The sequence below is a fragment of the Streptomyces sp. LE64 genome (genome assembly GCF_052606915.1).
Map to the genome: position 1 here is coordinate 57,672 of NZ_CP199708.1, position 57,671 is coordinate 115,342.

The following is a 57,671-nucleotide window of genomic DNA, read 5'->3' on the forward strand; positions in this document are numbered from 1 at the left end:
GCCGGGCCATCCCGAGTGGCGGATGCGGTCGGCGACGCCCCAGCGGCGGAAGAACTCCATGGAGCGCGGGCCGATGCTGCTGACCTTGGGGTGGGTGACGGTGCCGTCGCCGGCTTCGGCGAGGACGAAGTCGACGCCGCGCGAGCGCAGTTCGAGGGCGGTGGCGAGCCCGGTGGGGCCTCCTCCGACGATGAGCACGTCGGTGTCGCGGACCCGGCCGGGGGGTCGGGTTCCTGCGTCCGGCGCAGCGTTCAACGGTCCTCCCTGGTGGCGTGTGCGGCGGCCTCGGCGGGCGTGCGGTGGCCGGGCGCCGTCACCCGGCGGGGTGCGGTGTAGGCGTGGATCTGGCGGGCGGCGGCCAGCCCCGACTCCAGAGCGCCCTCGATCCAGGCGGGGGTCGTCGAGCAGTGCTCCCCGGCGAAGAACAGGGCGCCCTGGGGGTGGGCGGCCAGGGCGCGTTCCTCCTCCGCGGTGGCCGGCTCCTTGCTCCAGCGCACGGAGGCGGCGCCGCGGCTGGACGGGTCCTCGCCCCAGATCTGGGTCTCGGCGTCGATGACCATGCCCGGTTCGCCGAGTTCGGGGTGCATGGCGCTCAGTTCGCCGAGGACCGTGGCGACGAGCTTCTCCCGGGGGACCTCGCTCAGGGCTTCCGCGTCGGGTCCGATGGTGTAGCTGGCGAGGAGGGCGGCCCCGAGCCGGGGGTCGTTCTCCACCGGCGGGTAGTAGGTCTGCCGGGTCAGTCCGCCGGTGAAGGAGCCGCCGCCGCTGATCCCGTCGCGTTCCCAGAAGGCTTCGCGGCAGTGCAGTGCGACCTTGGTGGCCGGCCAGTACTGCATGTCGTTGACGACGGCGGTCTTGGCGGGTTCGACACCGGTGAGGGGCATCCGGCGCAGGACCGAGAACGGCAGGGTGCACAGGACGTGGTCGCAGGCCAGTCGGCGGGTCGAGAGCCCGTGCCGCACGTCGACGAGGACCGTGTCGGGCCGTACGTGCACGCCCAGCACGCGCTGTCCCCACCGCACGGGGCCCTTGAGGCGGCGGGCCAGCCGCCGGGGTATCTGGTCCATGCCGCCGTCGAGGCGGAACAGCGCCGAGGAGGTCTCGGTGACGACGTCGTCGAAGAAGTAGCGGAACCGGCCGTTGGCGGCGAACCCCTGGTGGTGGGCGAAGAACCGGTTGAGGTCGATGCGTTCGACGGGGCCGTCCACCAGGTAGGGGCGCACGTCGAGGACGGCGAGGAGGTCGAGGAGTTCGTGGTGGAGCCCGGAGAGCAGGGCGCGGCCGAAGGTGCCGGGGGCGACGGCGTCGACGCTCGCGGCGAGCCAGGCCGCGCAGAGCACGGTCTCAGGGCGGTAGGGGTGACCGGCGGGCAGGCTGCGGCAGAACTGTTCCACCAGGACGGGCGAGGCGTCCCGGACCCGTACGTGGCCGGCGGGGGTCTCCAGGTAGCTGGCGTCGTCGGAGAAGAGGGGCCGGAACTGCCGCACCCGGTCGCTCAGGCGCAGCCGGTCGATCCACTGCATGGTCAGGCGGTGGGCGGCGGGGATGCGCATGGCTCCCAGTTCGACGAGCGGGCCGCCGGCGGCGAAGCCGTGGGTACGGACCCGGCCTCCGGGGCGCAGCCGGGCTTCGAGCACCTGCACGCGGTGGCCGAGGCGTTCGAGCTCGTGCGCGGCGGCGAGTCCGGCAACGCCGGCTCCGAGCACGGTGATCCGCTTGGGTCGGCGGGCGGACGGGTCGGATGGGGGTGACGGAACGGCGGGGTCGCGGCCCGTGGCCGCCGGGCGTGTCCTGCGCACCGTGCTCCTTAGGGAGGGAGAGGGGACGGTTGCCGACGAGCTCCCTGGGGAGCGGGGCGGTGGGCCGGCCCGGGCGCTCCGGAGGCGGTCGGCGGACCGCCGGCCCGGTGCCGTCGTGGGCATCGACCCCGCCGTTTATCGTGCGAGGGCGTGGGCCCCACCCACATCCCCCTGCCGGCACGGGCCTTGACGGTTTGTGGTACCCGCGCGCGCCGGTGTCCGCGCGGGGCGGGGTTCCACACCCCGCGAGCCAGCGGATTCGCACGGCCCCGGGCCCGGTGGGCACGGGGTCGGGGCAGGCTGACTCCCCCGTTCCCCCCAGCCCCACGGAGTGTGCGATGGCGGAGCCCTCAGATCAGGTCGGACCGGACGCGCCCCCCGCGGCGGGGGTGCGCACCCATCTGCGCACCCCGGACGGGCTCTGGCTCGCCGGCACCCTGACCCCCGCGGTGGTCTCCCCGCCCGACACCGCCCGCGCCGCGCTGTTCCTGCACGCCGAGGGCGCCACCCGCGAGCAGGGCGGGCTCTACGCACAGGTCGCGCAGGCCCTGGCGACCGCGGGGGTGACGGGCCTGCGCTTCGACCTGCCCGGTCACGGGGTGAGCGAGGGGCGTCAGGCCGAGCTGAGCCTGTCGGGGCTCCTCAACGTGATCGGCGCGGGTTCGCGGCTGCTGAGGGAACGGATCGGGGCCACCCGGATCCATCTGCTGGCCGCGGGGTTGACCGGCGGGGTGGCCGCCGGGTACGCGGCGCGGCGCGGCACGGAGATCGAGCGGTTGGTGCTGTTCGATCCGCTGATCGACTACAAGGAACGGTTCGTGGACGGTTCCGGGGCGTGGCGCGACGGCTACCTGGACGAGGTGTCCGGCCGGGAGTTGGTGGCCGACGGGCGGGTGCGCTACTCCCCCGGGCTGACCCTGGGCAGGGCGATGCTCAACGAGGTGTTCTGGCTCCAGCCGCGCGGGGTGCTCGGTGCGATCACCGCGCCGACGCTGGTGGTGCACGGGACGGGGGCCTCCTGCGTGCCGCTGCGTTCCTCGCGGACCGCAGTCGAGGCCCTCTCCGTCGCGCGCCGGCTGTTGGACCTGACCGGGGCGACGGGTTCGGCCCGCACCACCGCCGCGGCGCGGGCGGCGGTGGAATGGCTCCTGGGGGCGGACCCGGGGCGCTCGGCCGAGCGGTGAGCCCGTCTACGGTGCGCCCCCGCCGGGCGGCTCCGCCTCGCGGGGCCAGGAGGCGTAGCGGCGCAGTCCGTACAGCAGGGGCCGGGGGGCCCGGTGTTGACGCATGCCGTACACCTCGCCGAAGACCACCGTGTGGCTGCCGACGACCTGGCGACCGCTGACCGCGCAGTCGGCGACGGTGTGCGCCTCCTCGACCAGGTGGGGCCCGCCGCGGTCGGCGGCGTGCTCCCAGCGCACCCGTTCGAACCGGTGCGGGGCGCCGGAGGCGAACAGTTCGGCGGCCGAGCGGGCCCCGTCGTGCAGGAGGTTCACCGCGAACGTGCCCTCCCGCAGCATGGTGTCCAGGGTGGGGCTGCCCACCCGCACGCACACCAACAGGGTCGGCGGACTCAGCGACACCGCGCACACCGCGGAGCAGGTCATCCCCCACGGCCGTCCGGAGGCGGTGTCCACCACGGTGAGGATCGCGACCCCGCTGGGGAAGCCGGCCATCAGGGTCCGGAACCGGGTCGGGGTGATCTGGTCGGACAGGTTCACTACGCACCGCCTTGGCGCGCGGGCGACTCGCGGCGAGCTGCGCACGCATCGATCGAGGAGAGCAACGGTCCGGTCGGGCCGGTGCCGGTCGTCACCCGGGCCGTGGTCGCGTTCCACCGGCCGGCCGAGCCGTGCTCCGGACGGTGCACGACTCCGACGAGGAACAGGACCGGGCCGACCTCGCCGACCGTGGCGAGGGGGTCGGCGAGGTGCTCGGGGAGGAGGGGGTCGAAGCGCCGCCCGCCGACGAGGGCGAGCAGGTGCAGACCCGCGACCACCGGCTCCGTCATGGTCCACGGCTTCCGGCGCCGTGGTCAGTGGAACTGGCTGAAGTAGGCGTACTGGCTGGGCAACGAACGTTTCAGCTCCGCGGCCTGGGCGGCGAGCAGCCGGAACTCCCGTCGGGCCGCGGTGGGGTCGAGGAGGGCGAGGCCGGGCGACGGGGAGAGCGGTATCCCGCCCAGCCCCAGGAGCATGCACACGTACGAGTACGCCTCGAACCCGTGGTAGTGCGGGTAGATGGACTCCGCGTGCGGCAGCTTGGTGCGCCACTGCTCGACGCGCTCGGCGAGGGAGTCGGGGATCGGCCGGGTCTTGGTGTCCTTCCAGTACGCGTTGTCCGCGCGGGCGGCGGCGTAGTAGTGCAGGACCAGGAACTCCCGCACCCCGTCCATGCACCGGTTGACCAGGCGGTTGTAGGCGTCGCGGAGCCCGGGCCGCCAGCGGGCGTCGGGGAAGTGCTTGACCAGTTGCTCCACGCCGTGCTGGATGAAGAAGATGCCGGTGGACTCCAGCGGTTCGACGAATCCGCTCGCCAGCCCCACCGCGACGCAGTTGTTGACCCAGGAGCGGCGGCTGCGGCCGATGCGCATGCGGATGTGGTTGGCCTCCAGGTCGTCGGCGGCGGGGCCGACGAACGCGCGCAGGGTGCGTTCGGCCTCCTCGGGCGAGCTGTAGTCCCGCGCGTACACGTAGCCGGTGCCGATCCGGTCGTACAGGGGGATGGTCCAGATCCAGCCCGCGGCCCGGGCGGTGGCGGTGGTGCAGGGGCGCAGCCCGCGGCGTTCGGTGTCGACGGGGACGCGCAGTGCGACGGCGCTGTCGTTGGGCAGGTTGCGCTGGTAGGACTCGAAGGGCTCGCCGAGCGCCTGGTTGATCAGCAGCCCCCGGAAGCCGGTGCAGTCGACGAAGAGGTCCCCGCTGAGGTCCCCGCTGGACCCGGTGGTCAGATGGGTGATCCAGCCGCGCTCGTCCTGGGCCACGTGCAGCACGTCGTCCACCACGTGGCGCACCCCGCGGGCGACGGCGTGGTCGCGCAGGTAGCCGGCGAGCAGCGCGGCGTCGAAGTGGTAGGCGTAGGGGAACTGGGTGTTCTGCTCGGCCAGGGTGCTGCGGCCGGGCGAGGGGTCGGTGCGCCGTCCGAGGTCCCCTTCGAAGAGGGAGCCGTCGAGGTGGCGGGGGGACCGGTGGTTGTCGCACAGGGTGCCGACGAGGAAGCACTCCTCGTCGAAGCGGCCGACCGGCCGGTCGCCGGACCCCTCGTCGGTCCGGGCCGCCCGGGACAGCCACCAGTCGGGGAGGGGGAACCCGTCGACGATCCGCTGCCGTTCGAACGGGTGGTAGAAGTGGTGTCCGGGGGCTCGCCAGTCCTCGAACCTGATGCCCAGTTTGTAGGTGGCGTTGCAGGCCGGCATCCAGTCCCGCTCGTCCAGCCCCAGGTAGGCGAAGAAGTGCCGCACGGTGCTGAAGGTCGCTTCGCCCACGCCGATGGTCGCGACCCGGTCGGACTCCACGACCGTGATGGATATCCGGTCGCCGAAGGCGGCGCTGAGGTACGACGCCGTCATCCACCCCGATGTTCCTCCGCCGACGACAACGATGCTTTCCAGCATGGGCAAACCTCCGAGAGGACGTGGGCCGCGCCCCGTGCGGGCGCTGACGGTCGGCGCGGCGAGGTGCATGGGCGGGCGGGGGGCGTCCGTGGGCCCCGAGCCCGCGCGGCACGGCCCCGCGGTCCGTTGGACCGGTGGGTCGGGTGCCGGGTGGCCCGGCTTGCTCGGAAGGCTAGGTCCGGGCGTCGCCCCGCGGGGCTCCGGTGCCCGGCGGGACGGCTCGAACCCCGTGCACGCGCAGGCTGGAACGGTCGCGGACCGGGCAGGCCCCCTCGTGCACCGCACGCCCCGTCGCGGTGGCGGGGGGTTGCACGGGGCGGAGCGCGCGGCACCGTCCGCGCCCCGTCGTGCACCGTGCCCGCACGGCGCGGCAGGCGTAACCGGCGCGGGGGGCGTGCCGTTGGTGCGGTATGCCTCCTGCCACCCCTGCGCCGCGCCCGTCCGGCCGCGCCCCGTCGATGCTGCGGCTCGCCACCGCCTCGCTCGCGGGGACCGCCATCGAGTTCTACGACTTCTTCGTCTACGGCACCGCCGCCGCGCTGGTGCTGGGGCCGTTGTTCTTCCCCTCGTTCTCCCCGCTGGCCGGCACGCTGGCCGCGTTCGCCACCTTCGGCGTGGGCTTCTTCGCCCGGCCGCTCGGTTCGGTGCTGTTCGGTCACGTCGGCGACCGGTACGGGCGGCGCCCGGTGTTGTTCGGGTCGCTGGTGCTCACCGGGGCGGCCACCGTCGCGGTGGGGTGCGTGCCGACGTACGACGCCATCGGGGCAGCCGCGCCCCTGTCGCTGGTCGCCCTGCGGTTCCTCCAGGGCATCGGCCTGGGCGGCGAGTGGGGCGGCGCCGTGCTGCTCGCCACCGAGCACGCTCCCGCCGGGCGACGCGGGCTGTGGGGCGGCTTCCCCCAGATGGGCCCGCCGCTCGGGTTCCTCCTCGCCAACGGCATGATGCTGCTGCTGTCGGCCACCCTGACCGAGGCCCAGTTCCACGACTGGGGCTGGCGGGTGCCGTTCTGGGCGGCGGGGCTGCTAGCGGCGGGGGGCCTGTTGTTGCGCTCCTCCTTGGCGGAGACCCCCCAGTTCCGGGAGTTGAGCGAGGCGGGGCGGCGGGCCGGGGCGCCGGTGGCCGAGGTCCTGCGCGACCACTGGCGGCTGGTGCTGCTCACCGCGGGTGCGCTGGCCGCGGGCTACGCGATCTTCTACTCGGTGTCGACCTGGGCCCTCGCCTACGGCACCGAGCGGATCGGGGTGAGCGCCACGGTGATGCTGGCGTGCGTGATGGTGGCGGTCGCCGTCAAGGGGGCGTTGACCCCGGTGGCGGCCTGGCTCAGCGACCGGGTGGGGCGGCGCCCGATGTGCCTGGCGGGCAGCGCGCTCGCGGTGGTGTGGATGTTCCCGCTCGTCGCCCTGTTGGACACGGGTGAACCGGTCCTGATGTTCCTGGGGTTCCTGGTGGCGCTGATCGCGTTCGTCACCGTGTTCGCGGTGATCGCCTCCTATCTGCCCGAGCTGTACGCACCGCGGGTGCGCTGCACGGGCGCGGCGGTCGGGTACAACCTGGCGGGGGTGCTGGGCGGGGCGGTCACCCCGATCGTGGCCACCGCCCTGTCGGAGGGGAGCCGTCCGCCCTGGGGGGTGGCGGCTTGGCTGACCGCGGTGGCGCTGCTGAGCCTCGGTTGCTTCGCGGCGCTGCCGGAGACCCGGCCCCCGTCGCTGACGGGGCCGGTGCCCGAGGTGTCCGGGGAGGACGCCGCCCGGGTCTGACCCCGGGGGGCCGCAGTGGTGGGACGGGGACGCAGCCCCGTCCCACCACCGGCTCAGACGGTCACCGGGTGCACGGGCGCCAGGTGGCCCGCGCGGTGCAGCGCCCGCACCGCCAGACAACTGCCGAGGCCGAGCAGGCACAGCGCCGCCCAGGGCAGGGCCGGGGCGCCGGCGGACCGGGCCGCGTCGAGCGCCGCTCCGGTCAGCAGGTTCCCCAGGGTGATGCCGAGCCCGCAGACCGTCTGGTAGAGGCCGTAGTGCGTGGCCACCCAGCGGTCACCCGAGAGCCGGACGACGATGTCCATCTCGAAGGGGTAGGCGATCATCGTGCCGACGGCGAGCAGCAGCGCCGCCAGGAGCGGCGGCAGCACGGCGAGCGCCCAGCGCGCCGCTCCCGCCGCCGGCACCGGGAGTGCCGTCGCCACCAGCAGGGGGACGAAGGCCACCCCCATCACCCCGAGGCCCGCGGCCACCGCGGTGCCGGGTTCCCAACGGGCCCGGCACCAGGCCGTCACCCGGGACTGCCCGAGGATGGTGCTCAGTCCGGAGACCGCGAACAGCAAGGCGACCGCGGCGGTGGCCCCTTGGCCCTCGCCGCCGAGCCTGCGGACCTCCAGGGGCAGGGCCAGGTACACCTGGAAGGTCAGCACGTACGAGCCGGTCATGGCGAGGGCGAAGAGCAGGAACGACCGGTGGGCGAGGATGCTCCGCCACTGGCGCAGCACTCCCCCCTCGGCGCGTCCGCCCGGCTCGGGTGCGGCGCCGGGACGGGCCGGCAGGGCCTTGATCTGGACGGCGGAGAGCACCGCGAACAGCCCCGCCGCCACCAGGCAGGTCACGGTGAAGTCGACCCCCGTGAGCAGCATGCCGACCAGCGGGCCGAGCAGGATGCCCGCCTGGTAGAAGACGTTGAAGAGAGCGAAGGCCTCCACCCTGCGCTCCCCCGCGTCCGCCGCGAGGTAGGCGCGCACCGCAGGGTTGAACAGGGCGCCCGCGAGGCCGGTCGCCGCGGAGGCGGCGATCAGCGCGGGCACCGAGTCGACCAGACCGAGTGCGGCGAACGCGACGGTGCGCAGGGCGCACCCGGTGACGATCATCGGCTTGTGGCCGAGGCGGTCGGCGAGGGTGCCGCCGATCAGGAACATGCCCTGTTGGCTGAAGTTGCGCACGCCGAGGACGAGTCCGACCAGCCAGCCGGCCAGGCCGAGGGTGCCGGACAGGTGTGCCGCGAGGTACGGCATCAGCATGTAGAAGCCGAGGTTGATGGTGAACTGGTTGACCAGCAGGAGTTGCACCCCGCGCGGATGGCTGCGCAGTTGGGCGAGGGTGCCGGTGGCGGCGCTCACCGCGGTCCCGCTTCCGGTGCGGTCGGTGCCGGGGCGAGCGGGTCGGACACCTCGGTGCACCGGGTCCAGCGCAGGACCTCCTTCTCCGTCGGGTGCCCCACGGTTTCGGGTGCCGGCGGCGGGGGGCCGTCGAGGAGCCCGTGGCGGGCGCAGTACTCGTCGTCGTACACCGTCGACAGGTACCGCTGGGGGCCGTCCGGGAAGATCGCGGCGATCCGGGTCGGGGCCGGTGCGGTGCGCGCCAGCCAGCCGGCGACCAGGGCGACCGCGCCGACGCTCCATCCGCCGGTGGCGTAGTGGGAGGCGGCGAGGGTGCGGCAGGTCCACACGGCTTCGGCGGGGGCCACCCAGTGGACCTCGGAGAAGTTGTCGTAGGCCACGTTGCGCGGGTGGATGCTGGAGCCCAGGCCGCGCATCAGCCGGGGGCGGGCGGGCTGGCCGAAGATGGTCGAGCCGATGGTGTCGACGCCGACGATCCGCAGTTCGGGGTAGAGCTGGCGCAGCACCCGTCCCACGCCGGCCGAGTGGCCTCCGGTGCCGACGCTGCACACCAGGACGTCCAGGTGGCCGAGTTGGGAGGCCAGTTCCAGGGCGAGGGGGGTGTAGGCGGTGGTGTTGTCCGGGTTGTTGTACTGGTCGGGGCACCAGGACCCGGGCTCTTCGGCGAGCAGTTCGGCGACCCGGTCGCGGCGCGCCTGCTGCCAACCGCCCACCGGGTGGGGTTCGGTGACGATGTCGACGCGGGCGCCGTACACCCCGAGCAGGCGGGTCATGGAGGGTTCGAGGCCGGGGTCGGTGACCAGGGTGACGGGGTGGCCGTGGACCATGCCGGCGAGGGCCAGTCCGAGTCCGAGGGTGCCGCTGGTCGACTCGACGATCCGGCCGCCGGGGCGCAGCTCGCCGCGGGCGCGGGCGCGTTCGACCATGTAGAGCGCGGGCCGGTCCTTGATCCCGCCGGGGTTGAACCCCTCCAACTTGGCCCAGAAGCCCCGTCCTTCGGGGGCCAGCGGGGCGGAGATCCGCAGCAGCGGGGTGTTCCCCACCAGCGAGGGCAGGGCGGATCCGCTCGGGGCGGGGGTGGTGTCGCGTAGGGACTGCATGTCGTTCGCTTTCCTTCGACGGTGCACGGGTGCGCTCATCTCGCGCCGGACGAACGGGCGGAGTTCGGCCCGTGGGTCGGTGCGCGGCGGCCGGGGTCCGGCCGCGGGGAAAGCGGTCTAGATCCGCCACCGCGAGGTGCGGACGAGTGCGGCCCTCCCGGTTCTTCGATCGGGTGCGGACCGGGCGACGGTGTGGACGCGGGCCGGCGAGGAGTGAGGGGTCGCGAGGACGGCTGCGTACGTCAACGGCCCGCCGGGCGGGGCGGGTTCGACGGTGCTGGAGGGGCGGCACGGCGTCTGGTCGGTGCCGCACTCCTCCCCTTCGTGGTGCCCTCCCGGGTGGTGCCCCCCGTTCGCGGGGGCCGTCGCCAGCGGTCCGGCGCCGTGGTGCTCGTCGACGGGGACGTGGGCGAGGACGCAGAGCGTCAGGGCGAGCAGGAGGACGGAGGCGATGCGGGTGAGGAGGTCGCCGGGGCGACGGGGCGAGGGCGTGCGGGGGTGGGGCAACGGGGTCTCCGTGCGCCGGGCGACGGCTGCGGGGCGTGGGGCCGCGCGGAGGGGCGCCGCCGGGCGCGGGTGGTGGGGGGTGGACGACCTGGGGCTGCGCGGCGGAACGCCGGGACAGCCGTGCGGGGTCTACACCCGGTGGATGACCGAGGTGCCGTGGTCCGCGGTGCGGCGCGGGCCGCATGTCGCGGCGGTGTTCCGTCCGGGCGGGAGCGGCGGGTCGGAGGCGGCGACCGGGTCGACGCTCGGCGCCGCGTCGGGCGCGGCGGCTCCGGTGCTCGACGGGAGCGGGGCCGGGGCGCAGTGCTCGGCGGGGTGCACCGGATGGTGTCCGTCGCCGGGGAGTTCGGCGGTGGAGGCGCCCGCCGGCGCGGCCGCGAGGGCCGTCGGGGCGCTGACGGACGGAGGGGCCGGGTGGTGCCCGGGGGTGTCGGCGTGCACCCCGTGGCTGAGCAGTACGCCCCACAACAGCACGATGACCACCGGCAGTCGGCGCAGCACGCGGAGGGGCACGACCGCCCGCACGTTGCGCAGCGGTGACCGGGTCGTCATCACGCCGTGATCGTAGCGTCCGCCCGGAGCGGTTCCGCGCCGCTCGGGTGCGGAGGGCGACAACCGGCCAGCCGATTGGCCGATGTGCGGGGGCGGTTCGGTGGGCGGTGGGGCCCACGGTGCGGGCCCCACCGGGCGTGTCAGGCCAGGGACAGCGTGGCGGAGTGGACCGCGCCGAGGGTGCCGGGGGTGATGCGCAGTCGGGCTTCGGCACCGGTGCCGAGGACCTGCACCGAGGGGTCCTTGGCGGTGACCGCGGCGACCGGGCGGTGCCAGGTCAGGTCGATCGGCGCGCCGTCTCGCAGCGGACCGCTGACCCGTACGGCGGCGGTGGTGCCGGTGACCCGGATGAGTACGGAGGCGGGTGCGCTCGCGGTGACGCCGCCTGCGGTGCCCGCGAACCAGAAGTTGATGCCGGTGAAGCCGAGCGAGGGGACCCGGGCGCCCTGGATCTCGTCGGAGTTGGCGAGGACCTCCAGCCAGCCGGTGTCGGCGGCGCGGGCGGCGGTCTGGGCGCTGCTGGCGCCGGGCATCAGCAGATAGCTGTAGGTGGCCCAGGTGGGGTCGGTGCCGTGGTCGAACCAGAGGGTGAGGTAGCGGCGGCTGACCGGGTCGGTGGTGCCGCCGGTGTTGATGTGCGACCAGGCTCCGGTCCGGGTCTCGCGCAGGGCCTTCAGCGGTGCGCCGCCGGGGAAGACGTAGCCGCCGTGGCCCGCGAGGTGGGCCCAGCGGGCGGCGGGGAAGGCCGCGCTCCAGCCCTGGGTGGCGGGTTGGGCGGTGCCGTCGACGGTGAGGGCGTGGGTGCCGGTCGCGCCGAGGTTGCGGTTGTCGACGACGGACTCCACGGGGGTTCCGTCCCGGCCGTGGATGCCCGCGCCGAGGCACACCACCGCGTCGTCGAGGAAGAACCAGGACTTCTTGGCCTTGAGGGTGGAGGACAGGCCCTTCAGGTACTGGCCCACGGCGCCGTAGGTGCCGTCGGTGGCGCCGCCTACCCAGCGGACGTCGGGACGGGCCGCGCCCCAGGCACCGCCCGCACCGTCGGCGAGCCGCTTGGTGGAGGCCGTCGTGCCGGGCAGTCGGTAGGGGTCCACGGTGGGCCAGAAGCTGTCGCTGTACTGGCCGTTGGCGAAGTCGCTGCCCCACCAGTACAGCATCCCCGAACCGCTGTGCCAGCCGCGGAGGTGCTCGCCGTTGCCGTTCTCGTAGTAGGTGATGCGGTTCGAGGCCATGGACACGTTCGCGGCCCAGCCGGGGCGACGGTGGACGGCCCGGTCCATGGCCGGGAACAGGCGGTGTCCGCTGGGCTCGGGCGCGGCGACCGCGCTCCCGTCGTCGATCGCCTTGAGGCGGGCGAGTTGGGCGATGCCGAGGGCGGGGCTGGTGAGCAGGGGGTTGATCGTCGCGCGGGAGATCCAGCCCTTGACCATGGCGTCCCACCCGGTGCGTTCGGCCGGCGAGGCGCTCTGCGCCAGCAGCGCGATGCAGGCGATGATCGCGTGTCCGCGCAGGTGGTCGTCCTGGCGGACCGCCCGGGTGTCGGACTTCTGGAGGCCGCGGCTGACGGCCCGTCCGGAGACGCTGTCCATGGCGAGTCCGTTGTAGAGGAACGGCGCGTACGCGGTGTCCACCGAGTCCAGTACGATCTGCCGGCCGCTGTCGGTGACCTCCCACTGCGAGCCCTTCAACAGGGTGAACAGCAGGGACAGCCCGCCGAGCATGACGGAACCGTAGGAACCGGTGTAGGGGACGGTGCCGTGCTGGATGAACGACCCGTCCGCGTGGAGCCCGTCGCCGGAGGTGACGTACGGGAAGACCGGGGACAGCGCGTCGCGGGCCGTGGCGATCTTCGCGGAGTTCTTGCCGACGACTCCCCGCAGGGCGAGGACCCGGCACAGGTCGACGCGGTTGGCTCCGGTGGAGGTCCCGGTGTACGAGGCGACCACGCTGTCCGGCACGAAGTGGTCGATGGCGGCCATCCACGGGGTGATCCGACCGGGGCCGAGGTGGTCGTGCACATGGACGCAGATGTCGAGCAGCGTCTGCGGGATGCCGATCTGCCAGTTGTACCAGTTCCCGTAGCGCGCCTGTCCGGCGTTGTACGCCTGGGCGTGCAGGTGGTCGAGGCCGGTGAGCAGGTCGACGAGGAGTCCCGGGTCGCCGGTCAGTCCGGTGCCGGGCTGGGCGTACGCCTCGGCGAGCGCCCGCAGTCGGTGGTAGCTGACGCCGAGGTTGCCGGAGAAGGTGTAGGACTCGGCGTCGAGGTCGGGGTCCGGGTCGGCGTAGGGCAGGTCCGGCCAGAGGGATCCGGCAGCGGGGTTCATGCTGGCGCGCAGGGTGGTGGCGGTGGTCCCCAGGGCGGTGAGCTTGGCCGCGTAGGGGGCGGCGGCGGGGTCGAAGCCGGTGCCGAGGACCAGGTCGCGCCACTTCGCCCGGAGGGTGTCGTAGACATCGCCCGCGGCGTGGGCGGGGAGGGTGCCCGCGGAGGCGAGCGGAACGGCCGCGGCGGTGGCGATGGCGAGCCGCAGCAGGGTGCGGCGGGAGGGGGTGGTGCGGCTGGACTGCGGTGCGGCGGCGGGCGACTGGGCGAAGCGGGGCGTGGCGTCGGGCACGGGCGGGCCTCCGGGCGGGGTGGCGAGCGGACGCGGGGGCACGTCCGACGGGCGGCGAGCAGTCACGGCGGGGAAGGGGCGGGCGATCGGCGGAACCCCACAGGGGCCGGTCGTCCCGGGCTGTTGGATGGCGAACGAGAACCAACGCTCAAGAGTGAGCGATTTCTAACACGTCCGCTCAAGAAGCAGCAATGACCCGCACACGCCTCCAAGAAATTGATTGTTCGAACACAATCGTTCACAAACGATCGACCAGCCGTTAGGCTTCGGCCCAGCCGGGGAGGACTGGTCGTCCGGATGTGACGGAGCGGCCGGGGACGCCACCACAGGTGGCGGACCCCGCACCGCCCACGACAACGACGTCCGGCAAAGGGCGAGAGGGAGATCCATCACGTGCACGCCGAAGAACGGCACCAGGCGATCCTGCTCCGACTGCGGGAGCGCGGCTCGCTGCGGGTCACGGAGTTCGCCGAGGAGTTGGGGGTCTCCGCCATCACCGTCCGCCGCGACGTGGAGTCCCTCGCCGAACGCGGACTGCTGGAACGGGTGCACGGCGGCGCGGTGCCCCGCCAGGCTCCCCGTGGGGCCGCCGGCGGCCCCCGCCCGGTGCCGGCCGGGGCGCCCCGGCCACCCGCCGGGGCGGGCGCCCGGCTCACCTTCGGGCTCATCGTGCCGGCCGCCGACTACTACTACCCCGACGTCATCAAGGGCGCCCGGGCCGCCGCCGCGGCCCGGGGCGTCCGCCTCGTGCTCGGCATCTCGCAGTACAGTCCGACCGAGGAGCAGGCGCAGGCCCGGCAGTTGCTCGCGGACGGGGTCGACGGACTGCTGATCACCCCGTGCGGACCGGTCGCCGAGCAGGGCTGGCTGGCCGAACTCCCGGTGCCCCACCTCCTGGTGGAGCGCCGGCCGGCGCCCGGGCTGGCCCGCGCCGAGAGCGTGGTCACCGACCATGCCGCGGGCGCGCTCGCGGCGGTGCGCCACCTCGTCGACCGGGGGCGCCGACGCATCGGTCTGCTGTTGCGCGAGGACAGCCCCCACACGCCCCTGGTGGAGGAGGGCTACCTCGGCGGACTCGCCGCGGCCGGCCTCGCCGCCGACGAGGTCCTGCGGCTGCGGTTGTCCCCGCCGGGGACCGACCAGGACGGCCGGGCCCGAGCCATCGAACGGTTCGCCGACGCCGTGGCGGCGGGCGAGCTCGACGGTGCCCTGGTCCACAACGACCACGATGCGATCGTGCTGCTCCAACGGCTGCGCGCCCGCGGCCTGAGCGTGCCGCAGGACCTCGCGATCGTCGCCTACGACGACGAGGTGGCCGCCCTCGCCGACATCCCGCTCACCGCCGTGGCACCGCCCAAGCACGCGGTCGGCGCCAGCGCGGTCGGGCTGCTCGCCGACCGGCTCGCCGATCCCGACCGGCCGGGCCACCGGCTGGCCATCCTGCCGGAGCTGCGGGTCCGCGACTCCAGCGACGCGGCGCACTAGAGCCCCTTCCCCGCCCCCGGCCAGGGGGTCGGGCGCACCCGGCACCCTCCGCCGCGCCCGGCCCCCGGCCGGCCCGTCCCTCCCGCACCCCACCCCTCCCCCGGAGGCCCCCGATGTTCCACGTGTCACCTGAAGGGTTCTCCCTCGACGGCAGACCGGTGCGTCTGCTCTCGGGCGCCCTGCACTACTTCCGTTCCCTGCCCGAGCAGTGGCCCCACCGGCTGGGGCAGTTGCGCGCGATGGGCCTCAACTGCGTCGAGACCTACGTGCCGTGGAACCTCCACGAACCGCGCCCCGGCACCTACGACTTCACCGGCATGGCCGACCTGGAGCGGTTCCTCACCGCCACCCGCGAGGCGGGGCTGCACGCCATCGTGCGCCCCTCCCCGTACATCTGCGCCGAGTGGGAGAACGGCGGACTGCCCTGGTGGCTGCTGGCCGACCCCGAGGTGCGGGCGCTGCGCTGCCAGGACCCCGGCTACCTGGCCCGGGTGGAGCGGTGGTTCGACGTGCTGCTCCCCCGGCTCGTGCCGCACCAGGTGACCCACGGCGGCAACGTCCTGATGATGCAGATCGAGAACGAGTACGGCTCGTACGGCACCGACGCCGGCTACCTGCGTCACCTGGCGGAGCTGATGCGCGCCCGGGGCGTGGACGTGCCGTTGTTCACCTCGGACGGCCCCGAGGACTTCTTCCTCACCGGCGGTTCGGTCCCCGGACACCTCGCGACGGTCAACTTCGGCAGTCGGGCCGGCGAGGCGTTCGAGCGCCTCGCCGCCCTGCGCCCGGACGATCCGCCGATGTGCATGGAGTTCTGGTGCGGCTGGTTCGACCACTGGGGCGACGACCACGTGGTGCGCGACCCCGCGGAGGCCGCGGACGCGCTCGACGAGATCCTCACCGCCGGCGGTCAGGTCAACCTGTACATGGCGCACGGCGGCACCAACTTCGCCACCTGGGCGGGCGCCAACACCAAGGACCCGGTCACCGGCGAGCGCTACGCCCCGACCGTGACCTCCTACGACTACGACGCACCGGTCGACGAGCGAGGCGGGGTCACCGAGAAGTTCCACGCCTTCCGGGCGGTGCTCGCCCGGCACGCGGACGCGCCCCCGCCCGAACCGCTGCCGCTGCCCCCGCTGCTCCCGACGGGTCGGGTCGAGCTCACCGAGTCGGTGCGGCTCTTCGACGCGCTCGACCGGCTGTCCCCGGCGCCGCCGGTGCACGGCGCGGAGCCCCCCTCGTTCGAGGAACTCGGCATCGCGCACGGTCTGGTGCTGTACGAGACGACCGTGCCCGGCCCCCGGGGCCCCTATCCGCTCTCCGTGCAGGGGCTCGCCGACCGGGCGCACGTGTACCTGGACGGCCGTCCGGTGGGCGTGCTGGAGCGGGACGGCGAGCAGCAGGTGCCGGACGTGGCGGTGGCGGGCGCCGCGGCCCGGGTGTCCTTGCTCGTGGAGTCCATGGGGCGCGTCAACTACGGCACGGGCCTCGGGGACCGCAAGGGCGTGCGGCGGGTGTTGCACACCCAGCAGTCGCTGCACGGTTGGCGGGCCCGGCCGGTGGAGCTCGGGCACGGCACGCCCGAGGGCCTGCCCTGGGGGACGGGGGGCGAGGGCCCGGGGCCCGTCTTCCACCGGGGGCACCTGGAGGCGGCCGGGCCAGCGGACGGCTACCTCGCCCTGCCCGGCTGGGGCAAGGGCTACGTCTGGGTGAACGGCTTCTGCCTGGGCCGCTACTGGGAGCGCGGACCGCAGCGGACCCTGTACGTTCCCTGGCCGCTACTGCGGGCCGGGCGCAACGAGATCGTGGTGCTGGAGTTGGACGCGGCACCGGAACGGCCCGCCGTGGAGCTGCGGGACAGCGCTGACCTGGGCTGACACCGTGTCGGGCGACGGGGGTGCAGCGCCGCACCCCCGTATGCGGACACATCGGTTCTGAATGGTCGTCATCTGATCGAAACCGTTCCGAGATGATCGTTCGTTCATTCACTCTTGACCCTGATCGTTTTTGGTCGAAAGATGTTCGCCAACTCGCCGACATCTTTCCGGCTGTTGCTCCCTCCTCGGCCTCGGCCTTCCGTTCGCACGGCCTCTCGGCCTTCGTGCGACGTCTCCCCCGCTTCCCTCCCTACCGCCCTCTTCAAGGAGTCGCGCAATGAAGCCCACCTCCACCAGATCCGCCCTGGTCCGCATCGCCGCCGTGGTGTCCCTGGCCCTCGCCGCCACGGCCTGCGGCAGCGAGGACAAGGACTCCTCCGACTCCGCGGGCGGCTCAGACGAGCCGGTCACCATCAGCTACTGGTCCTGGATGCCGGGCACCAAGGAGACCGCCGAGGCGTTCAACAAGGCGCAGAAGAAGGTCCGCGTCCAGTTCTCGGAGGTCCCGGCGGGGCTGGCGGGCGGTTACGACAAGCTGGCCAAGGGCGTGAAGGCGGGCAACGCGCCCGACGTCATGAACGTCGAGTACCAGGCGCTGCCCGACCTCGTCACCCAGGGGCTGATCGCCGACTCCTCGGACCTGCTCGGCGACACGGTGAAGAAGTCGCCGCAGCAGGTGCAGGACCTGGTCACGCTCGGCGGCAAGCAGTGGGCGGCCCCCTTCGACGTGGCCCCGCAGATGATGTACTACCGCAAGGACCTCTTCGAGAAGCACAAGATCGAGGTCCCGAAGACCTGGGACGCGTACGCGGAAGCCGCCGAGAAGATCAAGAAGGCCGACCCCAAGGCCCGCATCACCGCCTTCTGGAGCGACGACACCGCCACCTGGGCCGCGCTCGCCCAGCAGGCGGGCGCCACCTGGTACACCGCCGAGGGCGACGCCTGGAAGGTCGACATCGACGACGCGGCCACCCAGAAGGTCGCCGGCTTCTGGGGCGAGATGGTCAAGGACGACCTGGTCTTCAACCACAAGGCGTGGAGCCCCGAGTCCACCAAGGCCACCGCCGACCACCGCGTCTACACCCGCATCAGCGCCTCCTGGGGCGCCGGGGCGCTGAAGACCGAGCAGCCCGACCAGTCCGGCAAGTGGGCCGCGGTCGCCCTGCCCGGCTGGGGCGACGGCAAGACCGGCATGGTGGGCGGCTCCTCCTTCGCCGTGGTCAAGGACAGCAAGAAGGCCGCCGCCGCGGCCGAGTTCATCACCTGGGCCACCACCTCCGACGAGGCCGTCAAGGCCCGCCTCGCGGCCGGCACCTCCTCGGCGCTCCCCGCCGACGAGAAGCTGCGTACGGTGGCCAAGGAGTCCTTCGACACCGCCTACTTCGGCGGCCAGGACGTCTACGCCGCCGCCTCCGAGCAGGTCCCGAACATCAACGGCGGCTGGGTGTGGAGCCCCGTCCACAACGCCACCTCGGTGGAGTTGACCGCCGCCCTCGGCAAGGCCACCGACGGGGACTTCTCCGCGGCCCTCGCCAAGGGCCAGGCCACCGCCGAGAAGCTCATCAAGGACCGCGGGCTCAAGCTCGCCGAGTGAGCCCCCGGGGTGGGCGCCCCGCACCGGGCGCCCACCCCCGCGCATCCCCCTCGCCCACGCCACCCACCAAGGAGCCCCCGGTGTCCCCACGGCTCTCCGGCGCCGCGTCCACCGCCACCCGTCGCGGACAACGCGTCGCGGCGACCCTGCTGATCGGCCCGTTCCTCCTGCTGTTCGTCCTCACCCTGATCGTCCCGATCGGCTACGCGGCCTATCTGAGCCTGTTCCGCGAGCAGTCCTCGGGGCTCGGGTTCGGCGGCACCGAAACCCTGTTCGCAGGGCTCGGCAACTACACCCGCGCACTGACCGACCCGGGGTTCCAACAGGGCTTCGTGCACATCGCCGCCTACTGTCTGGTGTACATCCCCGTGATGATCGGCGGGGCGTTGGTGCTGGCCCTGCTGATCGACTCGGCGATGGCCCGGGCCAAGCGGTTCTTCCAGCTCGCGGCCTTCCTGCCGCACGCGGTGCCCGGCCTGATCGCCGCGATCATCTGGGTGTTCCTCTACACCCCCGGGCTGAGCCCCATCCACCAGTTCCTCGGCTGGTTCGGCGCCAACGCCGACTTCCTCGGCCCGAACGCCATCCTGTTCTCCATGGTCAACGCCGCCGCCTGGCAGTGGGTCGGCTACAACATGGTCATCTTCTACGCGGCGCTCCAGGCCATCCCCCGCGAGACCCTGGAGGCCGCGGTCGTCGACGGCGCCGGCGGGCTGCGCACCGCCCTGTCGGTGAAGCTGCCGATGATCCGCTCCTCCGTGGTGCTGACCACCTTGTTCACCAGCATCGGGGCGATCCAGCTGTTCACCGAGCCGGAGACCTTCCGGCTGCACGCCCAGGGCCTGTCCCCGGAGTGGTCGCCGACGATGTTCATCTACCAGGCCGCCTTCTCCAAGCACGACTTCGGACTCGCCGCCGCGGCCTCCCTGCTGCTCGCGGTGCTCGGGGTCGCCCTGTCCTTCGTCGTCACCAAGCTCGGCAACCGCTGGAAGGAGGCGTGAGCATGACCACCCTGACCCCTGCGGACGCCCCCCGCACCACCCCCGTCGCGAAGGCGCCCGCCCCGCACCCCGACGACGCCCCCCGGCGGCGGTCGCGGGCCCCGTTCGCCTCCCGGGCGGCCGTCAACTCCGTCCTGGTCATCATGGCGTTCTACACGCTCATGCCCATCCTGTGGCTGCTGTTCGCGGCGACCAAGGACAACGGCGACCTGTTCGGCAAGCCCGGCTTCCAGCTCGGCGACTTCAGCCTGTTCACCAACCTGGCCGACCTGTTCACCTACCAGGACGGCGTGTTCGGCCGCTGGCTGGCCAACAGCGCCCTGTACTCGGTGGTCGGCTCGCTGGTGTCCACGGTGCTGTGCGTCGCGGCGGGCTACGCCTTCGACAAGTACCAGTTCCTCGGCAAGGAGCGGCTGTACGGCTTCGTGCTGCTCGGGCTGCTGGTGCCCGCCACCGTGGTCTCGCTGCCGATCTACCTGCTCGCCTCCAAGGTCGACCTCGTCAACACCTACTGGGCGGTGCTCATCCCCTCGTTGGCGAACCCCTTCGGGGTCTACCTGTCGCGGGTGTTCTCCGAGGGGTACGTACCGGACGAGACCCTGGAGGCCGCCCGGATCGACGGCGCCGGCGAGATCCGCACCTTCGTGTCGATCGCGCTGCCGATGCTCAAGCCCGCCTTCATGACCGTGTTCCTCTTCTCCTTCACCGGCAGCTGGAACAGCTTCTTCCTGCCGCTGGTGATGCTCAACGACCAGGACCTCTACCCGGTCGGACTCGGCCTGTTCAACTGGAACGCCAACCTGTCGCAGTACCCGGAGCAGTACGCGCTGCTCATCACGGGTTCGCTGGTGTCCGTGCTGCCCCTGGTCCTGGCCTTCCTCTGCCTCCAGCGCTACTGGCGCTCGGGCCTGACCGCCGGAGCCGTCAAGTGACCCACGCCGCCCCGTCCCCCCACCGCCCGCGGACCGTGTTCGCGATGGCGCCCGCGGTGCGCGACGCCCTGTTCGACGACGAGACCCTGGCCCTGCTCACCCGGGTCGCCGACATCGATCCCGACCTCGTCGTCTCCGACTTCCACGACCCCGCGGCGGCGCCCGCGCTCAGCCGCGCGGAAGCGCTCTTCACCGGCTGGGAGTGTCCCCCGCTGGACGCCGCCGCACTGGCGCTGATGCCCCGGCTGCGCACCGTGGTGCACGCCGCCGGTTCGGTCAAGCACCACGTCACCGACGCCTGCTGGGAGCGGGGGATCACGGTCGCCTCGGCAGCCGCGGCGAACGCCGTCCCGGTCGCCGAGTACACGGTCGCGATGATCCTGCTCGCCGGCAAGGGGGTGCTGCCCGCCGCCACCGCCTACCGCACCCGGCGGACCTGGCTCAGCCCCATCGAGACCGTCGGCCGGCGCGGCAACTACCGCAGCACCGTCGGCGTGGTGGGCGCCTCCCGCATCGGACGGCGGGTGATGGAGCTGCTGCGCCCCTACGACCTGCGGGTCCTGCTGTACGACCCGTACGTGGACGAGCAGGAGGCCGCCGTCCTCGGGGCCCGGTCGACCTCCCTGGACGAACTCGCCCGCAGCAGCCAGGTGGTGACCGTCCACGCCCCCCAGCTCCCGGAGACCCACCACCTGTTCGACCGCGACCGGCTGCGGCTGATGCCCGACGGGGCGACCCTGGTCAACACCGCCCGCGGCGCCCTGGTGGACACCGCGGCGCTGACCGCGGAGTTGCTCAGCGGCCGGCTGAGCGCCGTCCTCGACGTGACCGAACCCGAGGTGCTGCCCGCCGACTCCCCCCTGTACGCCCTGCCGAACGTCCTGCTCACCCCGCACATCGCGGGATCGCTCGGCAACGAACTGACCCGCATGGCACGGGCCGCCGTCGAGGAACTCGCCCGGTACGCGGACGGGCTGCCGTTCCTCGACCCGGTCTGCCCGGAGGCGCTGACGCGCTCGGCGTAGCCCCCTTCGCCGCCCGGCCCGGCCCCCACCGCCCACCCGATGCTGGAGTATCCGATGCTCATTCCACGCCCGGACGAACTCACCCGCGGCGAAGGCGAGTTCCTCGTCGCCCCGGACACCCCGATCGTGTCCGACCCCCCGCTGCGGCGGGCCGCCGAGTGGCTGCGCAGCGCCCTCGCCCCGTCGCTCGGGGCGCTCCCCCCGACCTCGGGGAACGGCCCGGCCGTCCGCTTCCGGCACGCCCCGGACCTGGCCGAGGAGGCGTACCGGCTCACCGTCACGCCCGAGGCGGTGGTGGCCGAGGCGAGCTCCCATCCCGGCGCCTTCTACGCCGCGCAGTCGCTGGTGCAGTTGCTGCCGCCCTCGGTGCACCGCAGCGCGGCGACCCCGGGCCCGCTGCGGCTGCCCGCCCTGGCCGTCACCGACCGGCCCCGCTTCGGCTGGCGCGGCACCCTGATCGACGTGGCCCGGCACTTCCTGCCCAAGCGGGAGGTCCTGCGCTACCTCGACCTGCTGGCCCTGCACAAGATCAACGTGCTGCACCTGCACCTGACCGACGACCAGGGGTGGCGCATCGAGATCAAGCGCTACCCGCTGCTGACGCGGACGGGTGGGTGGCGCGCCGGTTCCACCGTGGGCTCCTCCCGCCACGGCCGCCACGAAGACCGTCCGCACGGCGGGTTCTACACCCAGGAGGACATCCGCGAGATCGTCGCCTACGCCGCCGAACGGGCGATCACGGTCGTCCCCGAGATCGACCTCCCCGGCCACACCCAGGCCGCGATCGCCGCCTACCCGGAACTCGGCAACACCGGCGGCCCGGTCGACGTGCGCACCGCCTGGGGGCCGGGCGAGCACGTCCTCAACCCCGAGGAGTCCACCCTCGCCTTCTTCCGGAACGTCTTCGACGAGGTGCTCGACCTCTTCGACTCCCGTTACGTGTGCATCGGCGGGGACGAGTGCGTCACCGCCGAATGGCGGGAGAGCGCCCGGGTCCAGGAGCTGATGCGGGAACGGGGCCTCCCCGACGAGGACGCCCTGCAAGCCTGGTTCGTGCGGCACTTCGACGACTACCTGACGGAACGGGGACGCAGGCTGCTGGGCTGGGACGAGATCCTGAACGGCGGCCTCGCCGAGGGCGCCACCGTGATGTCGTGGCGGGGCACCGGCGGCGCGCTGGCCGCGGCCCGCGCCGGGCACGACGTGATCGCCTGCCCGCTCACCGACGTGTACTTCGACTACCGCCAGTCGGACGGTCCCGACGAGCCGATCCCGGTGGGCTGTGTGATCGACCTCGCCGACGCCTACGCCTTCGAACCGGTGCCCGAGGGGCTCTCCCCCGAGGAGGCCCGGCACGTGCTCGGCGGCCAGGCGCAGTTGTGGACCGAGCCCGTCGACGGTCCGCGCGCCCTCGACTACCTCGCCTTCCCCCGGCTGGTGGCGTTCGCCGAGGCGGTCTGGACTTCGGGGCCCCGCGACTACGCCGAGTTCGAACCCCGGCTCCTCGCCCATCTGGAACGGCTGGACGCGCTCGGAGTGGAGTACCGGCCGATGGCCGGACCCCATCCCTGGCAGCAACGGCCCGACGCCCGGGGCTGGCCGCGGTCGCGCGCCGAGATGCTGGCGGACGTGCTCGGGGGGCCGGAGCAGCACCTCTAGGCGGGCTGGAGAAGGACGTCGCTCCCCCGCGTTCCGGCGTGAGGAGGCCCTCGGGAGGGGCCGGGAGAAGGGGCGGGGAAGATCGTCGTCCCCTTGCCCTTCTCAACGTATAGCGCACCCGGGGGCTTGCGGCAAGCCCCCGTTCGTGACGCAGAATCCTCCGCCATGACCAGGAAATCGGGGCAGGGGAACGACGAGATGCACCAGGCGACGGACGTCGATGTGATCATTGCGGGCGCGGGTCCGACCGGGCTGATGCTCGCCGGGGAGTTGGGGCTGGCCGGGGTGCGGCCCCTGGTGTTGGAGCGGCAGCCGCAGCGCCGGGACACCCAGAAGGCCAACGGTCTGGGCGGGCAGATCCTGCGGTTGCTGCGGCTCCGCGGACTGCTGGACCGGTTCGAGGCGGCCAGTACGGGGCCGCTGCATCCGGCGCCCCGGTACCCGTTCGGCGATGTGCACCTGGACTTCTCGGGGATGGCGGATCCCCCGCTCCAGGGGCTGCACCTTCCGCAGCCCCGACTGGAACGGCTGTTGGAGGAGCACGCCGAGGAGGTGGGCGCCGAGGTCCGCCGCGGCCACGAGTTGCTCGGGGTCGACCAGGAGGACGGCCGGGTGGCCGCACGGGTGAACGGCCCGGACGGACCGTACCGGGTGACCGCCCGTTACCTGGTGGGCTGCGACGGCCCGCGCAGCCGGGTCCGGGAGGAGGCCGGCATCTCCTTCCCCGGCACCACGTACCCCGAGATCAACCGGCTGGCACAGATCACCCTGCCCGACGCGGTGACCCTGCTCGACGACGGGGACCTCCAGGTGCCCGGCCTGGGCGTGCTGCACGCCGGCTTCACCCGTACCGAGCAGGGGTTGTTCGGCATCGGGTCGCTCGGCCAGGGGGTCTGGCTCGTGCTCACCACCGAGGACGAGCCCGTCGACAGCGACGACCGCACCTCGATGACGCCGGACGAGTTCCGGGACAGCGTGCGCCGAGTGCTCGGCGCGGACCTTCCCGTGCAGGAGTGGATCAGGCTGTCGCGCTACCGGCACCAGGCCCGGCAGGCCGATCGGTACCGGGACCGGCGGATCCTGTTGGCCGGCGACGCGGCGCACCTCTTCCCCGCCACCGGGGTGGGACTCAACGCCGGGATGCTGGACGCCGCCAACCTGGCCTGGAAACTGGCCGCCCGACTGCACGGCTGGGCACCGGCCGGGCTGCTGGACACCTATCAGGAGGAGCGTCGGCTCGCCGCGGCCCGGACCATGCTGCACACCCAGGCCCAGGTGGCGCTGCGGCGGGGCACCGACCCGGCCGCCGAGGCGCTCCGCGAGGTCCTCCTGGAAGTCTTCGCCGACGAGCAGCCGCTGCGCCGGGTCGGCGCCCTCATCGCCGGCGCCGACGTCCGCTACCCGCAGCCCGGTGCCGGGGTGCACCCCCTCACCGGTGCCTTCGTCCCCGCTCTCGCTCCGCACCCCACGCCGCTCCTGGGTCCGGCCCGCCCGGCCCTGCTCGACCTCGCCGGGCGGCCGGAGGTGCGTGCGGCGGCCGGGGACTGGGCGTCCCGGGTCGACGTGCGCACCGCCGAGACGGCCGACCGGCCCGCCGACGCCCTCCTGATCCGCCCGGACGGCCATGTCGCCTGGGCCACGGCCGTCGACGAGCCCGCCGAGGTCGCCGTGCCCGCGTTGCGGGAGGCGCTCGGCCACTGGTTCGGAGCCCCGCCGGTCAGCGAGGACTGAACGGCCGGGCGGGGCCCGTGCCGCTTCCTCAGGCCAGCACCCGCACCGGGCTGCCGGCGAGGAACGCCTCGATGTCCTCGACGGCCTGGCCGAAGTACCCCTCGTAGTTGCGTCGGGTCACGTACCCCAGGTGCGGCAGGGCGAGGAGGCGGGGCGCGGTGCGCAGCGGGTCGTCCGCCGGCAGGGGTTCCGTCTCGAAGACGTCGGTGCCCGCCCCGGCGATCCACCCCTCGTGCAGGGCCCGCAGCAGCGCCTCGCGGTCGACGATCGCCGCCCGTGAGGTGTTGACCAGGTACGCGCTGTCGCGCATCCGACGCAGTTCCGGTTCGCCGATCAGCCCTCGGGTCCGATCGCTCAGCACCAGGTGCACGGAGACGAAGTCGCTGCTCTCCAGCAGTTCCTCCTTGGAGGCCGCGAGGACGGCTCCGCCCTCGGCGGCCCGTTCCGGGGTCAGGTGCCGGCTCCACGCCGCCACCTCCATGCCGAACGCGGCTCCCACCCGCGCCACCTTGCTGCCGATCTTGCCCAGCCCCAGCAGTCCCAGGCGGCGGCCGTGCAGGTCGGCCCCCAGCGTGTGCTGCCAGGGCCCACCGGTGCGGAGCGCGGTGTTCTCGGGCACCACCTGACGGGCCAGGCCGAGGATCAGCGCCCAGGTCAGTTCGGTCGGCGGCTCAGAACTGCTGGCGGTGCCGCAGACGGTGACCCCGTGCAGGGCCGCCGCGTCGAGGTCGATGGAGGCGTTGCGCATCCCCGAGGTGATCAGCAGCCGGAGGTCGGGCAACCGGGCGAGGAGGCCCGCGGGGAAGGGGGTCCGTTCCCGCATGGCCACCACGATCTGGCAGTGCCGCAGGGCCTCCACCAGGTCGTCCTCCTCGGTGAGGTGGGTGTGCAGGAACTCGGTCTCCACCCGGGGGGCCAGCCGCGTCCAGTCGGCCAGGGAGCGGGCAGCGTCCTGGTAGTCGTCCAACACCGCACAGCGCAGCTTCGCCACGGCGAGCCCCCTCGGAAATCCGGGCCCCTCCGGTGGGGCCGGTGTGCGCCGAGCGTACCCGGCGGTGGACGGGCGCCCCCCTGACCGGGGCTCCGCTCGCGGCCCCGCCACCGCGCCGTTGCGGTGGCGGGGCCTCCTTGCGTTCCCGTGGGGGGCTCGACCGGCGGGCGCGGGGCCCTCGTTCACCCTGCGGAGGGGCTCAGCAGGGGGCCGTCCGAGCGGCCGTCGCGGCGGGTGAAGCGGACGGGGGTGCCGTCGGGGAGGGCGACCTCCACGGCGGCGTCGTGGACGGTCACCGTCACCGGGGGCGCGGCCTCCGGGTCGAGGGGTTCGCCGCTGAGCACCGCACAGCTCGCGTACAGGGCGGTGCCGCCGGGGTGGACGGCCGTCAGGTGCGGGAGCGCGGCGTACCGGCCCCAGGCGTGGACGTGCTCGGCCCGGCTGACCTCGTGCTGCGCGTAGCCGTGCAGCGGGGCGAGGGCGCTGACCGTTCCGTCGGGGCGGGTGGCGGTGGCCCAGTGCGGGGTGACGGTGCTGGTGGGCGGGTCGGGGGCGGCCAGGGGGTGGCCTCCCTCCCGGACCTGCCAGCCGGCCGGTGCCGTGACCGCGTGCAGACGGACCTCGATCCGACCGTGGGCGAGGGTGTGGCTCTCCACCCGGGCCCGCGGCTCGGGCACCGGGCCCCGGGGGGCGGGGCGCAGGGGCGTGTGTCGGGAACCGGCCGTGGACCAGGCGGGCCCGTCGGTCCCGCCGAGGGGGGTGAGCGGTCCCCGGCGCAGGGTGGTGCCGTCGCCGTCGGTGAGCACGAGTTGGTTGTCGGGGCGGTGTTCGGTCGCTTCGAGCCAGGGACCGGTGGCGGTGGAGTAGGCGAGCCGGGCGTAGAAGGGGTCGTCGCCCGCGGAGCCGAGCCCGGCGCCGTCGCTGCCGTGGTTGTGCAGGCGGACGATGCCGTCCGCGGCGGTGCCCTGCACCAGCCAGTGCGCGGAGGGCAACCGCCGTAGGGTGTCGGCCCGTTCGACGGGCAGCGGTTCCTCCGGGGCGGTCCACACGGGGTGGGTGGTGGGGAGCAGCAGCCCGAGGAAGCCCTTGGCCGCCCAGTAGGGCGAGGCGGGCCCGGAGTAGGGCTGGGTCATCGGGAGGAACGCGTCGTACCAGCCGAGGGGGAGCAGTCCGGCGGTGTCGGGGGCGCCGCGTTCGGCGAAGTGCCGCAGCATCCCGGTGGCGGCGCGGCGGGTGAGGCCGGGGGCCAGGGGGGTGCAGTCGAAGAGGGCGCCGGTCCACAGCGGTGCCGCGGCGGCGTGCCGGTAGGTGAGGGAGCGGCCCTGGTGCAGGGGGGCGCCGTCGGCGCCGATCAGGTGGGCGTAGTCGGTGAGGAAGCGGTGGAGCCGCTCGCGGTGGACGACGGCGCGGTCGGCGGCGAGGGCCGCGCGGGGGCCGCCCTCCGCCATCCGGGTCCACAGCAGCGGGTACAGGTGCAGGGCCCAGCCGTTGTAGTGGTCGATGCGGCGGCCGTCGCCGTCGGTGTACCAGCCGTCGCCCAGGTACCAGCCGTCCAGGGCGTCGAGTCCGCGCACGATCTCGTCGTGGTGGTGGTCGGCGCCCACGGAGGAGAGGAACTCCTCGACCAGGGTCTGGAAGAGCATCCAGTTGTTGGGGACGGTGTGCCGTCCGAGGAAGCCGCTCAGCCAGTCGACGAGGTGGGCGCGGGTGCGGGGGGCGAGGGCGTCCCACAGCCAGGGACGGGTGAGGTGCAGTCCGAGGGCGAGGGAGGCGGCCTCGACCATGGGTTGGCCGCGGTCGGCGTCGATCCGCGGCCAGGCTTCGGGGTGGTCGGGGTCGGCGCCGGCCGCGAGTCCGGCCGCGTAGCGGTCGAGCAGGGCACTGGCCTCGGGGCCGCTCCCCCGGGCGCCGGCGATGCGCAGGGCGGCGAGCAGGAAGGTGCGGGCGAAGCCTTCCAGGGCGTCGGAGTCGGGGCCCGACCAGGAGGTGCGGCCGGGGAGTGCGATCCGGGCGTGGGAGGGCGAGGCGTGGCGGGCGGCGGCGTGCAGCAGGGTGTCGGCGGCCCGTTCGCAGCGGGCCCGGTCCCAGCCCGTGTCCGCCGGTCGCCCGGTGCGCTCGGCGGTCATGCGGTCCCCCGTCTCGTGGCCTTGCCGGGTGCCGGGTCACGGCCGGTCGCGTGTGCCGGGGGCGGCGCGGATCGATCCGTCCGTCCCGGGCGCAGCCGTTCACCCACTCACAGTAACCATCAGAAAGTATCACGACAGAACGAATTCGAACATGGGCAAGGGGACGTCGAGCGCAGTGCGGCGGGATCGGCGCCCGACGACAGCACGAGGGGGCGGAAGCCGCCCGTGCGGCTTCCGCCCCCTCGCGGTCAGGTCGTCAGCCCGTGAAGTCGACCCCGCTGTCGCGCCGGGTGCGGTCCACGGTGAGGGCGAACACGTCGGGGCGCCCGTAGTGGCCCGCCACGTCCAGGTCGATGGACTCCTCGTAGCGGCGCCCTCGGTCGAGGGTGGCGGTGATGATGCGGGCCTCGCCGTGCACCGGTTCGACGATCCAGGACCCGTCCGGGCCCACCACGCTCGAACCGCCCGTGAAGAGCGGGCCGTTCTCCGGGGCGTCGGGGCCGACCCCGGCCCGGTAGGCGGCCAGCAGGTCGTCGGGGACGTCGTCGGTGGAGAGCAGCAGGCCGGCCGAGACCACGAAGCAGCGGCCCTCCAGCGCGTAGGAGCGCGCGGCGATGACGTGCGTCTCCGGCATGTCGGGCCAGGCGGCCACGTGGACCTCCTCGTGCTGGGCGTGCAGGGCCTGCCGGGCCAGCGGGTGGAAGTGCTCCCAGCACACCAGGGAGCCCAGGCGGCCCGCGGGCGTGTCCACCACGCGCAGGCCCGCCCCGTCCCCCGCCGCCCAGACGATGCGCTCGGTGTGCGTCGGCGTCAGCTTGCGGTGCAGGTTGAGGGTGCCGCCGTCCGGGCCGATGGTCACCAGCGAGTTGTAGAGGGACCCGGAGGAGGGCGCCGCGCGCTCGTTGAGGCCGAGGACGACGGTCACCCCGTGCTCGCGGGCCGCCGCCCGCACCGGGGCGAGGGCGTCGTCCCCGTGCACCGGGTCCAGGGTCGGGCTCTGCTCCAGCAGCCGGGCGTGCCACCGCCGGGCCTCGGCGTCGTGCCAGCCGGCCAGGCCGAACACCCACGCGGGGTAGCAGGTCAGCCAGGTCTCGGGGAAGACGACCAGGTCCGCGCCGGCCTGCGCGGCCTCGGTGACGTGGGCGGTGGCCCGGCGCAGCGACTCCTCCAGGTCCAGCAGGGCGGGCGGCTGCTGGACGATGGCGACGGTGGTGGACGCGGTGCTGGTCATGACTGCTTCCCTCCCGGGAGTGCGTACAGCGCGGGCCGGCGGTCCGCGTGGACGTCGTTGTGCTCGCTGATGGCCTTGTCACGGGCCTCGGCCAGGTCGAGGGTCGCGGTGGCGATCGCCTCCCGACCGAGGTGGAGCGGGGTCACCGGGTAGCCGTCGGCGTCGACGATCACGCTGCCGCCGAGCCAGTCCTGACCGCGCTCGGTGCCGGTGCGGTCGGCGACCGCGACGAACATGCGGTTGACCGAGGCGTCGGCCTGGATCCGGACGATCTCGCCGGGCCGCTCCCCCTCGGGGCGGGGGTACAGCGGCCAGTTGACGGGACCGCACAGCAGTTCGGCACCGGCCAGGGCGGCCAGCCGGACCCATTCGGGGAACTCCAGGTCGTAGCAGACCATGAAGCCGATCCGGCCGTGGGCGGTGTCGACGACGGGCGGCGGTGCGTCGCCGGGGGTGAAGCCCCAGGTCTTCTCGCCGTTCCACAGGTGGGCCTTGCGGTAGGTGGCGCGCAGCCCGGTGGCGTCGATGAGGACCGCCGCGTTGTAGGCACGGCCGTCCTCGCCCAGCTCGGCGAAGCCGCTCACGATGACCAGGTCCCACCGGGCTGCCAGGTCCTCCCACTGCCGGATCGTGTCGCCGTCCAGCGGTTCGGCGGCGGCGAGCAGTTCGTCCGCGTCGGTGAAGACGTAGCCGGTGTTGGCCAGCTCCGGCAGGACCACGATCCGCGCACCCCGGCCGGCCGCCTCCTCGACGGCCACCCGGGCCCGCCGTCGGTTGCCCGCGGTGTCACCGACCTGCGGGGCGATCTGGCAGACGGCGACCGTGACCGCGGTGCGCCGCGGTTCGGCGGGCCGGGGTGGCTGCTGACTCATGAGGACGTTCCCTCCAGTTCCGCTTCGCTGGCCGCCCGGGCGACGGCCTCGGCGTCACGGTCCAGGTTCCGCGAGAACAGCAGGTACAGCACGCCGGAGACGGTGAGGCCGACGACGAACGAGAAGTCCGCCCCGCCCAGCGCGTCCGCGACCGGTCCCACGTAGAAGGTGGTCGAGAAGAACGGGATCATCGCCGCGAAGCCGAGGAGGTAGGCGGTGACGCCGCGCCACGCCCAGCGGCCGTAGATGCCGTCCGGCTTGAGGATCTCGGCGATGGCGTACTTGCCCCGGCGCACGAAGTAGAAGTCGACCAGGTTCACCGCGGTCCACGGGACGAGGAAGTACAGCATCATCAGCACGAAGTTGTTGAAGCTGCCGATGTAGTCGTCCGGGATCAGCAGGGCGACCACCAGGGACACCAGGCCGACCACGACCAGTCCGGTGATCCGCAGGCGCACCGTGGGACGGACCTTGCGGAAGCCGTCGATGGCGCTGGCACCGGTGAGCATCGCCCCGTAGGCGTTGACGCCCATGATCGAGATCAGTGCGAGGACCGAGGTCATCACGACGATCAGGCCGAAGCCGGGGAAGAGCAGGTCACCGACCTCGCGCAGGGCGAGGATGGGGTCCGGGTTCGGCAGGTAGCTTGCGAGGATGGCGCCCAGCGACATCAGCCAGACGGCGGAGAACGCGGCGCCGGCGTAGACGGCGGTGATCAGGCCGCGCGCACGGACCTTGGCCGGCAGGTACCGGGTGTAGTCGGAGACGTAGACCGAGTAGCTGATGTTGTAGCCGGCGGCCAGGGAGAACTGCACCAGGAAGGCCGTCATGTCCCAGCCGGCGGCGGCCGCGGGCACGTCGGCGGGGGTGGGGTTGGAGCCGAAGTGGACGATGGCGACGACCGTGAGGATCGCGAACACCACGACGAGCAGGTACGTCAGCCAGCGCTGCACGAAGTGCAGCAGGTCGTGGCCGACGACGGCGATCACGATGGAGACCGCGATCAGCACCGGGAACCAGAAGAGCTTCCCGTCCGGCAGCAGCAGCCCGAGGCCCTGCTCGGCGAGGACCGTGTCGAAGACCAGGAACCCGACGTAGACGAAGACGGTGGCGGCGAACGGCACGGTGGAGCCGCGGCTGCCGAACTGCGCACGGGACTGGATCATCTGCGGCAGGCCCATGCGGGGGCCCTGGTTGGCGTGGAAGGCCATGAAGAAGGTGCCGGCGCCGACGCCGAGCACGATGGCCAGCACGCTGTACCAGACGCTCAGCCCCATGGAGGCGCCGACGAAGCCGGCGACCATGGTCGGCAGCACGAAGTTGCCGGTGAACCAGAACGGGCCCTGGTGCCAGACCTTGCCGTGCCGTTCCGAGTGGGGCACGTAGTCGATCGAGTGCTGCTCGATCGCGGATTCGCGCTGGGTCGCGGTTTCCGAGGAGGACATGGCGTCTTCCCCTCTCGTTCGTGGGCTAACGCCCGTGGGGCCGTTCGTGCGGCGGCAGGTGGTCGGGCGTCATCGCCGAAAGGATCTCGTAGCCGGTGTGGGCGGCCGCCACGGCGGTGAGCTGGGCGTGGTCGTAGGCGGGGGCCACCTCGACCACGTCCGCGCCCACCAGGTCGACCCCGCGCAGGGCACGGATCATCGCGAGCAGTTCGCGACTGGTCATGCCGCCGGCCTCGGGGGTGCCGGTGCCGGGGGCGTGCGCGGGATCGAGGACGTCGATGTCGATGGACAGGTAGACGGGCCGGTCGCCGAGGCGGGCGAGCATCCGCTCGATCGCCCGGGGCAGGCCCTCGGCCTCGATCTCGGGGCTGGAGATGACGGCGAAACCGAGGCGTTCGTCGTCGCGCAGGTCCTCGCGGGAGTAGAGCGGCCCGCGGGTGCCCACGTGCAGGCTCGCGGTGAGGTCGATGAGCCCCTCCTCGGACGCCCGCCGGAAGGGGGTGCCGTGGGTGACGGGCGCACCGAAGTAGGTGTCCCAGGTGTCGAGGTGGGCGTCGAAGTGGAGCACCGCGACCGGGCCGTGCCGGCCGGCGGCCGCACGCAGCAGCGGGAGGGCGATGGTGTGGTCGCCGCCGAGGGTGAGCAGTCGGGTGCCGTCCGCGGTCAGCTCCTCGGCGGCGGCCTGGATCTGGGCGACGGCCTCGTCGAGGCTGAACGGGTTGGCGGCGATGTCGCCGGCGTCCGCGATCTGCTGGGCCGCGAAGGGCTCCACGTCCTGCGCGGGGTTGTAGGGCCGCAGGAGCCTGGACGCCTCACGGATGTGCGCGGGCCCGAAGCGGGCGCCGGGCCGGTAGCTGACCCCGCTGTCGAACGGGACGCCGACCACGGCGATGTCCGCGCGCGGCACGTCCTCCAGGCGGGGCAGCCGCGCGAAGGTGGCGATCCCGGCGTAGCGGGGGCTGACGCTCGCGTCCGGCGGGCCGATCGGGGGCTCCTGCGGGAGCGGGGCGGAGTTCATCGGTACCTCGGTTCCGGTCACCAGGTGAAGTTACCTATACACAACAAAGAATGCTTATTTGACAACTTCTATTCCGGGTAGTGTTGCCCCGGGTCACCACCCTGTCAAGGGTCGTCCGGAAGCCGTACGAGCGACGCGAGGATTTCGATGAAAGCGCTGCACCCGGAGCCGTCCGCCGATCCGGTCCGCGTGGGCGCCCGGCTCCGGGCCAGCCGCAAGGCCCAGGGGCTCACCATCGAGCAGATCGCCGCCGCGACCGGTCTGACCAGGGGTTTCCTCAGCCGGGTCGAGCGCGACGAGACTTCGCCGAGCGTCACCACCCTGGTCACCCTCTGCCAGGTGCTGTCCCTGCCGGTCGGCTCGCTCTTCGAGGACGCCGACACCGAGGTGGTCCGATTGGAGTCGGCCCCGCACCTCAACATGGGCGGCCACGGCGTGGTCGACCGGATGGTCACCCCCCGGGCCCAGTCCAAGATCCAGATCCTCCGCTCGCACCTCGAACCGGGGGCGCACGGGGGCCAGCAGCTCTACACCGTCAACTGCGAGGTCGAGGTGCTGCACGTGTTCGACGGCGAGGTCGAGGTCCGCTTCAGCGACCGCACCGAGACCCTCGCCGCCGGGGACACCCTCACCTTCTCCGGGCGCGAACCCCACACCTGGCGCAACGCGGGGCCCGGCCCCGCCGAGGTCACCTGGACCTTCGTTCCGGCGCCCTGGAGCGGTTCGCGCTGACCGCCCTTGCGGCATCGGAGCCGAGCGGGCGGAACCCGACGGAAAGAGGAGAGGTGACGGGGGAACCCGTACTCGCGGCGGACCGCGCCGCGGTGGTGCGCGACGGGACGACGCTGCTCGCGCCCACCACCTTCGCGGTGGCGCCCGGCGAGTCCTGGTGCGTCACCGGCGGCAACGGCTCGGGGAAGACCACCCTGTTGCGGGCCTTCCTGAACAGCGCGAGCCTCACGGCCGGTTGCTGCACCCTGCGGGGCGAACCCGCCACCACGGCCAGCACCGCGCACCGCAGGCTCGTCGCCTCGCTGGTCGAACCCGTCCCCGTGGCCCGTGACATGACACTGCGTGAGCAGGTCGTCCTGGTCGCCGCCTCCTGGTACGGCAACGCGCCGGAGACCACCGCACGCGCCGACGAGGTCATCGAGAGGATGGGGCTGTCCCGCCTGGGCGAGCGCTTCCCCCACCAGGTCTCCTCCGGACAGTTCCACCTCTTCACCCTGGCGCTGACCTGGGTGCGTCCGGCCGAGGTCGTCCTGCTGGACGAACCGGAGCGGCACCTCGACGGACAGCGGGTGGGCCTGGTGGTCGACCTGGTCGCCGAACGTGCCGCCCAGGGCACGGCCTTCCTCATCGCCACCCACGACCCCGCGTTGGTCGACGCCTGCCACGAGCGGGTGGAGTTGGGGTGAGCGCACCCGCCCGCACCGCGCCCGGTGCCGCTCCCGACGTCCGGGTGCGGTCCGTGCGGCACCACCACGCCCGCCGCGGCGGGCGCACCACGGTGCGGGGCCGTGCGTACACCGCCTACCTTCTCGTGCTGTTCGGCCTCTTCTACGGGGTGCCGGTCGTCCGTGCCGCGAGCACCGCCCCGACGCTCGTCCCCCTCGCCGCCGCCGACCGGACGGTGGCCGCGGTCTCGGCGCTCGCGGTCGCGGCCTGCGCGGCCGCCCCGCTGCTCGGCCGGCTCTGGGGGCCGCTGGTGATGCGCCCCTTCCTGCTGCACGTGTTCACCACCACGGACATCCCCCCGACGCACTACCTCGGTGCGATCGCCCGGCGCCGGCTGGCGTACGCGGGCACCACCGTGCTGCTCGCGACGGCCTCCGTCGGCTACCTCACCACGGACCTGTTCGACCGCCTCGACACCGCGCTGCCGGGTCTCGCGCTCGCCGCGGGCCTGGGGGCCCTCACCGGGGCGGCCTGGCTGTGGGGCCAGGTCCGCGGCGCGTTCGACCACCTCGCGCTGGTCGCCGCCGCGGGCGTCGTGGGCGTGGCCGTGACGGTGGCGGGCCGGGCCGCTCCGGAGGGTACGGGCGCCCCGTGGCTCCTCGCCGGCGCACTGACGCTCGCCGCCGCCGCCCTCGGGCGGGTGGCCTTCCGCTCGCTGGCCGCCCTGGACCTCGCACGGCTCGCCCGCGAGTCGGCGCGGGCCTCCCAGGCCCGGGCATACGCCTGGACGGGCACCCTCCACCACGCGTTCGACCTGTACCGTCCGGAGCCGCGCGCCCGCACCGCCGTCCTGGTCCGGGCCGACGGACGGCTGCGCGGGCACCTCGCCCGGGGCGCGGTGCGCGCCCTGCGCACGCCCGGTCGTGCCCTGGCGGCGGCCGTGTTCCTGCCGGCCGGCGGCGCCGGCGCCGCCCTGGGCGCGGCCGGGCCGGAGAGCGGGCGGGCCTTCGCCCTGTGGGCGGCCGGTGCGATCTGCCTCTACCTGGGGTCCGGGTGGGTGGGCGAGACCTGGCGCGACCTGCGCGAGGAGTTGACGCTGGCCCCGCTGTTCGGCGACCGCTGGGGCACGGCGCCCGCCCGCGCCCTGGTCTGGCCCGTCGTCGCCGTGCCGGTCGGGGCCTTCCCGGGTGCGGCGCTCGCGCTCCTGGTTCCGCCCACCGCCCTCCCCACCGGCCCGGCCGACACGGCGCTCCTCGTCGCGGGGTCGGTCGTGGTGGCCCTCGGTGCCCGTTTCCTCCGGGAGATGAAGGGGGACCTCCCCCTCGAACTGCTGCTCCCGGTCCTCACCCCCCTCGGTGACCTCTCCGGACTGCGCGTCCTGCGGTGGCAGTTCGACGGCGTGGTCGCCGTGGTCCTCGGCATCGCCCTGCTGGACCTCGTCCCCTCCGCACCGGCCGGGACGGCACTGGGCGCGGTCGTGGCGGGCTGCTGCGTCCATGCGGGGCTGCGCCGAACGGGGTGGGCCCGCCGCGGACCGCTGCCGCGGCTCGGGTGGCGGGCCCGCCGGGCGTAGCGAGCCGGCCGGGGGCCGGGTCAGCGCGGGCGCAGCCGCTCGCCGACCAGCGCCGCCACCGCTTCCCAGGAGTCGTCGACGAAGAAGTGGTCCCCGGGGAAGGGCACCAGTTCGAACGGGCCGGTGGTGTGCCGCTGCCAGGCGGAGACCTCCGCCACGTCCGCGTCCGCGTCCTCCTCCCCCGCCAGCGCGGTGACCGGACAGGTCAACCGCGGCCCCGCGACGAACGCGTAGGTCTCCGAAACGGCGTGGTCCGCCCGCAGCCCGGGCAGCAGCACACGGCGGAAGTCGGGGTCGGTCAAGGCGCGCAGGGTGCGGGAGCGTTCGCCGAGCCGCTCCAGGAACTCGGCGTCCGGCAGGTGGTGGAGCACCTCCTCCCGCAGGGGGAGGTGCGGTGCCCGGTGCCCGGACACCACCAGCCGCACCGGCCGGACACCGAACTCGCCCACCAGCATCCGGGCGCACTCGAAGGCGAGCAGGGCCCCCAGGCTGTGCCCGAACAGGGCGATCGGCCGGTCCACCAGGCCGGCGACTCGGCCCCGGACGTCGGCCAGCACCTCGTCCAGACGGTGCCGGGCCGGCTCGCCGATCCGCTCGCCGTGGCCCGGCAGCTGCACCGGGTGCACCTCGACGTCCGGGCCCAGCGGGGGCCGCCAGCGGACGTAGTGACGGGCGTTGCCGCCCGCGTAGGGGAAGCACAGCAGGCGCACCGGCTCAGTCACCGCGGTTCGCCCCGATCAGCAGGGAGGCGATGGTGCGCAACAGGACGTTGGAGGTGCCTTCGTAGATCTTGCCCGCCTTGGCGTCCCGGTAGAACCGTTCGACCGGATAGGCGTCGGTGAACCCGTTCCCGCCGAGGGTCTCCACCGCCACCGAAGCCGCCCGTTCGGCCACCTGGGCGGCCACGTACTTCGCCATGGCGGTGGACTTCATCCGCTCGATCGGGTCGGGGTCGTGTTGGTGGACGTCGACGGCCCGGTACAACAGCGCCCGGGCCGCGGCCAGTCGGGCGGCCACGTCGGCCAGCGGGAACTGGACGCCCTGGTGGTCGGCGATGCGGCTGCCGAACTGTTCGCGGGAGCGGCTGTAGTCGACCGCCACGTCCAGGGCTCCCTGGGCGAGCCCGACCATCTGGGCGGCGATGCCCAGGCGCCCCAGGTCCAGGGCCGCCATCCCCACGCTCTGGCCGCCTCCCACGGGCCCGACGCGTTGGGCCGCCCGCACCGGGGTGCCGTCGAGGACCACGTCGGAGGTGGCCGCCGCCCGCACCCCCATCTGCTCCACCCGGTGTTCCAGGGACACCCCGGGGGCGTCGGTCGGCACCAGGAACGCGGTGGGGCCGCTGCCCTCGACCAGGGCGAAGACCAGCAGCAGATCGGCGTTGCGCGCATTGCTGGTCCACCGCTTGCGGCCGTGCAGCACATGGCCCGCGCCGTCCGGGCGGGCCACGGTGGTCAGTGCGAACGCGTCGCTGCCCGCGTGCTCCTCGGACAGGGCGAAGGCGCCGATCCGGCCGGTGGCCAACAGCGGGAGGTACTGCCGGCGCTGGTCGCCCGTCGCGTGCCGCAGCAGCGTGCCCGCCACCAGGACGTTGTGCACGTGGATCCCGACCGCGACGCCCGGGTCCACCCGTGACACCTCCTCGATGGCGAGCACCAGGTGGAACAGGGTGCCGCCGTGTCCGCCGTAGCCGCGGGGCACCTCCACCGACATCAGCCCCGCGGAGAACAGCCGCTCGCGCAGCACCGGGTCCAGGCTGGCCGACTTGTCCATCGTGGTGGACAGCGGACCGACGGTCTCCTCGGCGAACCGGCGGACCCGTTGCCGCCACTGCCGGTCCTCCGGACCGTCGTGGCGCTCCGTGGCCGTCCCGGTCATCGTGCCCCCTCCGTCCGCGGGGGTCGGACCGCCGCCACCGCGTGCGCCAGCTCGGCCACCGTGCGGGCCGCCACCAGCTCCGCGAGCGGGAGGTGGAGCCCGTGCTCGCCGCGCAGCCGGGCGGCCAGTCGCATGGCGCCCACGGAGTGCAGGCCCAACTCGCCCAGCACGTCGTGCGCGCCGACCCGCGGCACCTCCAGCACCTCGGACAGCAGCCGGGCGAGCAGTTCCTCGGCCCCGGTCCGCGGGGCGACGAACCCACCGCCCGTCAGGACGTCCGGTGCCGGCAGTGCGGCGGGGTCCACCTTGCCGCCCGGGGTGGTGGGGATCCCGTCGATCCAGTACACCGCGACCGGCACCATGTGCTCCGGCAACCGCAGCCGCAGGGCGTCCCGTACCGGCTCGGCGAGCCGGGGCACCGGGGCCGGGTCCGGTTGCGGCCCGGTCGGCACCGCGTAGCCCACGATCCGTTGGGTGGCGCCGCTGCCGTGGACGGCCACGGTCGCCGAGCGCACGCCGGGGACCTCGCGCAACGCGGCTTCGATCTCGCCCAGTTCGACGCGGAAGCCGCGCACCTTGACCTGGGTGTCGGCACGGCCCAGGAAGCGGAGCTCCCCCCGGGCGGTGCGGGTGGCGAGGTCGCCCGTGCGGTACAGGGGTGCGGGGCGCGCCGGGTCGGCCGTGAGGGCGGCGCCGAAGCGTTCCGCGGTGAGCTCCGGCCGGGCGTGGTAGCCGGCGGCGACCGCGGGTCCGGCCACGCACACCTGGCCGGCGGCGCCCACCGGCACCGGGCGGTCGTGCTCGTCGAGCAGGTGCACGCGCTGGTTGGGCAGGGCGCGGCCGATCGGGATCGGCCGGTCGGTGCGCAGGTCCTCCTCGTCCACCCGGTGGTAGGTGGAGACGACGGTCGCCTCGGTGACCCCGTAGAGGTTGTACACCTCGACGTCCCGGTCGGCGAACCGGGCGAACCAGGGGCGCACCACGGCGGGGTCCAGGCGGTCGCCGCCGAGGAACACCTTCCGCAGGGTCGTCCCCCCGGACAGCTCGGGCACCAGGTGCTCGAAGAGCGAGGGGGTCTGGCTGAGGACCGTCACCCGCTCCGCGTCGACCAGGCGGGCCAGGGCGTGCGGATCGCGTCCGGCGTCCCGGTCGACCACCACCAGCGTGGCGCCGTTGCCCAGGGCGCCCCAGATCTCCCACACGGAGTAGTCGAAGGCGAAGGAGTGGGCGAAGGTCCAGACGTCCTGCGCCGTGAAGCCGAAGACCTCGCGGCCGGCGGCCAACAGGCTCTGCACGTTGCGGTGGGTCACCGGCACGCCCTTGGGCCGCCCGGTCGAGCCGGAGGTGTAGAGCAGGTAGGCCGGCGCCTCGGGGTCGACGGCGGTCGGCGGTCCGTCCCCGGCCGGGTGCGCCGCCGCCTCCGCCAGGGTGACCCGCCGCGCCCCGTCCAGGTCGAGCGTGCGGTCCGACGCGCCGTCGGTGAGCACCAGTTCCGCGGCGGAGTCGGCCAGCGTCTCGGCGAGCCGGGCGGGCGGGTAGTCCGGATCCAGGGGAACGTACGCGGCGCCGGTCTTGAAGACGCCGATCATGGCGGCGACCAGGTCGGTGGAGCGGGGCAGGCACAGGCCCACCCGGGTGGCCCCCGGGTGGCGGGCGTGCAGGGCGGCGGCGATGCGGTCGGAGTAGGCGTCCAGTTCCCGGTAGGTGAGGGTGCGGTCGCCGCAGCGCACGGCGACCGCGTCCGGGCGGGCCTCGGCGTGCTGCCGGAAGGTCTCGTGCAGGCAGACGGACGCGGGTTCGACGAGCGGCGCGGTGTCGGGCTCGGCGGTGCTGGGGAAGGAGAGCTCCCCCAGGGTCCGTTCCGGATGCTCGACGATCTGTTCCAGGACCGAGACGACCTCGGTGGCGAAGCGCTCCGCGACCTCGTCGGACACCTGCCTGCGGTCGTGGACGATCCGCAGCGGCAGGTCGACGCCCGGCATGATCACCATGGTGAGGGGGAAGTGCGGCCGGCCGTCGTAGACCAGGTCCGTCATCTCGGCTCCGACCTCGGACAGGTCGAAGTCGGGCATCGGCACGTTCTCGTACGAGACGCTGCTCCGGAGGATCGGCACCGTGGTGTCCGTGCCGAGCACCGTCTGCATCTCGGTCAACGGCACGGCGCTGTGCTGACTCGCCTCGATGACGTGCTTGCCGAACTCGCGCAGCCAGGAGCGCAGCTCCACGGTCGGTTCCAGCGTGCGGCGCAGGGGCAGGGTGGCGATCATCGGCCCCAGGACGTCCGTCGAGCCGACCAGCTCCGGCGGCCGGTGGGCCATGGTGATGCCGCAGGCGAGGTCGGTGCGGCCGAGGAAGCGGCCCAGCACCAGGAACCAGGCCCCCTGCACCAGGGTGGCGAGCGTCAGCTGTTCCGCGCGGGACAGTGCGGTCAGGCGGGGGGCCAGGTCGGTGAGGAGCCGCTCGACGTGGGAGTGGACGGGCCGGCCGGGGGGCACCTCGCCGCCGCCCAGGTGCAGGTGTTCCACCGGTCGGTAGCCCGCCAGTTCCTCGCGCCAGAACTCCTGCGCCGCCGTGCTGTCCCGGTGGCGCCACCAGGCGAGGTAGTCCCGGTACGGTCGCCCGGGCGGGGCGGTCGGTCGCTCGCCGCGGCACAGCCGTCGGTAGTGGTCCAGGAAGTCGTCGATCGCCAGGGTGAAGGACCAGCCGTCCATCAGCAGGTGCGAGAACCGCCAGGAGAACGTCCACCGTCCGGGAGCGCGGCGGACGAGCGTGCTGCGCATCAGGGGCGCCTCGGTCAGGTCGAAGCCCGCTTCCCGTTCGGCGGCCAGGGACGCCTCCAGCCGGTCCTCCTGGGTCCGTTCGTCGAGGTCGCGCCAGTCCAGGGTCTCCAGCGGCAGGGTGGCCGTGCGGTGCACGACCTGCATCGCGGTCCCGTTCCGGCGCCAGTGGAAGGTGCTGCGCAGGATCGGGTGTCGGTCGACGACCAGTTGCCACGCCCGTTCGAAGTGTGCGGGGTCCAGCGTTCCGGAGAACTCCAGCCGCAGTTGTTCCACGTAGACCCCGATGCCCGGTTGGGCGAGCTGCTCGTAGAGCATGCCCTGCTGGATCGGTGACAGCTCGTAGACGTCCTCGATGTCGCGGGAGGGTCGCTTCTTCACCTGTTCGTTGTCGTTCGTCACAGTCCCGTCCGTCTGGTCGCAGGTCACCGCACGTCGTTGAGGAAGTCTTCGAGTTCGTCGTCGTCGAGGCCGGCCAGGGGGAAGTCGGACGGCTCGTAGGACCCCTCCCGGGCGCCGTCGCAGTGTTCGGCGATCGCCTCCAGCGCCTCGGCGAAGGCCTCGGCGAGACGGGTCGGTGCGTCCGCGGGCAGGGAACCGTCCAGGTGCCAGCGGACCCGCAGGGCGCCGTCCACCAGGGCCGCGCTCAGTTCCCCGACCGTCTGCCCGTGCCATCCGGTGGCCCCGGCCACCCCGGCGAAGTCCGCCGGGACGGTGAGCCCGCCCTCGGTGTTCTCCCAGGTCACCAGCTCCCTCACGGTGACCGTCGCGCCGCGCACCGGCTCGGCCTCCGCGGCCCGCAGGCAGGTCTTCACCGCGGGGAGGAAGCGCTCGGGGCGGGTGTCGGGGGCGACCGCGGCCACGGTCCGCAGTTCGGTCACCCGTCCCACCAACTCCCCGGCGGGTTCCTCGCTGGCGTCCGGGTCGGTGCGCAGCGAACGCTCCACCAGGAGCTGCGGCGGTTCGGGCAGCACCCGGCCGAGCGCCACCGCGGCGGCGGCCACCACCACCTCGGTCGGGTCCAGGTGGTGGCTGCCCGCGGCGGCGCCGAGCAGGTGTGCGGTGCGGCTCGCGTCCCAGGCGTCGGTGTGCCCCGGGGACAGCGGGCGCGGAGCCCCGCCGGGCTCGCCGAGTCCCGCGGGGTGCACCGGTTCCCGGCGCAGGCCCCGGTGCCACGCCTCGGGTGAGGCCGCGGCCGTCTCCCACGCCACCGGGTGGCCACCGGCCAGCCGGCGGTGGGCCCGCGCCAACTCCCGGCCCAGCAGGACCACGGACCCGTCGTCCACCACGGCCTGGGCCACCGTGCAGGCCAGCGCGCTGCCCTGCTCGCCGAGCCGGAACACCGCGAGCTTGATCGTCGGCCCGGTCCCGGCGTCCACTTCCGCGGCCATGTCCGCGAGCATCTGCGGCACCGCCTCGGCGCGCACCTGCGCGGGCAGGGCGCTCAGGTCGATCTCGGGCACCTCGGGGTCCTCGCCCCGGTCGGCGCACACCAGGAGCCGCGGTGCGCCCTCGGCGTGCACCCGGGACCGCAGCGCGGCATGCCGGTCGAGCAGGGAGCGCAGCGCCCGGCCCGCCCGTGCCGGGTCGAAGTCGTCCGGCACCTCCCACACCACCGACCCCACCTGGGTGCGCGCCCGTGCCTGGTGCGGGGTGAGCGCCACGGCCGACGCCGTGTCCCCGGCGGCCGGTGCGGTGGGCACGGCCCGGGCCAGTTCGAGGAACGAGGTGCTCTCGAAGAGGTCCTGCGGGCGGAGCGGGACGCCCTCGGCGTTGGCCCGGCCGACGAACTGGACGCCCATGATGGAGTCGCCGCCCAGCTCGAAGAAGTTGTCCCGGGCCCCGGGCCGGTCCACCCCGAGCAAGTCGGCGGCGAGCACCAGCAGGGTGGCCAGGACCCCGGTGTCCTCCTCCGTCTCCGGGGCGCCTGCGCTGCCCGCGCGCTGCGGATCGGGCAGGGCCGAGCGGTCGATCTTGCCGTTGCCGCTCAACGGCATCGCGTCGATGGGCACGAAGTCGGCGGGGGTCATGTAGGAGGGCAACGTGGCGGCGAGGTGGCTCCGCAGCCGGTCGGTGAACTCAGGGTCCTCGCGCAGTTCGGCGGCGGTGGGCACGACGTGGGCGACCAGCCGTTGCTGGGTGCGCGGGCCCCGGGCGGAGACCACGGCGCCCGCGACCTCCGGATGCCCGGTCAGCGCGTGTTCGATCTCGCCCAGCTCGATCCGGTAGCCACCGACCTTGACCTGGAAGTCGTCGCGGCCGAGGAACTCGATGGTCCCGTCCGGCAGGTAGCGCCCGAGGTCGCCGGTGCGGTAGAGCCGCTCCCCCGTCTCCGGGTGCACCGGGAACGACTCGGCGGTGCGCTGCTCGTCGCGCCAGTAGCCCTCGGCCAGGCCCTCGCCGGCGATGTACAGGTGGCCCGGGACCCAGACGGGCGCGGGGCGCATCCGGTCGTTGAGGACGTGGAAGCGCTGGTTGCGCAGCGGACGCCCGTAGGGGATCGACGCCCAGTCGGGGGACACCTCGCCGATCGGGTACGCGATCGACCACACCGCGGCCTCGGTCGCCCCGCCGAGACCGATCACCTCGGTCGAGGGCGCCACCGCCCGCAACCGGTCCGGGAGGGACAGGGCGATCCAGTCCCCGCTCAGCAGGGTCAGCCGCAGCGCGGAGAGCGGGCGGCGGTCCCCGGTCGACTCGACGTGCTCGACCATCATCTGCATCAGCGCGGGCACCGAGTTCCACACCGTCACCCGGTGCCGGTGGCACAGCTCCGCCCACCGGGCCGGGTCGCGGCGGTCCTCGGCGGCGGGGAGCACCACGGCCCCGCCGGCCGCGAGCACCCCGAAGACGTCGAAGACGGAGAGGTCGAAGTTGAGCGCGGACAGGCCCAGCACGCGGTCACCGGCTCGGAGGTCGAACCGCTCCTCGATGTCGACGAGGGTGTTCAGCGCGGCCCGGTGACTGACCGCGACGCCCTTGGGCGTTCCCGTGGAGCCGGAGGTGTAGATGACGTACGCGGTGTCCCCGGGCCGGGCGGGACAGGTCCAGCCCGCCGCGTCCGCCGTGGTCCACGCGGTGTCCCCGGACACCGACAGCACCTGCGGCGCGTTCGGCCAGTGCGCCGCGGCGTCCGGTTCCGCTTCCGCGAGCACGCATCCGATGCCGGCCTGATCCACCAGCCAGCGGCGGCGGGCCTCCGGCAGGTCGGGGTCGAGGGGGACGTAGGTGCAACCGGCCGCGGAGACCGCCAGCGCCGCCACGATCTGGCGCCACCCCTTGGCCAGTCCGATGCCGACCACGGCTCCGCGGCCGAACCCGGCCGCGGTGAGCCTTCCGGCCAGTTCCACCGCCCGGCCGGTCAGTTCGGCGAAGGTGAGCACCCGGTCCTCGGCGATCACGGCCGGTTCGGGGGAACCGGACCGGGCCAGCACCCGGGCCGGCAGCACCCCGTCCGGCACCTCGCCGGCGGTGTCGTTGGCGGCCTCGCGGTGGGCGAGCTGCCCGGCCGGCAGGTCGAGCACCGGGGCCCGGTGCCAGCCCTCGTCCTGGGTCAGCCCCACCACGAAGTCCTGGTACGCCTGGAACATCTCGGCCATCAGCCCGTCCGGGAACAGCCCGTCCACGGCGTGCCAGGCGAGCTCCAGGTGGCCCGCGAACTCCAGCAGGAAGTGGTCGATCGTGACCTGCGGCGTCTGGGAGATGAAGTGGGTCTGTTCGCCGAGCCAGTCGACGGGGGAGGGCGCGGGCTTGCCGTCCACGTCGCTGCCGAGCGCGCTGGTGAACACGACCGGCATGGCGTCGCCCGCTCCCCCGCGCGCCCGGGCCCTCTCGCGCAGGATCCGCACCCCGCTCACGTAGCGGTGCTCGAAGTCGGCCCAGCTCTGGCGCTGCACCTCGGTCACGAGTTCGGCGAAGGTGCCGGCCGACACCGCGTCCACCTCCAGCAGGTCGAAGGAGGCGAACTCGCCGACGAGTCGGTCGACCTCCTCGTGCACCGGCAGCCGGTTCACGGCCGTGAAGTTGAGGGTGAACCGCTGGCTCTTGCTCCAGGTGCCGATGGTCACGGCGAACGCGGCGAGCATGGCGCTGGACGCGGTGACGCCGAACTCGGCCGCCTTCGCCTTGATCCGCCCCCAGGACTCGGCGTCCAACCGGGCGTGCCGGCGCACGAACGCCAACCGTCCCCCGGTGCCGGCGCCCTGCGCGGTGGGCAGTTCGGGAGCCGGCGGCAGGGTGCGGACCCGCTCGCGCCAGTACTCCAGGGCCCGCTCGTAGCGGGGGGTTCCCCGCAGTTCCTCCTCCGCGTGCACGTAGTCCCGGAAGGACAGCGTCAGCGGCGCCGGCTCGTGGTCGGGCTCGTGGTAGGAGTCCCGCCACTGCGGCAGGATCTGGTAGAAGAACGAGGAGACGTCGGCGACCAGCAGGTCGAAGCTGATGTGCACCCGGACGACGTGCTCCGGCAGCAGGCTGACCCGTACCTCCCACAGCGGCCAGACGTCCGCGCGCCGCACTTCGGCGCCCATCCGGTCGCGCAGCGCGGCCAGTTGCCGGTCCGCCTCGCCGGCCGCCGCGTCCCGCAGGTCGAGCACGGCGAACCGGTACGGGGTCGTGTCCGGCAGGACCCGCTGCCGGCCGTCGGGGAGGACGACCATGCGCAGTGCGTCGTGCCGCCCCACCACCCGCTGCCAGGCGCGTTCCAACTGCTGCACGTCGATGGTGCGGCTGTCGAACTCGAAGTACAGGTGCGGTGCCACCCCGCCCATGTCGAAGCTGGACAGGCGTCCGATCCACTGCGCCTGCTGCATCTCGGTGAGCGGGAACGGTTCGAACCGCTGCTCCGGCCGGGGGACGACGGTGGGCAGGCGGTCCCCGGTCCAGGCACCGCCGGCCGCGCGCACCCGCTCGGCCAGCCCGCCCACGGTGGGGGCGGTCAGCAGGGCGCCCATCGGCACCGTGACCCCGGTGGTGGCCTGGAGCCGGTTGAGCACCTGGGTGGCCAACAGCGAGTGGCCGCCGAGTTCGAAGAAGTCGTCCCGGGTGCCGATCGGCGCGATGCCGAAGAGTTCCTCCCACACTCCGGCGATGGTGGTCTCCCACTCGTCGGCCGGCGCCGCGTAGGCGGTGACCAGGGTGCTCGGCCGGGTCGCCCGGACGACGCCCGCCCCCTCGGCCGCCGCCTCTTTGGCGGGTTCGGTGCCGGGCCCAGCGAGGTCCGCCGCGAGGGACCCGTCCGGGGCCGCGCCGCGCGGCTCGATCCAGTACCGCTGGCGCTGGAACGGGTATCCGGGCAGTTCCACCCGCTCGCGGCGGCCCTCGTGCAGGGCGGGCCAGTGCACCGCGCCGCCGAAGAGCCAGAGGTCGCCCAGGGCGGTGCGCAGCACCCGGGCGTCGTCGACGGACTCGTCCGGCCTGCGCATGGTGGTGACGGCGGCGGCCCGCGGGCCGTCGGGCCGGCCGCAGGCCCGGGCCAGGGTGCTCAGCGTGTTGCCGGGTCCCACCTCGACCAGCACGGCGGGCCGGTCCGCGACCGCGGTGCGGACCGCGTCGGCGAAGCGGACCGGGCGACGCATGTGGCTGCCCCAGTACTCCGGGTCCGTCGCCAGTTCGGTGGTGACGGGCTCCCCGGTGATGCAGGAGACGAAGGGAAGGCCGGGGGCGGCGAGCGGGGCCTCGGCGACCGCGCGGGTGAAGGGCTCCACGACCGGGTCCATCATGGCGGAGTGGAAGGCGTGCGAGGTGTGCAGCGGGCGGACGGCGACCTCCGCGGCGGCCAGCCGGGCGGCCAGTTCGGCCACGGCCTCGTGCGGCCCGGAGGCCACGCACAGGGCGGGCGCGTTGACGGCGGCGATGGACACCCCGGGCGGGAGGAGGGGCTCGACCTCCGTCGCGGGTGCCGCGACGGAGAGCATGGCTCCGGTGGGCTGCTCCTGCATCAGGGTGCCCCGAAGGGCGACCAGACGCGCCGCGTCGGGCAGCGAGAGGACTCCGGAGAGGCAGGCCGCGGTGAACTCGCCGACGCTGTGCCCCACCATGACGTCCGGTTCGACGCCCCAGGACATCAGCAGCCGGGCCAGCGCGTACTCGGTGGCGAACAGGGCGGGTTGTGCCAGTGCGGTCCGGGTCAGGCCGTCCGCGGCGGGTTCCTCGGGGTAGAGCACGGTGCGCAGGTCCAGGCCGAGCGGCTCGGCCAGCAGCCGTGCGCACTCGTCCACGGCTGCGGCGAAGACGGGTTCGCCCGTGTAGAGCCCGCGGCTCATGCCCGGGTACTGGGCGCCCTGTCCGGGGAAGAGGAACACCACCTTCGCCGGGTTGCGGCCCGCGTCGGCGCTGCGCACCCGCCCCGGGTCGGAGCCGGCCAGCAGCGCCGCCGCCTCGGCCGTGTCCGCGGCCAGCACCGCGCGCCGGTAGCGCATCGCCCCGCGCCCCGTCTGGAGGGTGTGCGCGACATCGGCCAGCGGGGTCCGTTCGAGTGCGGCGAGTCGGTGGGAGACGCCTCGGGCGGCCTCGTCCAGCGCCTCCGGTGACGCGGCCGAGAGCACCACCAGGTGCGGGTGGTCGGGGGTGGGTGCCGGGGGGTCGGGGGTCGGCTCCGGTGCCTCCTCCAGCACCACGTGCGCATTGGTTCCACCGATGCCGAAGGAGCTGACCCCGATGCGGCGGGGGAACGCGTCCTGCTGCCAGGGGCGCAACTGCGCGTTGACGAAGAACGGTGTCGACGGGAAGTCGATGCGCGGGTTGGGCTGCTGGAAGTGGAGACTGGGCACCAGGGTGCGGTGGTGCAGTTGGAGCACCGCCTTGATGAAGCTGGCGATGCCCGCCGCCGACTCCAGGTGCCCGATGTTGGACTTGACCGAGCCGACGGCACAGAACTGGGTGTCCGTGGTGTGCCGGCCGAAGGCCCTGGCGAGTGCCGTGATCTCGATCGGGTCGCCCACCCGGGTGCCCGTGCCGTGCGCTTCGACGGCGGTGATCGAACGGGCGGGCACCCCGCTGTCGGTGAGGGCCGCGGCGACCACCGCCTCCTGCCCGAGCACGCTCGGAGCGGTGTAGCCGACCTTGTCGTCGCCGTCGTTGTTCACCGCGGAGCCCTTGATCACGGCGAGTACCCGGTCGCCGTCGCGCCGGGCGTCGGCGAGCCGCTTGAGCACCACCACGCCGACTCCGTTGCCGAAGACCGTGCCCGCGCCGTCCGCGTCGAACGGACGGCAGTGCCCGTCCGGCGAGTAGATCAGGCCCTGCTCGTAGCGGTATCCGACGCGGTGCGGCACCCGTACGCACACCCCGCCGGCGAGGGCGAGCGCGCAGGTGCCCGAGCGCAGTGCCGAGACCGCCTGGTGGACCGCCACCAGGGAGGTGGAGCAGGCGGTCTGCACGGTGACCGCGGGGCCGGTGAGTCCGAGCTTGTGGGCGGTGCGGCTGGCCAGGTAGTCCTTGTCGTTGTGGATCTGGAGTTCGAACATCGTGGAGTCGAGCACGATCCGATGTCCACCGAGCAGGTTGGACATCAGATAGGCGGGCATGTTCGCTCCCGCGAACACTCCGGTGGTGCCGCAGCGTGCCGGGTCGATCCCGGCGTGTTCCATCGCGTGCCACGCGCTCTCCAGGAAGAGCCGCTGCTGCGGATCGAGGAGCGCCGCCTCCCGTGCGGTGAAGCCGAAGAACCCGGCGTCGAAGAGGTCGATCCCTTCGAGCGTCGGTGCGGCGGCGACGTAGTCCCGCCCGCCGACGAGCTCCTCGTCGAGCCCTTCTGCGCGCAGGTCCTCATCGGTCAGCGGCTCGATCGACTCGACGCCGGAACGCAGGTTGTGCCAGAAGGCGTCGAGGTCGGGGGCGCCGGGGAAGCGGCCCGCCATCCCGACGACGGCGATGTCGGGATCGCCGTCTGGACGGGCACCCGGAGCGGGGGCAGCGGAAGTCACGCGGGGGTCTCCTTTTCAGAGGAAGCCATCGGCCGGGCGGCACGGATGGGTCAGGGGCGGGTCGGCCGGGGCAGGGCCAGGCGGTCCACGTCGTAGGTGGTCGCACCGTCCAGGCACAGTTCGCCGCAGACCTTGCCCAGCAGCGGTACGAACTTGAACCCCCACCCACCGGTGGCGATCACCACGTTCTCGCCGCCGGTGAAGCGGCCTTCCGCCGTGCCGAGGAAGAACTGCCGCTCGGGGTCGGCGGGGAGCACGGCGAGACAGGCGCCCCGCACCAGCGGGCGCGGGTCCACCAGCGGCAGGTGCCGTTCGACCCAGTCGCAGGCCCTGGTCACGTGACGGGGGTCGGGGGCGCCGGTCGCCCGCTCGGGCTCGGAGAGCGCGTTCACCTCGAACACGGGGCCGATCCGGACGAGGTCGGTGTCCTGCCAGGAGTTCGGGGGGAACCCGTAGAACAGGTTGGTGTCCTCCTCGGTCGGTTCCTGGAAGACGAACCAGAACGGATAACGGGCCCGGGGGTCGCGCTGTCGCAGGGTCACCAGCGCCATCTCGAACACGTTGAGGTCCAGTCGGGTGCCGAGCGGCTCCAACAGCCTGTTGGCGTAAGGGCCGTTCGCGAGGACGACCTTGTCCGCCCGGCACCAGCCGCGCGAGGTGCGCAGCCGCACGCCGTCGGTGTCGGGAACCAGTTCCTGCACCGGTTCCCCCGCACGCAGCGCGCACCGAGCCCCGGTGAGCTTGAGCAGGCCCGACACCGTGGCGCGCACGTCCACCGCTCCGCCGTCGGGCTGCACGAAGCCCTCGAAGTGCCGGGGCAGGTGGGCGAATCCGTATCGGCGTTCGATGTCCGAGGCGGTGAGCCACTCGTAGGGGATGGACAGTTGGTCCATCGTCCGCGCGGTCTCCGAGATCTTCCCCTCGTTGGTGGCCACGTCGACGTCGCCGAACCAGAGGCTGCCGAATGCATGCAGCAACGTTTCCCCGCTGGCCCGTTCGAGGTCCCGCCAGAGCGGCAGGGCCTCACCGGTCAGCCGGCACAGGTCCGGTTCGGTGTACTGCAACCGCCAGTGGCGCTCCGCGCCGCTCGTGCCGGACCTCTCGTTGCCGAACTCGAACTGCTCGAAGACCGCGACGCGCGCCCCGCGCCGGACGGCGTGCCACGCCGAGGCGAGCCCGACCGGGCCGCCGCCGACCACGACGACGTCGTAGTGCTCCGCTTCGGACACTAGGTCCATCCCTTCGTCTTGCGTGCCGTTCCCGCCTCGATCGGGGTCCCCCGGACCTCCTCGCGCAGGACGGCGTCCACGGCGGACGCCAGTCGGTCGACCTGCCGGTCGGTCATTCCGGGATGACACGGCAGGTTCACCTGTTGCTCGAACCACATGCGCTCGGCCACCGGGCACTCGCCGAGGTCGTGGCCCATGGCCCGCCACTCGGAGAGCAGGTGCAGCGGGAAGTAGCGCAGTTGCATCTGCACGCCGAGGGCGTCGAGTCGGGAGACCAGCCGGTCCCGCATGATGCCGCTGGCCGGGTCGACGAAGAACGTGTAGAGGTGGTGCGCGTTGCGGACCCCCTCGGTTCCCCGCTGCATCCGCACGCCGGGGAACTGCGTGAGCACCTCGGTGTAGGTGCGGGCGATCTCCGCCCGCCTCCCGACCAGTTCGTCCATTCTGAGCAGTTGCACGGTGCCCACGGCCGCGTTGGGCTCCGCGAGCGTGGCGTTCGTACCGCCGTAGCGGATCGTTCCGCAGCCGTGGGTGAAGGCCAGACCCGGGTGCATCATCCAGGGGTGGGCGCTGGTGCGCTCCGCGATGGGCCGCACCTGTTCGTGGTACACCGCGTCGGCCTCGTTGGAGCGGATGCGGTCCACCCGCTCGGCGAGCGCCCCATCGAACAACGTGATCATGCCACCCTCGCCGAGGGTGGTGATGTTCTTGCTGGAGTGGAAGCTGAAGCAGCCGATGTCCGCCAGCGCCCCGGGTTTGCGACCGCGGTACTCCGAGCCCAGCGCGTGGGCGCAGTCCTCGATCACCGTGATGCCGTGGCGGCGGGCGATCGCCGTGACGGCGTCCATGTCGCAGGGCAGCCCGCCGTAGTGCACCAGGATCACCGCCCTGGTGCGGCTGGTGATCAGCGATTCGAAATGCTGGGGGTCGAGGTTCAGCGACCCCGGTTCGACATCGCAGAAACGCACCTTCACCGGATAGTTGAGCAGGGGTTGCACACTGGCCTTGTAGGTCTGCGGAGTGGCGATGACCTCGTCACCGGCGCGCAGGTCGAGCAGGCGGATGGCGATCTCCAGCGCCACCGTCCCGCTCGTCACCGACAGGGCGTGCGGAACGCCGAGGTACTCGCCGAAGCTCCGTTCGAACTCTTCGCGGCATCGCCCCCCTGACAGGTTGTCACCGGAGTTGACCAGCTGGGCCAGCACACCGATTTCCTGCTCTCCGAGCACGGACCCGAGCTGCGGGTAAGGAATTGCGTACGAATGCTCCACCGTCCACCTCCAAGGCCCCGACCGCCTGAACACCACACAATCCGAGAAATCGGATACCGATGCGACTCATCCGATGAAGTATCGCCCTGGAGACCAGGACGAATTTACGCAACCGCCTTCACGCTCCGCAGTCTTGCGATATTTGTCCGGCACAACCTCAGAGTCTCAAGTCGCGCCACCATCGGGAATACACCGGTGGGTCTAATGCCGTTCTAGACCCAGGGTCTACCCCTGTGGAACCAATGACGGATGGTGACTCGGATTAACCGAGTTCTCCCGAACGGGCATCCAGGTGACCCTACTGATCTGGCACTCTCGACCGGTGTTCGCACTCGCATGGAAAGACTAGGACCCGCGTACTAGACCATTGTCACCTCTGAAGTCCTCGATTAGCCTCGGCCTGCATCGTTGTAGCCCGACTCCGCCGGCAATGAGGAAAGACACCGAATCCGATCTTCGCCATCCGAAAACGAGGGGCAATCGCCGTGTCCGTGGACGTACTCAAAGAGCTGTTGGTCGATATCGGTATCGCAGAGACGAGACTGGACCAGATCCAACCGGACACGCGCCTCCGCGCCGACCTGGGACTCAGTTCCCTCGAAACCACGGACCTGGAGATCCAGTTGCGCGAGCGGTACGACGTCCGGATCAACCTCTGGGACCAGGTGGACTACTCGGTCGGCCAGTTGGCCGACGGAATCCGGGAGACGCCCCGATGAGCCCGCTGGACGCCCGGCCGCTCGACCCGGACGTGCCCGTCGTCGACCGGCGACGGGCCGCCTGCTACGTGCACGACGGGCTGTGGTCCACGGAGCGCGTCGCGGACCTCCTGCGCACGGCGCGCCTGCGCTCCCCCGACCACTGCGCCGTGGTCAGCGGCGCGACCCGGTTGTCCCACGGCGCCCTGCACACGGCGGTCACCGTGGCCGGACAGCGGTTGACGGGACTCGGCGTCCGCCCGGGTGACCGGGTGGTGGTGCAACTGCCGAACTGCACGGAGTTCCTCGTCCTGGTCCTGGCCCTGCTCGACATCGGGGCCCCGCCGGTCCTGGTCCTGCCCGGCTTCGGCGGCTACGAGCTGGCCCACGTGGTGCGGTCGGCGCGGCCGGTCGCGCTCGCGGTGGGGGCACCGGGCGGACCGACCGGCGCCGTGGGGTCGGCTCGACGGCTGCGCGAGGAGCACGCGTTCCTGGAACACCTGTTGTCCCTCGGCGACCCCACGACCGACGGGGTCGACCTCGCGGCGCTCTGCGACCCGCACGCGCCGTGGCACTCCGAGACCGCCGTCACGTCACCCGCCGCACCGCGCCCCGGTCCGGACGACGCCGCGGTCTTCCTGCTCTCCGGCGGCACCACCGGCCCGCCGAAGGTGATCCCCCGGGGGAACGCGGGCTACGCGTACATGATCCGCACCGCCTGCGACCTCGCCGAGGTCTCCGCGGACACGGTCTGCCTCGCGGTGATGCCGGCCGCGCACGGCTTCATCCTGAACTGTCCCGGCGTGCTCGGCACCCTGGCCGTGGGGGGCACAGTGGTCCTCGGCGACCCCACCGACCCGCGGCGGTCCTTCGAGTTGATCGAGCGCGAGCGCGTCACCCACTGCGCGCTGGTGCCCACCGTGGCGATGCAGTGGCTCGCCGCCGCGGCGGAGACCGACGCCGACCTCAGCAGCCTGCGGGTGCTCCAGATCGGCGGCGCCCGCCCCACCCCGGAACTGGCGCGCCGGATCGGGCCCGGGTTGGGCGCCGCCCTCCAGCAGTGCTACGGCATGAGCGAGGGCCTGCTCTGCTACACCAGGCTCACCGACCCCGGCGCCGTCATCGTCGAGACCCAGGGCCGCCCGGCCTCCCCGCAGGACGAGGTGTTGATCGTGGACGAACAGGGGCGACCGGTGCCGGACGGCACCGCGGGCGAGCTCCTGACCCGGGGCCCGTACACCGTCGCGGGGTACTACCGGGATCCCGCGGCCACGGCGAAGGCGTTCACGGCGGATGGCTTCTACCGGACGGGCGACGTGGCGACCCGGACGGCCGGCGGCGACCTCGTGGTCAACGGCCGGGTCCGCGACATCATCAACCGTGGCGGCGAGAAGATCCCCGCCGAGGACCTGGAGGTGATGGCGGCACGGCACCCCACCGTGCAGGCGGTCGCCGCTGTCGGGGCGCCGCACGAGATGTTCGGCGAGGTCGTGTGCCTGTACGTGGTCCCGGCGCCCGGACAGCGTCCCTCGCTGCTGGAGCTCCGCCGGTTCCTGCGCGAACTCGGTCTGGCCCCGTACAAGTTGCCCGAGTCGATGGAGGTCGTGAGCGCCCTGCCGACGACCGCCATCGGAAAGATCGACAAGAAGGCGCTCCGTGCGGATGTCGCACGGCGCACGGCTGCGGAGGCATAGCACGTGAAACACCGCATCGACGCGGACCTCCTGGTCCCCGGCTCCGGCGGGCCCACGGTCAACGGCACCGTGGTGCACGCGGGGGGCCGCATCCTGTACGCCGGACCGACGGCCGAGCTGAGCGACGAGGACCGGGCGTTGACACCGACGCGGGTGGTCGCCCTGCTCCCGGGCCTGTGGGACTGCCACGTCCACTTCGCCGGGGTCCGCGGGCGGGTGAGCACCGAGGAACTGATGCTCACCCCCGAGGCCCTGGCGGTCGCCCGCAGCGTCAAGGATGCCGAGACGGCGCTGCGGGCGGGGTTCACCAGCCTGCGCGACCTCGGCGGTTACGGCTGCGTGCTGGCGGAAGCCGTCCGGGAGGGCACCTTCGTCGGCCCCCGCATCTACAGCGCGAACCAGGTCATCGGACAGACCGGCGGCCACACCGACGTGCACCGGTTGCCGCTGCGCTGGGTGACCGACCCCTGTCGGTCCGGTGGCACGCTCTGCATCGCGGACGGCGTGGACGAGTGCGTCCGGGCCGTGCGTCGCCAACTGAGGGCGGGGGCCGAGGTGATCAAGGTCTGTACCTCGGGCGGTGTGCTCAGCGAGGTGGACAATCCGGTCCACCAGCAGTACCGCAGCGAGGAACTGCGCGCGATCGTCACCGAGGCGGCGCGGGCGGAGCGGGTCGTCGCGGCGCACTGCCACGGTCGGGCCGGCATCCTCGCCGCGATCGACGCCGGCTGCCACACCGTCGAGCACGGCACCGAACTCGACGAGGAGTGCGCCGACCGCATGGTCGAGCGCGACATGATGCTCGTGCCCACCCGCACCATCTACGAGGCGTTGCGGCACAACGTGTCCGCGCTGCCACCGCGTTGGCGGGACCGCTTCGACGCCATGGCGGAACGGCACCACAGGTCGATCGGCCTGGCACACCGCCGTGGGGTCCGTCTCGCCCTGGGCACCGATCTGGGCACCAGCGACCGTGACGGGCCGCTCTCCTGGGGCCGGCACGGGAGCGAGTTCGCCCATCTGGTCGAGGCGGGGCTGAGTCCGTTGGAGGCCGTCGAGGCGGCCACCGCGCACGGGCCGGCGACCCTGGGGCCCCGGGGGCCCCGCTCCGGTCGCCTCGCCCCCGGGTACGACGCCGACCTCCTGGCCGTGGACACCGACCCCCTGGCCGAGATCGCGGTGCTGGCCGATCCGCACCGCCTCACCCACGTGTGGAAGTCCGGGGAACTCGTCCACCGCCGTTCCACCGCCCCGGGCGACACCTCCGACCGGTCCTGCTGAACGGATCGCGCCGCCGTGTCCGTACCCACCCGGTACGGACACGGCGGCGTCCACGCGTGCCGACGGGCCGGCGGGCGGTCGTGGCTGCACGCACCGCCCGCCGGCCGTCGTTGCGCCCGCGGCGGCGCCGCGAACGGAACGGACCGCCCCGCGCTCAGGCCGTCCGGGAGACGCTCCAGTCCGAGACGAACTGCTCCATCGAGGTCACGCCCGCATTGACCTGCGCGAAGGCGTCCATGGCCGGCTGGTTCCCCGCGATGCCCGCCAGGAGTTCGTCGAATTCCGGGGGGGCTGGCTCCAGCCCCGAGACCTGCAAGGTGAACTCGTAGACGGGTCGGGCGTGCTGGTCGCGCAGCCTCTGGTAGGCGGCCATCGCGGTGTCGAACGGTTGCCGCCCGGACAGCGCCCCGTCCACGGCGTCGGCGCAGAGCTCGGCGGAGAGGAACGCGTCGCTGATGCCCTGGGCGGTGAAGAAGTCCTTGCAGTAGCCGGCGTCGCCGACCAGGACCCAGCCGGGGCCGAAGGGCTCCCGGAAGAAGTTCGGCAGGGCCGCGCCGACCACGCGCGACTCGCGCCGGGCCGCACGGATCCGCTGCGCCCACGCCGGCGCCAGCTCGAAGTTCCCGAGGTAGTTGCCCTCGATGTCCTTCCGCACCTCGTCGAACTCGGCGAACGGCCAGCAACCGCCCACCAGGGTCAGGCCGTCGTGGGTCGGCCAGGCCCCGAACGCGCGGTGCGGCCGGGAGTGGGCCAGGAAGACGCCGTCCATCTCCAGCCCGCTGAAGTAGCTGTAGTAGCCGCACATCAGGCGCGGGTGCTCGTGGTACCGCCGGGCGCCCACCGCGCGGGCGACCGAGGAGTGCAGTCCGTCCGCACCGATCACCAGGCGGGCGCGCTCGGTGACCGTCGGGCCGTCGGACTCCCGCCCCCGTACGCCGACCACCCGGCCTTCCTCGAAGAGGACCTCCGAGACGGTGAAGCCCTCGCGGACCTCCGCGCCCGCCGCCCCCGCCGCGTCCAGCAGCATCTTGTCCAGCACGATCCGGCGGGGCGCGTACGCCACCGGCTCCGCGGTGGTGCCCGGACCTCCCGAGAGGACCAACGGACCGAAGTCGAACGCGTACGTGTGGATGGGAGGGCATCCGGTGAACACCAGAGCGTCCAGCAGGCCCCACCGGCGCAGGGCCGCGACCCCCGGTGGATGGACCAGGTGCGTCGAGACCGTGTCGCTGGGGAAGGTCGCCCGGTCCACCACCAGAACCCGGTACCCCCTCCTCGCCAACAGCATCGCGGTGGGCGACCCCGCGCAGCGGGCGCCCACGACGATCGCGTCGTAGCCGCTTCCCCTCATCTGCCGCTCCTTTCCCGCACTCGTGTGCCGTTCTCCGCACGTACGACGGCCACCGTTCGGAGAACCCACCGCCGAACGGGACGACACGGCAGAGTAGGCACGCCCGCGGAGCGACGGCAATAAGACTAGATCCACGGTTGTAAAACCAAGCAGTCCATTGGATGACACATCAGCCCTAGCCCGGCGAGTATGCGTCCTTGTACCTTCGGAAGGACTGTGGAGGCAGTGCAGCCACGCGTGTTCTTCGGCACGCCACTTTCCTACGGCTCCGCCGTCCACGCCCATTTCAGCCGACCGTGGAACATGAATTCCCGAGGAGCAAGGAAATGAATCCATCCGCTGCGTCCGCCCTCGACACCTCATGGGACAGCCCCCCGGAAGCACCGGAGCTCATTCAAGAGGCAATGGCCTGGCACTTCGATCCCAGGACGGGTTCTCCGTTCTGGCAGGAGCAGGCGAAGAGCCTGGATTTCGATCCGCGCAAGGACGTGCGGTCGGTGGCGGACCTGTCCTTGTTCCCCCATGTCGTCGACGAGTTGCGGAACGTCCGGTTGGAAGACCTGGTGCCGCGCGGCTACGGCCCCCTGGAGGCGTTGCCGACCCCGCCGGTGGTCGGGGAGAGCGGCGGTACGACCGGCGCGCCGAAGCGGGTGTTCGTCCTGCCCGACGTCCGGGAACAGTCCTGGGCCTGGTACTACCACCGCCTCGTGGAACACGGGATCGCCACGGGTGACAACTGGCTCGGCGTCATGCCGGCCGGACCGCACATGGCCGGCATCCTGGCCCAGGACACCGCGCAGCGCTTCGGCGGCATCTTCTACACCCTCGACTTCGACCCCCGTTGGGCGAAACTCGTCATCGGCCGCGGCGCCGTCGACGAGATGAAGGGGTACGTCACCCATCTGGTCAACCAGGTCGAATGGATCCTCCAGAGCCAGGACATCCGCGTGATGGTCATCACGCCGCCGCTGATCGAGGCGGTCTGCCAACGGAGTCATCTGGTGGACCTGATCAACGCGAAGGTGAACACCGTCATCTACGGTGGCACCTCGATGGACGAGGACACCCGTCACCTGCTGCGCACCGAGGTCTTTCCCCGGGTGAACTTCGTCAGCATCTTCGGCAGCACGATGATCTTCTGTGCGATGCCGGAGCGTCCCGGAGCGCCGGCCGGTGAGTCCCCTGTGTTCGACCCGCCCTCCCCGTTCTCCATGTTCTCGGTGATCGATCCCGCCACCGGGCGGAACGTCCCGTACGGGGAGCGGGGCCAGATGGTCACGCACCACATCACGCGCAACCTCTTCCTCCCCAACAACCTGGACCGGGACACCGGCATCCGGCATCCGCACCGCCTCGGCTACCCGGGCGACGCGGTGTCGGAGATCAAGCCCGTGCGGGAGTTCGGTGACACCGCCGTGATCGAGGGGGTCTACTGACGTGTCGAGCGCGTCCCCCGCGCTGACGGACCTCCACGCGCTGGGTGCGGGCGGACCGTACCGCAGTCGCAACCTCGACGTCGTCCTGGACGTCACCGGCCGACCGGTGGCCGAACTGAGCCTCGTGCCCTGGCTGTTCGCCCAACGCACCCTCCAGGCGCTGCGCACCGCGGTCCCGCCGGACCCGGCGCGCCGCGCCAAACTCCTCACCAGGGCCGGCTGGCTCTTCGCGAGCGGCTCCGTGGACGGCGTCTCCCCCGACGTCCACCACCGCACCGTGGCCTCGGTGTCCGGCCTGCCCGTCTCCCTGGTGCGGGAGGTGACCCGGCAGGTCGGTGACTACGCGGCCACCGCCCACGACAGCGTGCGTCAGGCGCGCCCCGTCGGCGCCGCCGACAGTTGGCGCGACCACCGCGTACGGCAGGGCTCCGGGGTCTGGACCCGGCGCGGCGAGGTCCTGGTGTGCCATGCGCCGGCCAACTCCCCCGTGGTGCACACGGCGTGGTTGGACGCCCTGGCCCTCGGCTACCGGGTGGCGATCCGCCCCTCGCAGCGGGAGCCCTTCACCGCGCACCGACTCGTCACCGCATTGCGGCAGGTGGGCTACGACAACGACCAGGTGGCCCTGCTGCCCACCGACCATCCGACGGCGGACCGGTTGGTCGGCGAGGCGGACCTGGCCCTCGTCTTCGGCGGCGAGGAGGTGGTCCGCGCGTACGGGTCCGGCACCCTGGTGATGCCCTTCGGGCCCGGTCGGTCGAAGATCCTGCTCACCGCCGGTGCCGATCCGGCCCGGCACTTGGACGTCCTCGCGGAGTCCGTCGCCGGACATGCCGGAACGGGGTGCGTCAACGCCACCGCGGTGTTCGTGGAGGGCGATCCCGCGC

General features: G+C 73.2%; 41 protein-coding genes (2 of these 41 cut by a window edge). 18 read left to right on the forward strand and 23 right to left on the reverse strand.

The window, feature by feature from the left end; all coding sequences use genetic code 11:
* Together ACSMX9_RS00220 and ACSMX9_RS00225 are read right to left on the reverse strand one after the other, a co-directional pair.
* Nucleotides 1-255: the 5' portion of an FAD-dependent monooxygenase gene (locus ACSMX9_RS00220; protein ID WP_445398853.1), read on the reverse strand. The gene continues 1,440 nt to the left of window position 1, outside the view; 255 of the gene's 1,695 nt are visible here — the first part of the coding sequence; it begins with the start codon at nucleotides 253-255; the stop codon falls past the left edge of the window.
* Complete coding sequence (locus ACSMX9_RS00225) at nucleotides 252-1,799, reverse strand: flavin monoamine oxidase family protein (RefSeq protein WP_445398855.1); 1,548 nt, start codon at nucleotides 1,797-1,799, stop codon at nucleotides 252-254. The genes ACSMX9_RS00220 and ACSMX9_RS00225 overlap by 4 nt, the downstream gene beginning before the upstream one ends.
* Before the next feature lie 338 nt (nucleotides 1,800-2,137).
* On the opposite strand from ACSMX9_RS00225, the gene ACSMX9_RS00230 reads away from it, so the two are divergent.
* On the forward strand, nucleotides 2,138-2,983 hold the full coding sequence (locus tag ACSMX9_RS00230) for an alpha/beta hydrolase (protein ID WP_445398857.1): 846 nt from the start codon (nucleotides 2,138-2,140) through the stop codon (nucleotides 2,981-2,983).
* Nucleotides 2,984-2,989: 6 nt separating this feature from the next.
* Here ACSMX9_RS00230 and ACSMX9_RS00235 read toward each other — a convergent pair whose 3' ends face one another.
* The 3 genes from ACSMX9_RS00235 to ACSMX9_RS00245 are packed head-to-tail and all read right to left on the reverse strand — an operon-like array spanning nucleotide 2,990 to nucleotide 5,412.
* Nucleotides 2,990-3,520, reverse strand: coding sequence for a flavin reductase family protein (locus tag ACSMX9_RS00235; protein WP_445398859.1), 531 nt, complete (start codon nucleotides 3,518-3,520; stop codon nucleotides 2,990-2,992).
* On the reverse strand, nucleotides 3,520-3,810 hold the full coding sequence (locus ACSMX9_RS00240; protein WP_445398861.1) for a hypothetical protein: 291 nt from the start codon (nucleotides 3,808-3,810) through the stop codon (nucleotides 3,520-3,522). Before ACSMX9_RS00240 ends, ACSMX9_RS00235 begins: the two co-directional genes overlap by 1 nt.
* Before the next feature lie 24 nt (nucleotides 3,811-3,834).
* Nucleotides 3,835-5,412 (reverse strand): tryptophan halogenase family protein, encoded by a 1,578-nt coding sequence (locus ACSMX9_RS00245; RefSeq protein WP_445398863.1) that lies wholly within the window; start codon nucleotides 5,410-5,412, stop codon nucleotides 3,835-3,837.
* Between the two features lie 458 nt (nucleotides 5,413-5,870).
* Between ACSMX9_RS00245 and ACSMX9_RS00250 the strand changes: the two genes are divergently transcribed.
* Nucleotides 5,871-7,169 (forward strand): MFS transporter, encoded by a 1,299-nt coding sequence (locus ACSMX9_RS00250; protein ID WP_445403139.1) that lies wholly within the window; start codon nucleotides 5,871-5,873, stop codon nucleotides 7,167-7,169.
* A gap of 53 nt (nucleotides 7,170-7,222) precedes the next feature.
* On the opposite strand, the gene ACSMX9_RS00255 is transcribed toward ACSMX9_RS00250, so the two are convergent.
* The 5 genes from ACSMX9_RS00255 to ACSMX9_RS00275 form a co-directional block, all read right to left on the reverse strand.
* Complete coding sequence (locus tag ACSMX9_RS00255; RefSeq protein ID WP_445398865.1) at nucleotides 7,223-8,515, reverse strand: MFS transporter; 1,293 nt, start codon at nucleotides 8,513-8,515, stop codon at nucleotides 7,223-7,225.
* Nucleotides 8,512-9,615, reverse strand: a complete 1,104-nt coding sequence (locus ACSMX9_RS00260) for a PLP-dependent cysteine synthase family protein (protein WP_445398867.1) — start codon at nucleotides 9,613-9,615, stop codon at nucleotides 8,512-8,514. Before ACSMX9_RS00260 ends, ACSMX9_RS00255 begins: the two co-directional genes overlap by 4 nt.
* Nucleotides 9,616-9,732: 117 nt before the next feature.
* Entirely contained in the window at nucleotides 9,733-10,122 is a 390-nt protein-coding gene (locus ACSMX9_RS00265) for a hypothetical protein (RefSeq protein WP_445398869.1), read from the reverse strand.
* Between the two features lie 129 nt (nucleotides 10,123-10,251).
* Entirely contained in the window at nucleotides 10,252-10,677 is a 426-nt protein-coding gene (locus tag ACSMX9_RS00270) for a hypothetical protein (RefSeq protein ID WP_445398871.1), read from the reverse strand.
* Nucleotides 10,678-10,814: 137 nt separating this feature from the next.
* Nucleotides 10,815-13,205: a polysaccharide lyase 8 family protein gene (locus ACSMX9_RS00275; RefSeq protein WP_445403140.1), complete on the reverse strand. Its 2,391-nt coding sequence runs from the start codon at nucleotides 13,203-13,205 to the stop codon at nucleotides 10,815-10,817.
* A gap of 474 nt (nucleotides 13,206-13,679) precedes the next feature.
* Between ACSMX9_RS00275 and ACSMX9_RS00280 the strand changes: the two genes are divergently transcribed.
* The 8 genes from ACSMX9_RS00280 to ACSMX9_RS00315 all read left to right on the forward strand — a co-directional run bounded on the left by ACSMX9_RS00280 (nucleotide 13,680) and on the right by ACSMX9_RS00315 (nucleotide 24,593).
* Nucleotides 13,680-14,771, forward strand: a complete 1,092-nt coding sequence (locus ACSMX9_RS00280; RefSeq protein WP_445398873.1) for a substrate-binding domain-containing protein — start codon at nucleotides 13,680-13,682, stop codon at nucleotides 14,769-14,771.
* Between the two features lie 113 nt (nucleotides 14,772-14,884).
* Nucleotides 14,885-16,651, forward strand: a complete 1,767-nt coding sequence (locus ACSMX9_RS00285) for a glycoside hydrolase family 35 protein (protein WP_445398875.1) — start codon at nucleotides 14,885-14,887, stop codon at nucleotides 16,649-16,651.
* Between the two features lie 277 nt (nucleotides 16,652-16,928).
* Nucleotides 16,929-18,245, forward strand: a complete 1,317-nt coding sequence (locus ACSMX9_RS00290) for an ABC transporter substrate-binding protein (RefSeq protein WP_445398877.1) — start codon at nucleotides 16,929-16,931, stop codon at nucleotides 18,243-18,245.
* Nucleotides 18,246-18,325: 80 nt separating this feature from the next.
* Nucleotides 18,326-19,246 (forward strand): carbohydrate ABC transporter permease, encoded by a 921-nt coding sequence (locus tag ACSMX9_RS00295; protein ID WP_351245794.1) that lies wholly within the window; start codon nucleotides 18,326-18,328, stop codon nucleotides 19,244-19,246.
* Nucleotides 19,247-19,248: 2 nt separating this feature from the next.
* Nucleotides 19,249-20,178: a carbohydrate ABC transporter permease gene (locus ACSMX9_RS00300; RefSeq protein WP_445398879.1), complete on the forward strand. Its 930-nt coding sequence runs from the start codon at nucleotides 19,249-19,251 to the stop codon at nucleotides 20,176-20,178.
* Nucleotides 20,175-21,203 carry a hydroxyacid dehydrogenase gene (locus ACSMX9_RS00305; protein WP_445398881.1) on the forward strand — a complete coding sequence of 343 codons (1,029 nt, stop codon included), beginning with the start codon at nucleotides 20,175-20,177 and terminating at the stop codon, nucleotides 21,201-21,203. Before ACSMX9_RS00300 ends, ACSMX9_RS00305 begins: the two co-directional genes overlap by 4 nt.
* A 54-nt stretch (nucleotides 21,204-21,257) precedes the next feature.
* On the forward strand, nucleotides 21,258-22,862 hold the full coding sequence (locus ACSMX9_RS00310; protein WP_445398883.1) for a beta-N-acetylhexosaminidase: 1,605 nt from the start codon (nucleotides 21,258-21,260) through the stop codon (nucleotides 22,860-22,862).
* A gap of 165 nt (nucleotides 22,863-23,027) precedes the next feature.
* Nucleotides 23,028-24,593, forward strand: coding sequence for an FAD-dependent monooxygenase (locus tag ACSMX9_RS00315; RefSeq protein WP_445398885.1), 1,566 nt, complete (start codon nucleotides 23,028-23,030; stop codon nucleotides 24,591-24,593).
* Nucleotides 24,594-24,621: 28 nt separating this feature from the next.
* Here ACSMX9_RS00315 and ACSMX9_RS00320 read toward each other — a convergent pair whose 3' ends face one another.
* The 6 genes from ACSMX9_RS00320 to speB form a co-directional block, all read right to left on the reverse strand.
* Nucleotides 24,622-25,584 carry a D-2-hydroxyacid dehydrogenase family protein gene (locus tag ACSMX9_RS00320; RefSeq protein WP_445398887.1) on the reverse strand — a complete coding sequence of 321 codons (963 nt, stop codon included), beginning with the start codon at nucleotides 25,582-25,584 and terminating at the stop codon, nucleotides 24,622-24,624.
* Between the two features lie 182 nt (nucleotides 25,585-25,766).
* Complete coding sequence (locus tag ACSMX9_RS00325; protein WP_445398889.1) at nucleotides 25,767-27,710, reverse strand: DUF2264 domain-containing protein; 1,944 nt, start codon at nucleotides 27,708-27,710, stop codon at nucleotides 25,767-25,769.
* A 256-nt stretch (nucleotides 27,711-27,966) separates the two neighbouring features.
* On the reverse strand, nucleotides 27,967-28,941 hold the full coding sequence (locus ACSMX9_RS00330) for a carbon-nitrogen hydrolase family protein (protein WP_445398891.1): 975 nt from the start codon (nucleotides 28,939-28,941) through the stop codon (nucleotides 27,967-27,969).
* Nucleotides 28,938-29,813: a nitrilase-related carbon-nitrogen hydrolase gene (locus ACSMX9_RS00335; RefSeq protein WP_445398893.1), complete on the reverse strand. Its 876-nt coding sequence runs from the start codon at nucleotides 29,811-29,813 to the stop codon at nucleotides 28,938-28,940. The genes ACSMX9_RS00330 and ACSMX9_RS00335 overlap by 4 nt, the downstream gene beginning before the upstream one ends.
* Nucleotides 29,810-31,258, reverse strand: a complete 1,449-nt coding sequence (locus ACSMX9_RS00340) for a purine-cytosine permease family protein (RefSeq protein WP_445398895.1) — start codon at nucleotides 31,256-31,258, stop codon at nucleotides 29,810-29,812. Before ACSMX9_RS00340 ends, ACSMX9_RS00335 begins: the two co-directional genes overlap by 4 nt.
* Nucleotides 31,259-31,283: 25 nt before the next feature.
* Nucleotides 31,284-32,276 (reverse strand): agmatinase, encoded by a 993-nt coding sequence (gene speB, locus ACSMX9_RS00345; RefSeq protein ID WP_351245812.1) that lies wholly within the window; start codon nucleotides 32,274-32,276, stop codon nucleotides 31,284-31,286.
* Between the two features lie 147 nt (nucleotides 32,277-32,423).
* Between speB and ACSMX9_RS00350 the strand changes: the two genes are divergently transcribed.
* From ACSMX9_RS00350 to ACSMX9_RS00360, 3 genes are read left to right on the forward strand one after another with little or no spacing between them, the layout of a single operon-like run.
* Entirely contained in the window at nucleotides 32,424-33,008 is a 585-nt protein-coding gene (locus tag ACSMX9_RS00350) for a helix-turn-helix domain-containing protein (RefSeq protein ID WP_445398897.1), read from the forward strand.
* 53 nt (nucleotides 33,009-33,061) lie between these two features.
* Complete coding sequence (locus tag ACSMX9_RS00355; RefSeq protein ID WP_445398899.1) at nucleotides 33,062-33,694, forward strand: ABC transporter ATP-binding protein; 633 nt, start codon at nucleotides 33,062-33,064, stop codon at nucleotides 33,692-33,694.
* Entirely contained in the window at nucleotides 33,691-35,247 is a 1,557-nt protein-coding gene (locus ACSMX9_RS00360; protein WP_445398901.1) for a hypothetical protein, read from the forward strand. The genes ACSMX9_RS00355 and ACSMX9_RS00360 overlap by 4 nt, the downstream gene beginning before the upstream one ends.
* A gap of 20 nt (nucleotides 35,248-35,267) precedes the next feature.
* On the opposite strand, the gene ACSMX9_RS00365 is transcribed toward ACSMX9_RS00360, so the two are convergent.
* From ACSMX9_RS00365 to ACSMX9_RS00390, 6 genes are read right to left on the reverse strand one after another with little or no spacing between them, the layout of a single operon-like run.
* Nucleotides 35,268-35,969 carry a thioesterase II family protein gene (locus tag ACSMX9_RS00365; protein WP_445398903.1) on the reverse strand — a complete coding sequence of 234 codons (702 nt, stop codon included), beginning with the start codon at nucleotides 35,967-35,969 and terminating at the stop codon, nucleotides 35,268-35,270.
* A complete protein-coding gene (locus ACSMX9_RS00370) occupies nucleotides 35,962-37,125 on the reverse strand; it encodes an acyl-CoA dehydrogenase family protein (protein WP_445398905.1) in 1,164 nt (387 codons plus the stop codon). Before ACSMX9_RS00370 ends, ACSMX9_RS00365 begins: the two co-directional genes overlap by 8 nt.
* Complete coding sequence (locus tag ACSMX9_RS00375) at nucleotides 37,122-40,304, reverse strand: non-ribosomal peptide synthetase (RefSeq protein ID WP_445398907.1); 3,183 nt, start codon at nucleotides 40,302-40,304, stop codon at nucleotides 37,122-37,124. The genes ACSMX9_RS00370 and ACSMX9_RS00375 overlap by 4 nt, the downstream gene beginning before the upstream one ends.
* Before the next feature lie 23 nt (nucleotides 40,305-40,327).
* Nucleotides 40,328-47,824, reverse strand: a complete 7,497-nt coding sequence (locus ACSMX9_RS00380; RefSeq protein WP_445398909.1) for a hybrid non-ribosomal peptide synthetase/type I polyketide synthase — start codon at nucleotides 47,822-47,824, stop codon at nucleotides 40,328-40,330.
* Nucleotides 47,825-47,874: 50 nt separating this feature from the next.
* On the reverse strand, nucleotides 47,875-49,062 hold the full coding sequence (locus ACSMX9_RS00385; RefSeq protein ID WP_445398912.1) for an FAD-dependent oxidoreductase: 1,188 nt from the start codon (nucleotides 49,060-49,062) through the stop codon (nucleotides 47,875-47,877).
* The gene (locus tag ACSMX9_RS00390) at nucleotides 49,053-50,258 is read right to left on the reverse strand and encodes a DegT/DnrJ/EryC1/StrS aminotransferase family protein (protein ID WP_445398914.1); all 1,206 of its coding nucleotides are present in this window, start codon (nucleotides 50,256-50,258) and stop codon (nucleotides 49,053-49,055) included. Before ACSMX9_RS00390 ends, ACSMX9_RS00385 begins: the two co-directional genes overlap by 10 nt.
* A gap of 557 nt (nucleotides 50,259-50,815) precedes the next feature.
* Between ACSMX9_RS00390 and ACSMX9_RS00395 the strand changes: the two genes are divergently transcribed.
* From ACSMX9_RS00395 to ACSMX9_RS00405, 3 genes are read left to right on the forward strand one after another with little or no spacing between them, the layout of a single operon-like run.
* Nucleotides 50,816-51,043: an acyl carrier protein gene (locus ACSMX9_RS00395; protein WP_445398916.1), complete on the forward strand. Its 228-nt coding sequence runs from the start codon at nucleotides 50,816-50,818 to the stop codon at nucleotides 51,041-51,043.
* Nucleotides 51,040-52,716, forward strand: coding sequence for a (2,3-dihydroxybenzoyl)adenylate synthase (locus ACSMX9_RS00400; RefSeq protein WP_445398918.1), 1,677 nt, complete (start codon nucleotides 51,040-51,042; stop codon nucleotides 52,714-52,716). Before ACSMX9_RS00395 ends, ACSMX9_RS00400 begins: the two co-directional genes overlap by 4 nt.
* Before the next feature lie 3 nt (nucleotides 52,717-52,719).
* Nucleotides 52,720-53,997: a metal-dependent hydrolase family protein gene (locus ACSMX9_RS00405; RefSeq protein ID WP_445398920.1), complete on the forward strand. Its 1,278-nt coding sequence runs from the start codon at nucleotides 52,720-52,722 to the stop codon at nucleotides 53,995-53,997.
* A gap of 154 nt (nucleotides 53,998-54,151) precedes the next feature.
* On the opposite strand, the gene ACSMX9_RS00410 is transcribed toward ACSMX9_RS00405, so the two are convergent.
* Entirely contained in the window at nucleotides 54,152-55,348 is a 1,197-nt protein-coding gene (locus tag ACSMX9_RS00410; protein WP_445398922.1) for an NAD(P)/FAD-dependent oxidoreductase, read from the reverse strand.
* 404 nt (nucleotides 55,349-55,752) lie between these two features.
* Between ACSMX9_RS00410 and ACSMX9_RS00415 the strand changes: the two genes are divergently transcribed.
* Nucleotides 55,753-56,784, forward strand: coding sequence for a phenazine antibiotic biosynthesis protein (locus tag ACSMX9_RS00415; protein ID WP_445398924.1), 1,032 nt, complete (start codon nucleotides 55,753-55,755; stop codon nucleotides 56,782-56,784).
* A 1-nt stretch (nucleotide 56,785) separates the two neighbouring features.
* Nucleotides 56,786-57,671 carry the 5' portion of an aldehyde dehydrogenase family protein gene (locus ACSMX9_RS00420; RefSeq protein WP_445398926.1) on the forward strand. 503 nt of this gene lie beyond the right edge of the window, so 886 of the gene's 1,389 nt are visible here — the first part of the coding sequence; its start codon is at nucleotides 56,786-56,788; the stop codon falls past the right edge of the window.

Bases quoted from the DNA above. Each gene is read 5' to 3' on its own strand.
- ACSMX9_RS00300 (WP_445398879.1), top strand. From the start codon at position 19,249: ATGACCACCCTGACCCCTGCGGACGCCCCCCGCACCACCCCCGTCGCG.
- ACSMX9_RS00325 (WP_445398889.1), bottom strand. From the start codon at position 27,710: ATGACCGCCGAGCGCACCGGGCGACCGGCGGACACGGGCTGGGACCGG.
- ACSMX9_RS00385 (WP_445398912.1), bottom strand. From the start codon at position 49,062: ATGGACCTAGTGTCCGAAGCGGAGCACTACGACGTCGTCGTGGTCGGC.
- ACSMX9_RS00230 (WP_445398857.1), top strand. From the start codon at position 2,138: ATGGCGGAGCCCTCAGATCAGGTCGGACCGGACGCGCCCCCCGCGGCG.
- ACSMX9_RS00350 (WP_445398897.1), top strand. From the start codon at position 32,424: ATGAAAGCGCTGCACCCGGAGCCGTCCGCCGATCCGGTCCGCGTGGGC.
- ACSMX9_RS00260 (WP_445398867.1), bottom strand. From the start codon at position 9,615: ATGCAGTCCCTACGCGACACCACCCCCGCCCCGAGCGGATCCGCCCTG.
- ACSMX9_RS00415 (WP_445398924.1), top strand. From the start codon at position 55,753: ATGGCCTGGCACTTCGATCCCAGGACGGGTTCTCCGTTCTGGCAGGAG.
- ACSMX9_RS00315 (WP_445398885.1), top strand. From the start codon at position 23,028: ATGACCAGGAAATCGGGGCAGGGGAACGACGAGATGCACCAGGCGACG.
- ACSMX9_RS00330 (WP_445398891.1), bottom strand. From the start codon at position 28,941: ATGACCAGCACCGCGTCCACCACCGTCGCCATCGTCCAGCAGCCGCCC.
- ACSMX9_RS00340 (WP_445398895.1), bottom strand. From the start codon at position 31,258: ATGTCCTCCTCGGAAACCGCGACCCAGCGCGAATCCGCGATCGAGCAG.
- ACSMX9_RS00285 (WP_445398875.1), top strand. From the start codon at position 14,885: ATGTTCCACGTGTCACCTGAAGGGTTCTCCCTCGACGGCAGACCGGTG.
- speB (WP_351245812.1), bottom strand. From the start codon at position 32,276: ATGAACTCCGCCCCGCTCCCGCAGGAGCCCCCGATCGGCCCGCCGGAC.
- ACSMX9_RS00240 (WP_445398861.1), bottom strand. From the start codon at position 3,810: ATGACGGAGCCGGTGGTCGCGGGTCTGCACCTGCTCGCCCTCGTCGGC.
- ACSMX9_RS00400 (WP_445398918.1), top strand. From the start codon at position 51,040: ATGAGCCCGCTGGACGCCCGGCCGCTCGACCCGGACGTGCCCGTCGTC.
- ACSMX9_RS00410 (WP_445398922.1), bottom strand. From the start codon at position 55,348: ATGAGGGGAAGCGGCTACGACGCGATCGTCGTGGGCGCCCGCTGCGCG.
- ACSMX9_RS00310 (WP_445398883.1), top strand. From the start codon at position 21,258: ATGCTCATTCCACGCCCGGACGAACTCACCCGCGGCGAAGGCGAGTTC.
- ACSMX9_RS00370 (WP_445398905.1), bottom strand. From the start codon at position 37,125: ATGACCGGGACGGCCACGGAGCGCCACGACGGTCCGGAGGACCGGCAG.
- ACSMX9_RS00250 (WP_445403139.1), top strand. From the start codon at position 5,871: ATGCTGCGGCTCGCCACCGCCTCGCTCGCGGGGACCGCCATCGAGTTC.
- ACSMX9_RS00335 (WP_445398893.1), bottom strand. From the start codon at position 29,813: ATGAGTCAGCAGCCACCCCGGCCCGCCGAACCGCGGCGCACCGCGGTC.
- ACSMX9_RS00290 (WP_445398877.1), top strand. From the start codon at position 16,929: ATGAAGCCCACCTCCACCAGATCCGCCCTGGTCCGCATCGCCGCCGTG.
- ACSMX9_RS00245 (WP_445398863.1), bottom strand. From the start codon at position 5,412: ATGCTGGAAAGCATCGTTGTCGTCGGCGGAGGAACATCGGGGTGGATG.